The 57149-nt window shown below is 73.6% G+C and carries 48 protein-coding genes, 2 tRNA genes and 1 pseudogene (2 of these 51 only partly in view); 31 read left to right on the top strand and 20 right to left on the bottom strand.

Annotated features, from left to right (window positions below):
• From rnc to O145_RS00995, 3 genes are all read left to right on the top strand, one after another.
• On the top strand, positions 1-263 hold the final stretch of the coding sequence (gene rnc / locus O145_RS01005) for a ribonuclease III (RefSeq protein ID WP_052374451.1). It extends 583 nt beyond the left edge of the window; only the last 263 of its 846 coding nucleotides appear in the window; its start codon lies off the left edge, out of view; the stop codon is at positions 261-263.
• Between the two features lie 6 nt (positions 264-269).
• Positions 270-1298: a bifunctional DNA-formamidopyrimidine glycosylase/DNA-(apurinic or apyrimidinic site) lyase gene (gene mutM, locus O145_RS01000; protein WP_043558375.1), complete on the top strand. Its 1029-nt coding sequence runs from the start codon at positions 270-272 to the stop codon at positions 1296-1298.
• A gap of 96 nt (positions 1299-1394) precedes the next feature.
• Positions 1395-2048, top strand: a complete 654-nt coding sequence (locus O145_RS00995) for a response regulator (protein ID WP_043558371.1) — start codon at positions 1395-1397, stop codon at positions 2046-2048.
• 40 nt (positions 2049-2088) lie between these two features.
• Here the strand turns inward: O145_RS00995 and O145_RS00990 are convergent, their stop codons facing one another.
• The 5 genes from O145_RS00990 to O145_RS00970 form a co-directional block, all read right to left on the bottom strand.
• Positions 2089-4044 (bottom strand): GAF domain-containing sensor histidine kinase, encoded by a 1956-nt coding sequence (locus O145_RS00990; RefSeq protein WP_043558368.1) that lies wholly within the window; start codon positions 4042-4044, stop codon positions 2089-2091.
• Position 4045: 1 nt separating this feature from the next.
• Positions 4046-5827, bottom strand: a complete 1782-nt coding sequence (cydC, locus tag O145_RS00985; RefSeq protein ID WP_043558365.1) for a thiol reductant ABC exporter subunit CydC — start codon at positions 5825-5827, stop codon at positions 4046-4048.
• Positions 5824-7581, bottom strand: a complete 1758-nt coding sequence (gene cydD / locus O145_RS00980) for a thiol reductant ABC exporter subunit CydD (RefSeq protein ID WP_229118268.1) — start codon at positions 7579-7581, stop codon at positions 5824-5826. Before cydD ends, cydC begins: the two co-directional genes overlap by 4 nt.
• Positions 7582-7805: 224 nt before the next feature.
• Complete coding sequence (gene cydB / locus O145_RS00975) at positions 7806-8942, bottom strand: cytochrome d ubiquinol oxidase subunit II (protein WP_043558360.1); 1137 nt, start codon at positions 8940-8942, stop codon at positions 7806-7808.
• A 22-nt stretch (positions 8943-8964) separates the two neighbouring features.
• On the bottom strand, positions 8965-10461 hold the full coding sequence (locus O145_RS00970; RefSeq protein WP_043558357.1) for a cytochrome ubiquinol oxidase subunit I: 1497 nt from the start codon (positions 10459-10461) through the stop codon (positions 8965-8967).
• Positions 10462-10908: 447 nt separating this feature from the next.
• Here O145_RS00970 and O145_RS00965 point away from each other — a divergent pair, with 447 nt between their 5' ends.
• The 5 genes from O145_RS00965 to proB all read left to right on the top strand — a co-directional run bounded on the left by O145_RS00965 (position 10909) and on the right by proB (position 17226).
• Positions 10909-13548: an Rne/Rng family ribonuclease gene (locus tag O145_RS00965; protein WP_229118267.1), complete on the top strand. Its 2640-nt coding sequence runs from the start codon at positions 10909-10911 to the stop codon at positions 13546-13548.
• A 196-nt stretch (positions 13549-13744) separates the two neighbouring features.
• Positions 13745-14065, top strand: a complete 321-nt coding sequence (gene rplU / locus O145_RS00960; protein ID WP_043558352.1) for a 50S ribosomal protein L21 — start codon at positions 13745-13747, stop codon at positions 14063-14065.
• A gap of 65 nt (positions 14066-14130) precedes the next feature.
• A complete protein-coding gene (gene rpmA / locus O145_RS00955) occupies positions 14131-14388 on the top strand; it encodes a 50S ribosomal protein L27 (RefSeq protein ID WP_043558350.1) in 258 nt (85 codons plus the stop codon).
• 106 nt (positions 14389-14494) lie between these two features.
• Positions 14495-16084: a GTPase ObgE gene (gene obgE / locus O145_RS00950; protein ID WP_043558347.1), complete on the top strand. Its 1590-nt coding sequence runs from the start codon at positions 14495-14497 to the stop codon at positions 16082-16084.
• A complete protein-coding gene (gene proB, locus O145_RS00945) occupies positions 16081-17226 on the top strand; it encodes a glutamate 5-kinase (protein ID WP_043558344.1) in 1146 nt (381 codons plus the stop codon). The genes obgE and proB overlap by 4 nt, the downstream gene beginning before the upstream one ends.
• A 36-nt stretch (positions 17227-17262) precedes the next feature.
• On the opposite strand, the gene O145_RS00940 is transcribed toward proB, so the two are convergent.
• Complete coding sequence (locus O145_RS00940; RefSeq protein WP_043558342.1) at positions 17263-17649, bottom strand: hypothetical protein; 387 nt, start codon at positions 17647-17649, stop codon at positions 17263-17265.
• A pseudogene (locus O145_RS00935) lies at positions 17646-18807 on the bottom strand (AAA family ATPase). The gene O145_RS00940 and the pseudogene O145_RS00935 overlap by 4 nt, the downstream one beginning before the upstream one ends.
• A 346-nt stretch (positions 18808-19153) precedes the next feature.
• Between O145_RS00935 and O145_RS00930 the strand changes: the two are divergent.
• Both O145_RS00930 and O145_RS16315 read left to right on the top strand, forming a co-directional pair.
• Positions 19154-20470, top strand: a complete 1317-nt coding sequence (locus O145_RS00930) for a glutamate-5-semialdehyde dehydrogenase (RefSeq protein WP_043558340.1) — start codon at positions 19154-19156, stop codon at positions 20468-20470.
• 7 nt (positions 20471-20477) lie between these two features.
• On the top strand, positions 20478-20852 hold the full coding sequence (locus O145_RS16315; RefSeq protein ID WP_156966558.1) for a hypothetical protein: 375 nt from the start codon (positions 20478-20480) through the stop codon (positions 20850-20852).
• Between the two features lie 31 nt (positions 20853-20883).
• On the opposite strand, the gene O145_RS00920 is transcribed toward O145_RS16315, so the two are convergent.
• From O145_RS00920 to O145_RS00875, 10 genes are all read right to left on the bottom strand, one after another.
• Entirely contained in the window at positions 20884-21549 is a 666-nt protein-coding gene (locus O145_RS00920; protein WP_043558337.1) for a response regulator transcription factor, read from the bottom strand.
• The gene (locus tag O145_RS00915) at positions 21546-23018 is read right to left on the bottom strand and encodes a sensor histidine kinase (protein ID WP_052374447.1); all 1473 of its coding nucleotides are present in this window, start codon (positions 23016-23018) and stop codon (positions 21546-21548) included. Before O145_RS00915 ends, O145_RS00920 begins: the two co-directional genes overlap by 4 nt.
• Entirely contained in the window at positions 23015-24406 is a 1392-nt protein-coding gene (locus tag O145_RS00910) for a UDP-glucose dehydrogenase family protein (RefSeq protein WP_084682274.1), read from the bottom strand. Before O145_RS00910 ends, O145_RS00915 begins: the two co-directional genes overlap by 4 nt.
• An 11-nt stretch (positions 24407-24417) precedes the next feature.
• Positions 24418-25464, bottom strand: a complete 1047-nt coding sequence (locus tag O145_RS00905; RefSeq protein WP_052374446.1) for a phosphotransferase — start codon at positions 25462-25464, stop codon at positions 24418-24420.
• Positions 25449-26591 carry a phosphotransferase family protein gene (locus O145_RS00900; RefSeq protein ID WP_043558335.1) on the bottom strand — a complete coding sequence of 381 codons (1143 nt, stop codon included), beginning with the start codon at positions 26589-26591 and terminating at the stop codon, positions 25449-25451. The genes O145_RS00905 and O145_RS00900 overlap by 16 nt, the downstream gene beginning before the upstream one ends.
• Positions 26588-28390, bottom strand: coding sequence for an ABC transporter ATP-binding protein (locus O145_RS00895; protein WP_043558332.1), 1803 nt, complete (start codon positions 28388-28390; stop codon positions 26588-26590). Before O145_RS00895 ends, O145_RS00900 begins: the two co-directional genes overlap by 4 nt.
• A complete protein-coding gene (locus O145_RS00890) occupies positions 28387-29520 on the bottom strand; it encodes a glycosyltransferase family 4 protein (protein WP_043558330.1) in 1134 nt (377 codons plus the stop codon). Before O145_RS00890 ends, O145_RS00895 begins: the two co-directional genes overlap by 4 nt.
• Positions 29520-30737 (bottom strand): glycosyltransferase, encoded by a 1218-nt coding sequence (locus tag O145_RS00885; RefSeq protein ID WP_043558328.1) that lies wholly within the window; start codon positions 30735-30737, stop codon positions 29520-29522. The genes O145_RS00890 and O145_RS00885 overlap by 1 nt, the downstream gene beginning before the upstream one ends.
• Entirely contained in the window at positions 30734-31936 is a 1203-nt protein-coding gene (locus O145_RS00880) for a glycosyltransferase family protein (protein ID WP_043558326.1), read from the bottom strand. The genes O145_RS00885 and O145_RS00880 overlap by 4 nt, the downstream gene beginning before the upstream one ends.
• Positions 31937-32060: 124 nt before the next feature.
• The gene (locus O145_RS00875; RefSeq protein WP_043558324.1) at positions 32061-32837 is read right to left on the bottom strand and encodes a DeoR/GlpR family DNA-binding transcription regulator; all 777 of its coding nucleotides are present in this window, start codon (positions 32835-32837) and stop codon (positions 32061-32063) included.
• 326 nt (positions 32838-33163) lie between these two features.
• Between O145_RS00875 and nadD the strand changes: the two genes are divergently transcribed.
• The 7 genes from nadD to O145_RS00840 all read left to right on the top strand — a co-directional run bounded on the left by nadD (position 33164) and on the right by O145_RS00840 (position 39228).
• Complete coding sequence (gene nadD / locus O145_RS00870; protein ID WP_043558531.1) at positions 33164-33844, top strand: nicotinate-nucleotide adenylyltransferase; 681 nt, start codon at positions 33164-33166, stop codon at positions 33842-33844.
• A complete protein-coding gene (locus O145_RS00865) occupies positions 33837-35567 on the top strand; it encodes a hypothetical protein (RefSeq protein WP_043558321.1) in 1731 nt (576 codons plus the stop codon). Before nadD ends, O145_RS00865 begins: the two co-directional genes overlap by 8 nt.
• A gap of 41 nt (positions 35568-35608) precedes the next feature.
• Positions 35609-35995, top strand: coding sequence for a ribosome silencing factor (gene rsfS / locus O145_RS00860; RefSeq protein ID WP_043558317.1), 387 nt, complete (start codon positions 35609-35611; stop codon positions 35993-35995).
• A gap of 10 nt (positions 35996-36005) precedes the next feature.
• A complete protein-coding gene (locus O145_RS00855) occupies positions 36006-36656 on the top strand; it encodes a histidine phosphatase family protein (RefSeq protein WP_043558315.1) in 651 nt (216 codons plus the stop codon).
• A 118-nt stretch (positions 36657-36774) separates the two neighbouring features.
• Positions 36775-36850, top strand: a tRNA-Ala gene (locus O145_RS00850).
• A 44-nt stretch (positions 36851-36894) separates the two neighbouring features.
• Positions 36895-36969: transfer RNA gene (locus O145_RS00845), tRNA-Lys, on the top strand.
• Positions 36970-37242: 273 nt separating this feature from the next.
• Positions 37243-39228 carry an OPT family oligopeptide transporter gene (locus O145_RS00840; protein ID WP_043558314.1) on the top strand — a complete coding sequence of 662 codons (1986 nt, stop codon included), beginning with the start codon at positions 37243-37245 and terminating at the stop codon, positions 39226-39228.
• Between the two features lie 34 nt (positions 39229-39262).
• Here the strand turns inward: O145_RS00840 and O145_RS00835 are convergent, their stop codons facing one another.
• Positions 39263-39736, bottom strand: coding sequence for a MarR family winged helix-turn-helix transcriptional regulator (locus tag O145_RS00835; protein WP_084682273.1), 474 nt, complete (start codon positions 39734-39736; stop codon positions 39263-39265).
• Between the two features lie 104 nt (positions 39737-39840).
• Here O145_RS00835 and O145_RS00830 point away from each other — a divergent pair, with 104 nt between their 5' ends.
• From O145_RS00830 to ppgK, 3 genes are all read left to right on the top strand, one after another.
• The gene (locus tag O145_RS00830) at positions 39841-40794 is read left to right on the top strand and encodes an NADP-dependent oxidoreductase (protein ID WP_043558312.1); all 954 of its coding nucleotides are present in this window, start codon (positions 39841-39843) and stop codon (positions 40792-40794) included.
• 75 nt (positions 40795-40869) lie between these two features.
• Positions 40870-42222, top strand: a complete 1353-nt coding sequence (locus tag O145_RS00825; protein WP_043558310.1) for a hypothetical protein — start codon at positions 40870-40872, stop codon at positions 42220-42222.
• A 91-nt stretch (positions 42223-42313) separates the two neighbouring features.
• A complete protein-coding gene (gene ppgK, locus O145_RS00820; protein WP_043558307.1) occupies positions 42314-43072 on the top strand; it encodes a polyphosphate--glucose phosphotransferase in 759 nt (252 codons plus the stop codon).
• Positions 43073-43105: 33 nt separating this feature from the next.
• Here ppgK and deoD read toward each other — a convergent pair whose 3' ends face one another.
• Positions 43106-43822, bottom strand: a complete 717-nt coding sequence (gene deoD / locus O145_RS00815; protein WP_043558304.1) for a purine-nucleoside phosphorylase — start codon at positions 43820-43822, stop codon at positions 43106-43108.
• A 228-nt stretch (positions 43823-44050) separates the two neighbouring features.
• Between deoD and O145_RS00810 the strand changes: the two genes are divergently transcribed.
• The 11 genes from O145_RS00810 to O145_RS00760 all read left to right on the top strand — a co-directional run bounded on the left by O145_RS00810 (position 44051) and on the right by O145_RS00760 (position 56907).
• Positions 44051-45613, top strand: a complete 1563-nt coding sequence (locus O145_RS00810; protein WP_043558303.1) for a sodium-dependent transporter — start codon at positions 44051-44053, stop codon at positions 45611-45613.
• Position 45614: 1 nt separating this feature from the next.
• On the top strand, positions 45615-45800 hold the full coding sequence (locus O145_RS00805; protein ID WP_043558301.1) for a methionine/alanine import family NSS transporter small subunit: 186 nt from the start codon (positions 45615-45617) through the stop codon (positions 45798-45800).
• Between the two features lie 96 nt (positions 45801-45896).
• Complete coding sequence (locus tag O145_RS00800; RefSeq protein ID WP_043558298.1) at positions 45897-46751, top strand: HAD hydrolase family protein; 855 nt, start codon at positions 45897-45899, stop codon at positions 46749-46751.
• Positions 46752-46754: 3 nt separating this feature from the next.
• Positions 46755-48557: a bifunctional UDP-sugar hydrolase/5'-nucleotidase gene (locus O145_RS00795; protein ID WP_229118264.1), complete on the top strand. Its 1803-nt coding sequence runs from the start codon at positions 46755-46757 to the stop codon at positions 48555-48557.
• Positions 48558-48649: 92 nt separating this feature from the next.
• Positions 48650-49375 carry a vitamin K epoxide reductase family protein gene (locus tag O145_RS00790; RefSeq protein WP_043558296.1) on the top strand — a complete coding sequence of 242 codons (726 nt, stop codon included), beginning with the start codon at positions 48650-48652 and terminating at the stop codon, positions 49373-49375.
• A complete protein-coding gene (locus O145_RS00785) occupies positions 49372-50175 on the top strand; it encodes a metal-dependent transcriptional regulator (protein ID WP_084682272.1) in 804 nt (267 codons plus the stop codon). Before O145_RS00790 ends, O145_RS00785 begins: the two co-directional genes overlap by 4 nt.
• 46 nt (positions 50176-50221) lie before the next feature.
• Positions 50222-50734, top strand: a complete 513-nt coding sequence (locus O145_RS00780; protein ID WP_084682271.1) for an HIT family protein — start codon at positions 50222-50224, stop codon at positions 50732-50734.
• A 209-nt stretch (positions 50735-50943) separates the two neighbouring features.
• Positions 50944-53910 (top strand): leucine--tRNA ligase, encoded by a 2967-nt coding sequence (locus O145_RS00775; protein WP_043558293.1) that lies wholly within the window; start codon positions 50944-50946, stop codon positions 53908-53910.
• A gap of 185 nt (positions 53911-54095) precedes the next feature.
• Entirely contained in the window at positions 54096-54689 is a 594-nt protein-coding gene (locus tag O145_RS00770; protein ID WP_052374444.1) for a GNAT family N-acetyltransferase, read from the top strand.
• Positions 54690-54790: 101 nt separating this feature from the next.
• Positions 54791-55405, top strand: a complete 615-nt coding sequence (locus tag O145_RS00765) for a hypothetical protein (RefSeq protein ID WP_043558291.1) — start codon at positions 54791-54793, stop codon at positions 55403-55405.
• A 98-nt stretch (positions 55406-55503) separates the two neighbouring features.
• On the top strand, positions 55504-56907 hold the full coding sequence (locus O145_RS00760) for a sodium:proton antiporter (RefSeq protein ID WP_043558290.1): 1404 nt from the start codon (positions 55504-55506) through the stop codon (positions 56905-56907).
• A 116-nt stretch (positions 56908-57023) separates the two neighbouring features.
• On the opposite strand, the gene O145_RS00755 is transcribed toward O145_RS00760, so the two are convergent.
• Positions 57024-57149, bottom strand: the end of a protein-coding gene (locus O145_RS00755; protein WP_043558288.1) for an alpha/beta hydrolase family protein. The gene runs 1422 nt beyond the window's last position; 126 of the gene's 1548 nt are visible here — the last part of the coding sequence; its start codon lies beyond the right edge, outside the window; its stop codon occupies positions 57024-57026.

The raw sequence follows: 57149 nt of genomic DNA, 5'->3' as shown, positions 1-57149 counted from the left end.
ACGAGGTCGAGGGCGTGGGGCCCGACCACGAGCGCGTCTTCACCGCGCAGGCCATTATCGACGGCGAGGTGCTGGGCGAGGGCACCGGCACCTCCAAGAAGCTCGCCGAGCACGAGGCCGCGGAGGCCGCCTACGCCTCGATCCTGGCCAGCCGCGGCGACGGCGGGCTGGACCTGCCCGGCGTCAACGACGCCCTGCGCGCCGACATGGCGGAGATGGCTCTCCCGGCGACGACGCGGGCCGAGACGGCCGGCGGGGACTGAGCGGGCGTGCCCGAGCTTCCGGAGGTCGAGTCCGTGCGCGCCGGGCTCGCCCGCCACCTGACCGGCCGCACGATCGGCGACGTCGAGGTCCTCGACGCGCGCTCCGTGCGCCGGCAGGACGGTGGCCCTGAGGCCTTCGCGAGCCTGCTCACCGGGAGGACGGTGACCGCGGCCGTGCGCCGGGGCAAGTTCCTGTGGCTGGCGCTGGACGACGGCCGCGCGCTGTCCGCCCACCTCGGCATGAGCGGCCAGGTCCTCGTGCGCGGCACCGCCGCGGGGCGGCCTCCCGGCACCGGTCCCGCCCGCCGCCCGGGCGCAGCGGACACCCGCGGCGGCCGGCGCGCCGACCTGACGGCGCTGCGCGCCCCGAGCCTCGTGCGCGGGCTGTCCGCCCGGCCGCGCCACCTGCGCGTGCGCCTGCGCCTGGCGCCCGCCGACGGTGACGCCCCCGGCGGCGCCGCCGTCGACCTGGTCGACCAGCGCATGTTCGGCGGCCTGCGCGTGACCGATCTGGTGCCGACGCCCGACGGGGCGCCGGGCGGGGCGGGCAGCCCGGACGCCCTCCTGCCCGCCGACGCCGCCCACATCGCCCGCGACCTGCTCGACCCCGCGCTCGACCGGAGCGGTGTCGTGGCCCGGGTGCGCTCCTCGGGTCGCGCCGTCAAGACCATTCTGCTGGACCAGCGGGTCGTGTCGGGCATCGGCAACATCTACGCCGACGAGGGCCTGTGGGCCGCCCGCCTCCACGGCCTGCGGCCCGGCAGCCGGTTGGGCCCGCGCGTGGCCGCGCGCCTGCTGGAGCGGACCGCGGCCGTCATGGAGCGGGCGCTGGCCGCCGGGGGCACGAGCTTCGACGCCCTGTACGTCGACGCCGACGGCGCCGCCGGCTTCTTCGCCCGCGAGCTCGCGGCCTACGGGCGCGCCGGGCTGCCCTGCAGGCGGTGCGGGGCGGCCATGCGCGTGGAGAGCGTCGGCGGGCGCAGCCACACGTCCTGCCCGAGGTGCCAGACGCGCCCGCGGCGCCGACGCCGCTGAGGCCGCCGCGGCCCGGCGGCCCATGGGCCCGGCGGATTTTCCCAGGACGAGGCCGTGTTTGTGACGTAGGTCCCCGGCGCTGATAGGCTCGTTCCCATGCCGAGAGCCGTTGCCGCCGAGACCGTCCGCGTCATGATCGTGGACGATCACGAGATCGTCCGTCGTGGGATCGCCGAGATCATAGACCGTGCCGACGGCCTGGACGTCGTGGCCGAGGCGGGGTCCTGCGCCGAGGCCCTGCGCCGGGCCGAGCTCATGCGCCCCGACGTCGTGCTGGTCGACCTGCAGCTTCCCGACGGCACCGGCATCGAGCTCATGCGCGAGCTGCGCGACTCCGTCCCCGACGCCCTGCCCATCGTCCTGACCTCCTTCGACGACGACGAGGCCCTGGCCGAGGCCCTCGACGCGGGAGCCCGCGCCTACCTGCTCAAGACCGTCCACGGCGCCGAGATCAGCGACGTCGTGCGGGCCGTCGCCTCGGGGCGCGTGCTGCTCGACGAGCGCACGGTCACGCGCCGCCGCGCCGACCACGACGACCCGACGGCGGACCTGACCAACGCCGAGCGCAAGGTCCTCGACCTCATCGGCGACGGCCTGTCCAACCGGGAGATCGGCGAGAGGCTCGGCGTGGCGGAGAAGACCGTGAAGAACCACATCACCTCCCTGCTGGCCAAGATGGGCCTGCAGCGCCGCACCCAGGTGGCCGCCTGGGTCGCCGGCCAGCGAGCCTCGGGCTGGCGCCGCGGCTGACCGCGCTCCGGCGCCGCGGGCCCGCCGCCGGGTGACCGGCTCAGCCGGCCCCCGGCTCCAGCGGCACCCGCCAGGTGAAGCAGGTGCCGCGGCGCTCGCCGTCGGAGCGGGCCCGCGGCCCGATGGCGAAGACGCCGCCGTGGCGGCGGGCGCGCTCGGCCATGTTCGCCGTGCCCGAGCGGCGCGTCACCGAGGGGTCCACCCCCACGCCGTCGTCGCGGCACACCACCTCGACCACCGGCACGCCGCTGAAGGGCTCGGCGTCCCCGGAGGCCGGCCCGCCCCCGGCCAGCAGGCTGGAGCCGCCGGGCAGGACGCCCTCGATCTTGACGTCCACCGTCACCGAGGACGCCCTGGCGTGCCGGGCCACGTTCGACAGGCCCTCGCGCACCACCGCCACCATGTCGTCGGCGACGTCCTCCTCGACGGCCGCGTCCACGGCGTCGATGAGCTCGTCCGCCTCCTCGCGGCCCGCCTGCGCCAGCCCGCGCCCGTCGACGGTGAGGATCAAGGAGGGGGCGAAGCCCAGCGAGGTGCGCGCCAGGGACGCCTCGCGCCGCAGCCGCTCGACGACGCCCGCCTCCTCGTCGCGGTCGCGCAGCGAGCGCACGATGGAGCGGATCTGACGCACCGAGTCGTCGACCGCCTCCAGCGAGGACTCCAGCGCCCCGCACACCGCCTCCAGGTCGGCGCAGCCGCCGGGGCCGTCGGCGTCCTTGGCGCGCAGGCGGTCGCGGGCCGCGGAGATCTGCATCCCGGTGGCGAAGAGCTGCTGGATGGCCAGGTCGTGCAGATCGCGTCCAATGCGCGCCCGCTCGTTGAGCAGGGCCGCCATCTCCTCGGCGTGCTGGGCGTCGGCCAGCTCGAAGGCCACGGTCGCCTGGCCCGCCACCAGCTCGGCGATCTCCAGGTCCCGCTCGGTGAAGGGGGCCGCACCCTGGGCGCGCAGCAGCAGCATGACCCCCACCCCGCGGCCGCGGTGGATCATGGGGGCGTACAGGGCCGGCCCGAAGGACGCCAGCTCGGGCACGAGCAGGTCGTGCGCACCCCACGCCTCGGCCAGCGAGCCCACCGTCAGCCCGGTCCGGTGGGCCAGCGTCGTCAGCGCCCTGCCGCCCGGCGGGAAGGCCGCCCCGATCAGGTCGGTGGAGTGAGCGCCGGCGGCGATCTCGCACACCCACGTCCGACCGACGCCGGGAAGGACCAGGGCGGCCGTGTCCGCGTGCGCGACCTCGCGGACACGGCGGGCGATCAGGGTCAGGGCGTCGTCCTCCTCGGCGCCCGACAGCAGCAGCGTCGTCAGCTCCTGGGACACGGCCATCCAGCGCTCGCGGTCCCGGGCCTCGCGGTACAGGCGGGCGTTCTCCACCGCGACGGCGGCGGCCTCGGCCAGCGTGAGGACGATGGCGGCGTCCCCGTCGTCGAATCCGCCGTCCTTGTCGCACAGGTACAGGCGTCCGTAGACCCGCCCGTGCACCCGCAGGGGCGCCGACAGGACCGAGCCCGTCGTCTCCCCCTCGATCTCGCCGGTGAAGGCGGAGGCGTGCGCCAGGTCGTTGTCGATGACGACGCCGTTGTCGGCGGGTCCGGCTCCGTGGGCGCCCGCCAGCATCGAGTCGAGCTCGCCGGGCGAGGCCGTCGCCCGCGCTGTGGCCAGGGCCGGGGCGTCCGCGGCGCCGAGCACGCCGATGGTGCCCCAGGCCGCGCCCGTGATCGAGCAGGCGGAGTCCACCAGGCGCCGCAGCGCGTCGGGCATGTTGAGGGATCCGGTCAGCCGCAGGGCCGCGCGGAAGAGCTCGACGGCGCCGTCGTCCAGCGCGACCCCGCGGGCCGGGCGTCCGCGTGTGGAGGCCAGCCGATCGGTGTGGATCGCGTGGGCCAGGGAACCGATGCCGGCGGGGTCCTCCGGGCTCGGACCGCTGGGCAGCGCCAGGACCAGGTCGTCGTCCGGCATGCCGGGGAAGACGGCCGGTCCGGGCGTAGTCGGTTCGCTCATCTCAGTCGCGCTCCTGCTCAAGGGACCAGCGGTAGGACTCGTCGCGCGCGGTCAGCCGGGCGTGCGTGCCGCGGCGCGCTACGGTGGCCGGGCGGCCCGGCCCGGGGGCGCCCAGGACCAGGACCTCGTCGGCGCCCTCCAGGGCGCTCAGGCGGTGGGTGATCAGCAGGACGCCGCGCACTCCCTCGCCGGCGCCCAGCAGGTCGGCCACGAGCCGGTCGGCCGCGGCCGCGTCCAGGTGCTCGCCGGGCTCGTCGAGCAGCATGAGCGGCGCCGGGGCGGCCAGCGCGCGGGCCAGCAGCAGGCGGCGGCGCTCGCCCCCGGACAGGGTTGTGGCGTTGGGGCTGATCATGGTGTCCAGCCCCTCGGGCAGGCCCGCCAGCCAGTCTCCCAGGCCCGCCTCTCGCAGCAGGGCGCGGGCCCTCTCCGCGGTCAGGGAGCCGTCGGCCACCCGCAGGTTCTCCAGGACGGTGGTGCCGAAGACATGGGCGTCCTCCGCGGTCAGGCTGATCCGGCTCGCCGCGTCCGCCCGCCTCGCCGGCCACAGCGCGGCCCCGTCCAGGCTGAGCTCGCCGTCCCTGGGCTCCAGCAGTCCGGCCAGGGTCAGCAGGAGGGTCGTCTTGCCGATTCCCGACGGCCCGACGACGGCCAGGTGGTCGCCGGGCGCCAGGTCGAGGTCGATGCCCTCGGCCACGACCGGGCCGCCCGGCCAGCCGACGGCCAGGCCCCGGGCCTGCAGGCGGGGGCCGCCGTCGCCGACGGCCGGCAGCGGCGCAGGGGAGGGCGCCTCGATGCGCGGCGCCTCGGCCCGGTCGATGAGGGCGACGACGCGCCTGGCCGCCCCGGCGGAGACGACCAGCTGGACGCTGGCGGGCCCCAGCGCAGAGGTGAGCTCGAAGGCGGCCAGCGGCACCAGGACGACGACCGGGAGCCACACCGGGGCGAGACCGCCGCCGGCCACCGCCGGGACGCCGATCAGGAGGGCGCCCACGACCGCCAGGCCCAGGGCGGCCGTGTCGACGGCGGCCGCCAGGGCCGCAGGGCGGGCGCCGCGGTCGCGGGTCGAGGCCAGGCGCGCCTCCAGGGCGGCGAGCTCGTCCATGAGGCGGGGCAGGCGTCCGGACACGCTCAGCTCGTCGCCGCCCTCCAGCGCGGTCAGGACGGTCGCCGACAGGTCGGTGGCCTGCTCCTGGCGGGCCAGCTCGGCGGTACGGGCCGCCCGGATCGTCACCAGGGGGCCGACGACCCCCGCCAGCAGCAGGCACGCCGCCAGGACGAGCCCGGCTGCGGGGTGGATGAGGACCAGCCCGATGGACGTGACGGCGCCGACGCTCGCCGCCACCGCTATGGGCAGGTAGCCGCGCACGACCAGGTCGCCCACGGCGTCGACGTCGGCGCCCACGCGGGCGAGCACGTCGCCGCGGCGCAGCCCCGCCACGGTGTCGGTCCGCGAGGCCGCCAGGATCTCGTACAGGTGCGTGCGCAGGGCGCTCATGCCGCGCAGCGCCGTGCCGTGGGACAGGAGCCGCTCGCAGTAGCGCAGCACCGAGCGGGAGATGCCGAACAGGCGCACCGCCACGGGCGCCACGCCCAGGGCCACGACGTCGGGCACCTGGGAGGCGCGGGCGATCATCCACGCCGCGACGGCGGACAGCCCGATCGCGCTGCCCAGGCCCAGCGCGCCGGCGGCCACGGAGGCCGCGAAGCGGGCCGGGTCGAGGTCGAGCAGCCCGACGGCGCGCCGCAGCGCCCTGCGCTCCGGCGGGGACAGGAGGACGCTCATCGGGCCGCCCTCTTTCCGGCGCCGGAGGGCTGCGCGGCGGCCGCCCCCGGGGGGGCCTGCGGGTCGTCGGCGGACGCTGGCTGCGAGAAGACCTCGATCACGTCGTCGGCCCTGGCCAGCAGCGCCGCCCGGTGCGCGATCACCACGACGGTGCGCCCCTGGGAGCGCAGCATCTCGACGCCGTCCAGGACGTGCGCCTCACTGGCCGCGTCCAGGTGCGCGGTCGGCTCGTCCAGGACGACGAGCGGGGCGTCCGACATGAGCGCCCGGGTCAGGCTCAGGCGCTGGCGCTGCCCCACCGACAGCCCGACGCCGCCCTGCCCGACCCGCGTGCGCCAGCCGCGGGGGAGGGCGGCGACGACCTCGTCCAGGCCCGTGGCGCGGGCGGCGGCCCCCAGGCGGGGAAGGCGCTCCTCGGGCCGGGCGCCGTCGAGCCCGGCCGCCCGGTCGGGGCCTATCACGTTGGCCAGCACCGTGCCCGGCACGATGACCGGCCGCTGGGGGACCCAGGCGATCTGCGCCCACCATGTGGCCGGATCGATCCGGGACAGGTCGGCGGCGTCGCCGGCGGGGCCGACCACGCGCACGGCGCCGCGGTCGGCGGGCAGCAGGGACAGCAGCACCTGGCAGGTCGTGGTCTTTCCGGCGCCCGAGGGGCCGGCGAGCGCCACCAGGCGCCCGGGCCGGATTCTCGCGGTCAGTCCGGCCGGGGCCCAGGAGCCGCGCGCCGCGACGCCGAGGTCCTCGATCTCGATGACGGCGGAGGACAGGTCGGGCGCCGGGAGCGCGCCTCGCTCGGGCGGGGGCGCACCGAGGACCTCGAAGACGGCGCTGGCGGCGGCGAGCCCGTTGGCCGAGGCGTGGAAGTGGAACCCGACCTGCCGCAGCGGCTGGTAGACCTCGGGGGCGATCATGATGACCAGGAGGGCGGTCGCCAGGTCCATGTGGCCGAACAGCAGCCGGAAGCCCACCTGCACGGCCACGATCGCGACCGACAGCGTCGTGATGAACTCCAGGACCGCCCCGGACAGGAAGGCGACCCTGAGGGTGTGCATGGTGGCCGTGTTGTAGGCCCGGCCCAGCGCCCGCACGCGCCTGGCCGGGCCGGCCTCGCGTCCCAGGGCCTTCAGGGTGGGGAGCCCGGCGAGCAGGTCGAGCACCTGGCCCCCCAGGCGCTCCATGGCCTCCAGACGCTCCTCGGAGTGGTGCTGGGTGAGCCGTCCGATGAGGATCATGAAGGCGGGGATGAGCGGGATGGTGCACGCCACGGCGATGGCCGAGGGCGGGTCCTCCACGAGCATGACCAGGCCGGTCAGGGGCGTGACCGTCGCGGCGAGGAGGAGCTGGGGGAGATAGCGCGTGAAGTACGGCTCGAGGTCGTTCAGGCCCCGGGTGAGCAGGGTGGCGGTCTCGGGGCCGTGCTCGGCCGCCCAGCGCGGGCCCAGCGCCGCGACGTGCTCCAGGACCCGGCGGCGCAGCTCGATGATCGTGCGCGTGGCGGCGCGGTGGGCGAGGGCCTCCTGGGCGTAGGTGATGACCGTGCGCGCCGCCATGACGAGAGCCAGCGCCCCGACCAGGGGCGCCACCGTGCCCGGGGCGGCGCGGGAGGCCACGACGGGGGACACGGACCTGGAGATGAGGACGGCCTGCACGACGACGAGCAGCGCGGTCGTCCCGCCGGCCAGGGCGGTGACGACGATATAGCGCCGGGCGGCGTGCGCGTAGCGCATGAGCCGGGGGTCCAGAGGCTTCACCGCTCCAGGATAGTCGTCCTGGGACTGTGGTCCTGACTCTGTGCGGTCCCTGTTGGCCTGTTGCCCTGTTGGCCTGCCGGCCCGTCGACTCGTTGGCCTGCCACGGCACCGGGCGGGCAGGCCGTCGGGGTCGCGAGGACGGTCCCCCGCGACCCCGACGTGCCGGCGCGTCCGGGCTGGGCCGATGGCCGGCTGTGTCAGTGGCGTCAGTGGCGTCAGCGGCGTCAGTAGCCGATGGCGGCCTCCGGCTGGGCGGAGTCGCGCACCCTGGTCGGGTGCAGGCCTCCCTCGTGGGGGTCGATCGCCTCGGCGCGAATGCGCCTGGAGAAGACCTTGTACCCCCAGATCGTGTAGAAGAGCACGACCGGGACGAAGACGACAGCGGCCACGGTCATAATGAGGAGCGTCGTGTCCGCGCTCGCGGCCTGGGCGATCGTCAGGGAGTAGGCCGCGTCGACCGAGGAGCGCATGACGTCGGGGGCCATGGCCGCGAAGATGAAGACGACGGCGAAGGCGATGCCGGCGAAGTGCAGGGCGAAGGCCCTGCCCTCGCTGCCCCGGCGGGTCAGGGCCAGGGAGCCTATGAGCGCCAGCGCGGCCAGGACGAGCGGGATCCAGGACAGCGCGTTGGGGGAGTGGGCGAGCTGGGCCCACAGCGCCCACACGGCGGTGACGGCGGTGGAGGCGGGGGCGGACCGCCTGGCGAGGGCCAGGGCCCGCTCGGAGAGCTCCCCGGCGGTCTTGAGGGAGACGAAGAGCGCCCCGTGGGTGAGGAACAGCAGGCAGGTGACCGCCCCGCCCAGCAGCGTGAAGGGGGTCAGCAGGCTGAGGAACCCGCCGGTGATCTGGTGGGAGGCGCCGTGGACCAGGGCGTCGGGGGAGACCTGGCCCGCGGGCACGGGAGCGCCCGAGGCGGTGTCGATCACCTCGATCCTCATGCCCTGGACGAGGTTGGCGAAGGCGGCGCCCCACAGGATCGAGGGGATCCAGGCGCTGACCGTGTGCGCCCAGTCCCAGCGGTCCCGCCAGACCTGGTCGTTGATCTTCTCGCGCCACTCGATGGCGCAGATGCGCACGATGAGGCACAGGAGAATGAGGAGCAGGACGAGGTAGGCGCCCGAGAACAGGGTGCCGTACCACTCCGGGAAGGCGGCGAAGGTGGCGCCGCCGGCGGTCAGCAGCCAGACCTCGTTGCCGTCCCAGTGGGGACCGATGGTGCCGAGCATGGCTCGGCGCTCCCTCTCGTCGCGCCCGAGGATCCTCAGCAGCATGCCGACGCCGAAGTCGAATCCCTCCAGGGTCAGGTAGCCGATCCACAGGACGGCGATGAGGACGAACCAGAGAATGGACAGAGGTGTCATGGGTGTGCTTCCTTCTTCCGGCTCAGTACTCGAAGGACAGGACGGGGACCGGGGCCCTGCGGGAGGCGGCCCTGCCGACCAGCTCGACGGACTCCTCGGTCTGGGTGCGCACGCCCTCGCGCACGTAGCGGCGCACCAGCACGAACCAGATGATGCCGAGGGCGGCGTACAGGAGCGTGAACAGGACCATGGAGGCGAGCACCGTCGGGGAGGAGACGACGGTGGACACGCCGTCGCTGGTGAGCATGTAGACCTGGGCGACGGGGTCGGCCAGGTTGGGGGCGACCACCCACGGCTGGCGGCCGATCTCGGTGAAGATCCAGCCGAAGGTGGAGGCGAGGAAGGGCAGCGGCAGGGTCCACAGGGCGATCCTGCCCAGCCGCGGGCTGGTGATGAGGCGGTCCTTGCGGATGAGCCACAGCCCGACGGCGCCGATGAGGAGGGACAGCACGCCGAGCCCGATCATGAGGCGGAAGGACCAGAAGGTCGTGGCGACGTCGGGGGTGTAGTCCACGCCGGCGCCGTAGCGCTGCTCGTACATGGCCTGCGCGTCGTCCAGGCCCATGACCCTGGCGTTCGGGTCATTGGTCGCCATGAAGGAGTAGACGTTGGGCACGGAGGCGATGCGGGTGACGCCGCTGTCGCAGTCGCCGAAGGCGGCCACGGTGAAGCCGGCGCCGGACTCGGTGGAGCACAGGGCCTCGGCGGCGGCCATCTTGGCGGGCTGCTCCTCGGCGACGAGCTGTCCCTGGACGTGCCCGCTGCCGGCGGTGAGCAGGCCCGCGACGACGACGGCGACGGCGCCGAAGCGGGTCAGGCGGCGCCACAGCTCACGGGCCTCGTAGTCCTGTCCGGCACGGGCGGCCTTGACCATCCACCACACGGACACGCCGAAGACGATCGTCCCGGCGACGAGGAAGGACGTGGCGATGACATGGAGGATCGTGGTCCACAGGATGGGGTTGCCCAGGACCTGGAAGAAGCCGCCGACGCCGTCGAGCTCGGCGCGGCCGGTCTCGGGGTTGACGACCGCGCCGACCGGGTGCTGCATCCAGGAGTTGGCGGCCAGGATGAAGAAGGCGGACACGTTCGTGCCCAGGGCGACCATCCACATGCACAGGTTGTGCAGCCTGGGGGACAGGCGGTCCCAGCCGAAGATCCACAGGCCGAGGAAGGTCGACTCCATGAAGAAGGCGAGAAGCGCCTCGAACGCCAGCGGCGCGCCGAAGATGTTGCCGACGTAGCGGGAGTACTCCGACCAGTTCATGCCGAACTGGAACTCCTGGACGATGCCGGTGGCCACGCCCAGGGCGAAGTTGATCAGCAGGATCTTGCCGAAGAACTTCGTGGCGACGCGCCACTGCTCGTTGCCGGTGCGCAGGTAGTTGGTCTCCATGAGCGCCACGAGCGGGGACAGGCCGATCGTGAGCGGGACCAGGATGAAGTGGTAGACGGTCGTGATGCCGAACTGCCATCGAGCCAGGTCGAGGGAGTCCAGCGCCATCGGTGCGTGAACCATCAGCGCCACCTTTCGGGACGGTTGATGAGAGTGATAAGTGAATATTCCGCAGTCGTTGCGGAGTTATAGGCGCAGTGTAGGGCAAGCGGTGACGACTTGTCACGAAAGCGTCGGGTGCGCGGGCGTCCCCGGCACCGCGGATGCCAGAACCCCGGCGTGAGATAGGCCCCGGGCGGCCCGCCCGCTGCTGCGGCGCCCGGTGTGGAATACTGTCGTCGGCTCCGGGTGCCACGTACCGGCACCCGGTTTCCGAACCTCGGTTGAGACCGCCCCGGAGAAGTGCGCCGCACAATGCGCCGCCGCACTCCCGGATCGTGCGAATCCCTCCGCAGGCCGGCGCCGCCAGGCGAGAACACAGGCTTTTCGGCTCCCTCGTTGGGAGCGTGACTTGCGTCCCGGCACCGTGGGTACGGCGGGGGCCGGAATGCCCGGAGAGTGCACACCACCGTGTCCACATCGAACCCATCATCTGATCCCCACCGCGATACCCAGGCGTCCGGAGCGCCCGCCGACGAGACGACCGGCGGAGCCCCGGCCCGTCGTCGCCGCAGGGCGACCGCCGCCGCCACCACTCCCACGCGGGTCCCCGCCGCGGAGCAGCCGGTCCTGGCCGCGCCCGACGGCTCCCGTGGCGACGGCGGTGACGAAGACCCCTCGCGGGCCGTCCGGCCCGAGGACGGCGATGCCGAGGCGACGGAGCCCGCCCAGGAGGACGTCGTCGAGGACGCCCGGACCGACGAGGCCGCTGATGTCGATGCCGACGGCGCGCGGGCGGACGACGCTGAGGGCGCCGCAGATGCCGGGGCCGATGAGGCGCCGCGGGACGGTGCCGTGCAGGCCGGCGGGCCCGGTACGCAGGCGCCCTACCTCCCCGCCGCGTCCCTGCTCTTCCAGGCCCCCGACCCGGCGCGCGCCCGCCGTCGTCGCAGGGCGACCGCCGCCGCCACCGCGCCCGCGCAGGCGCCCGCCGCCGAGCAGCCGGCGGCCGCCCGCGGGCAGGGGCCCGACTCGGGCGCGCAGGCCGACGACGGCACCGCGGCCCCCTCGAGGAGCACCGGGAGGCGCCGCCGCAGGGCCACCGCCGCCCAGGCGGCGCCCGAGCACGTCGAGACGCCCGCCGGCGACTCGGAGGAGGCTCCCGAGCCCGACTCCCGGGAGGGCGCCGACGACGGCTTCCGCTCCGATGAGCGCGACGGCGCGGGGCGGCGCAAGCGCCGGCGCGGAGGCCGCGGTCGCCGGTCGCGCTCCCGCACCGAGGCGCAGCAGGACGACCGGAGCGCCCCGGAGGCGGACTCGGCCGGCTCCCAGGCCTGCGGCGCAGAGGGCTCCGCGGAGGCCGCCGAGGCCGCGGAGGCCGCGGAGGCCGCCGAGGAGGGGGCGCCCCCGGCCCGCCGTCGCCGCCGCCGGTCGCGCTCCCGCACCCGTTCCGACGCCGGTCGGGACCCGCGCGACGAGGTCACCGCCCTGAAGGGCTCCACCCGCCTGGAGGCCAAGCGCCAGCGGCGCCGCGAGGGCCGGGCGGCCGGGCGCCGCCGCCCCATCGTCACCGAGGCGGAGTTCCTGGCCCGCCGCGAGAGCGTGGACCGCCAGATGATCGTGCGCGAGCAGGACGGCCTCAACCAGATCGCCCTGCTCGAGGACGGTCTGCTCGTCGAGCACTACGTCGCCCGCCACACGCAGACCTCCATGGTCGGCAACGTCTACGTGGGCCGGGTCCAGAACGTGCTGCCCTCCATGGAGGCGGCCTTCGTGGACCTGGGCAAGGGCCGCAACGCCGTCCTGTACGCCGGCGAGGTCAACTGGGACGCCGCCGGCATGGAGGGCAGGCCGCGCCGCATCGAGGACGCCCTCTCCAGCGGCGACACGGTCCTGGTGCAGGTCACCAAGGACCCCATCGGGCACAAGGGCGCGCGCCTGACCAGCCAGATCACCCTGGCGGGCCGCTACCTCGTGCTCGTGCCCGGCGGCACCATGACCGGCATCTCCCGCAAGCTCCCCGACACCGAGCGCGCGCGCCTGAAGAAGATCCTCAAGCGCATCGTCCCCGACGACGCCGGCGTCATCGTGCGCACTGCCGCCGAGGGCGCCAGCGAGGAGCAGCTGGAGGCCGACGTCGAGCGGCTCCTCAAGCAGTGGAAGACCATCGACAAGAAGGCCTCCTCCGTCTTCAGGGGCTCTGCCAAGGCCCCCGTCCTGCTCAAGGGAGAGCCGGAGCTGGCCGTGCGCGTCGTGCGCGACGTCTTCAACGAGGACTTCCGGCGCCTGGTGGTGCAGGGGCCCGGCGCCTGGAAGACGATCAGCCGGTACGTGGGCGATCTGAGCCCCGACCTGGCCGACCGCCTCGAGCACTGGGTGGGCCCCGAGGACGTCTTCACCGCCCACCGGATCGACGAGCAGCTCGCCAAGGGCTTCGACCGCAAGGTCTGGCTGCCCAGCGGCGGCACGCTCATTATCGACCGCACCGAGGCCATGACGGTCATCGACGTCAACACCGGCCGCTTCACCGGCGGCGCCGGCGGAACCCTGGAGGAGACGGTCACGCGCAACAACCTCGAGGCGGCCGAGGAGATCGTCCGCCAGCTGCGGCTGCGCGACATCGGCGGCATGGTCGTCATCGACTTCGTGGACATGGTCCTGGAGTCCAACCGCGACCTCGTCCTGCGCCGCCTGGTCGAGTGCCTCGGGCGCGACCGCACCCGCCACCAGGTCACCGAGGTGACCTCCCTGGGCCTGGTGCAGATGACCCGCAAGCGCGTGGGGCAGGGGCTGGTCGAGGCCTTCTCCACCCCGTGCGAGTGCTGCGGCGGGCGCGGCTTCATCGTCCACGACAACCCCGTCGAGAACCAGGCGGCGGACACGTCGGCCTCCGGGCGCAAGGGCTCGGGGTCGGGCCGCCGCGGCCGCAGGAGCCGCGAGGGGTCCGCTTCTGCGCGCTCCGGCGATTCCGCGGAGGCGCAGGCCGAGGCGCCCGAGCACGATAACGCGGCGCGCGCCGCCGTGCGCGGGGCGCTGGCCCAGATCGCCGCCGCCGCGGAGCAGGCCCATGAGCAGGCCGGCGAGCACGCCGGCGCCGAGGAGGCCGGCTGAGGGCCCGCCGTGGCCTCCGACGGCTCTGCGCGGGACTCCGTGCCCAAGAACACAGACATGTGCGGTCGTCGCGAGTTGGTCGGGCAGGGCCGATCGCATAAAGTTGTTCGCCGGTGCGTCATGCGCCCTGCCAAGGAGATCGTCTTCCGGTGATGGAGCACAGGCTCCCCGGGTGCGGTCCGAAGTTCCGACAGAGATGAGCATTCAAGTGGTCTACGCGATCGTCAAGGCCGGCGGCCGTCAGGAGAAGGTCTCCGTCGGCGACGTCGTGGTTGTCGACAGGCTTGCCGGCGAGATCGGCGACGAGATCTCCCTCGCCCCCGTCATGCTGGTGGACGGCGACAAGGTGACCACTGCCGCCGCCGACCTCGCCGCGTCCTCCGTCACCGCCGAGATCGTCGGCGAGAAGAAGGGGCCGAAGATCAATATCCTCAAGTTCAAGAACAAGACGGGGTTCCGCAAGCGTCAGGGGCACCGCGCCAAGCTCACGGAGATCAGGATCACCGCGATCAAGTGACCACTGCCGTGGCGCGCCGCCCCTCCGGGGCCGGCGCGCCGGCCTTAAGAGAAAGAAGCCCCACCATGGCACACAAGAAGGGTCTTGGTTCCTCCCGCAACGGCCGCGACTCGAACGCCCAGCGCCTGGGCGTCAAGCGCTTCGGCGGTCAGCTCGTCAAGGCCGGCGAGATCCTCGTCCGTCAGCGCGGCACCCACTTCCACCCCGGCAAGAACGTGGGCCGCGGCAATGACGACACCCTGTTCGCCAAGGCCGCCGGCCACGTCCAGTTCGGCACCCACCGCGACCGCAGGGTCGTCAACGTCGTGCTTCCCGAGGCCTGAGCCTCCCACCACTCGGTTCCGCGAGGGCGAACGGCTGCTGCCGTCCGCCCTCGCGGCATGTGCCCCGCCCGCCCCCAGCTCGCCCCGCGCCTTTGAGGAGAACCGCATGCCCAGCTTCATCGACCGAGTGATTCTCCACGCCTCGGGCGGCGACGGCGGGCACGGCTGCACATCGATCCACCGCGAGAAGTACAAGCCCCTGGCCGGGCCCGACGGCGGCGACGGCGGGCACGGCGGCGACGTCGTGCTCGTCGTGGACCCGCGGGTCACGACCCTGCTGACCTACCACCGCTCCCCCCACCGGTCCGCGGGCAACGGCACCCCCGGCATGGGCGGCCGGCGGCGCGGGACGGACGGCGGGGACCTGGTGCTGGCCGTCCCCGATGGGACCGTGGTCAAGGACTCCGACGGCCGCCTCATCGCCGACCTCGTCGGGGAGGGCGCCAGCGTCGTCGTGGCCGCGGGCGGCGTCGGGGGGCGCGGCAACTTCTCCCTGGCCTCCTCCAGGCGCAAGGCGCCGGGTTTTCACCTGCTGGGCGAGCCCGGCCAGGCCCGGGACGTCGTTCTGGAGCTCAAGACCATCGCCGACGTCGCCCTCGTCGGCTATCCGAGCGCCGGCAAGTCCTCCCTCATCGCCGCGCTGAGCGCCGCCCGGCCCAAGATCGCCGACTACCCCTTCACGACGCTGGCGCCGAACCTGGGCGTCGTCGAGGCCGGCGAGTCCCGCTACACGATCGCCGACGTCCCCGGCCTCGTCCCGGGAGCCGGCCAGGGCAAGGGCCTCGGCCTGGAGTTCCTGCGCCACATCGAGCGCTGCGCGGTCATCGTCCACGTCCTGGACTGCGCGACGCTCGAGCCCGGCCGCGACCCGCTGTCCGACCTGGACACCATCGAGGGCGAGCTCGCCGTCTACGCGGCCCGCCTGGCCCAGGAGGAGGACGACCGGGCCCTCACCGGTCGCGCGCCGCTCATGGAGCGCCCGCGCGTCGCGGTCCTGAACAAGATCGACGTTCCCGAGGCCGCCGAGCTCGCCGACTTCGTGCGCTCCGACGTCGAGGCCCGCGGCCTGCCGGTCTTCGAGGTCTCCGCCGTTGCGCGCAGGGGCCTGCGCCCCCTGTCCTTCGCGCTGGCCGAGCTCGTGACCCGGGCGCGGTCCGCCGCCCCGGCCTCCGGGGGCGCCGCCGGCGCCGAGGCGCACCGGCCCGTCATCCGCCCGGCGGCCGTCGGACGCCGGGGCCGGGAGCCCCTGGCGACGGTGCGTCTCATCCGTCACCCTCACGAGGGCGATGTCTACCAGGTCCGAGGGGACAGGCCCGAGCGCTGGGTGAGGCAGACCGACTTCGCCAACGACGAGGCCGTCGGCTACCTGGCCGACCGCCTGGCCGCCGGCGGCGTCGAGGACGAGCTGGTGGCCGCCGGCGCGCACGCCGGGGACACCGTCCTCATCGGGCCGGCGGACGGCGGAGTGCTGTTCACCTGGGAGCCGACCATGACGACCGGGGCCGAGCTGCTCGGGGCCAGGGGCACCGATGCGCGTCTGGAGGACCGCCACCGGCGCACCAATGTCGAGCGCCGCACCCAGTACCACGCGCGCATGGATGCCAAGGAGGCCGCCCGCCGGGAGCTGCGCGACGAGGCCGCCGAGGGCATCTGGACCGACGCCGCCGACTACTCCGGCGGCGAGGACGACGCATGAGCCCGGCGGGCTCCCGGCCCACGCGCCTGGCTGACGGGGCGCGCCTCGTGATCAAGGTCGGCTCGTCCTCCCTGACCCGCTCCGACGGCGGCCTCGACCTGAATCGCATCGACATCGTCGCCGGCCTCGTCGCCGCTCTGCGCGGGCGCGGCCACGACGTGGTCCTGGTGTCCTCCGGGGCGGTGGCGGCCGGGCTGGTTCCTCTGGGCATGGCCCGGCGCCCCAGCGAGCTGCGGCTGCTGCAGGCCGCGGCCTCCGTGGGCCAGGGGCGCCTGGTCTCCCGGTGGCAGACCGCGATGAGCGCCTACGGCGTGGTGACCGCCCAGGTGCTGCTCACCGCTCAGGACGTCGCCGTGCGCAGCCACTACCGGACCGTGCGCGCCACCTTCGACGCCCTGCTGTCGATGGGGGCGGTGCCCATCGTCAACGAGAACGACGCGGTGGCGACCGCCGAGTTCCACCTCGGGGACAACGACCGCCTGGCCGCGCTCGCGGCCCACCTGGTCACCGCCGACGCGCTCGTGCTGCTCACCGACGTCGATGGCATGTGGACGGCCAGGCCGGGCACGCCCGGGGCCGGGCCAGTGCGCTACGTCGAGGCTCCCGACGAGCTCGGCGCGGTCGACGTCGCCGGGCGCGGCGGCTCGCTCGGCACGGGCGGGATGCGCACCAAGGTCCAGGCGGCGACGATCGCCTGCGCCTCGGGAACCGCCACGATCATCGCCTCGGCCGACGACGCCCCGCGTCTGCTGGGGGGCCGGGAGGTGCCCGCCGACCTGGGCACCTGGTTCGCGCCCACCGGCCCCCACCGCCCCAGCAGGCGGCTGTGGATGGCGCACGCCTCCATCCCCGAGGGGCGGGTCGTCATCGACGCCGGCGCGCAGCGGGCGATCACCGTCGGCAAGAAGTCCCTCCTCCTGCCGGGGGTGACCGGCGTCAGCGGGGACTTCGAGTCCGGCGCGGTCGTGGAGATCGTGGGCCCCGTGGGAGCCGTGGCCCGGGGCATCTGCCGCTACTGCGCCTCCGAGCTCGAGGAGGTCCTGCAGGCGCGCCGGGAGGGGCGCGCCGACGCCCTCGACCACGTCGCCCCCGTCGTCCACCGCGACGACCTCGCCGAGCTCCCGCGCACCGCGGGCGCATAGGCTCCGGCGGGCGCCTCCGGACGCCCGGCGCGCCGGTCAGCCTCCCGCCGAGACGGTGAGGAGCCGGCGGCGAACTGACTCCAGTCGTGCCACGGTGCGGCGGAGGCTGGGGCTGCGTTCCTGCGCCTTGACCACGTTCCAGCGCTCACGGGCGAACTCATTGAGACAGGACACGTAGAGCGGGCCGGGCGTGCCGTCAGCGCGGACCATGCTGTCGCGCACGTGATGCGAACGAGACGACGCGCATAGACGGAGCAGCTCCCGCTTGGCGTGGGGCAGCTCGTCTGGCGACCCGGGAACCTTCTTGACGAGGCAGGGGCGCGAAAGCGTGAGGTGGACGTGCCTGAGCAGAGCCTGGACCATCCCCGTGTCCGACTCTCCTTCAACGGCAACGGCGACGTAGACACGGAGGTCTTCGGTCATCGGCGGTTCCGTACTGCCCGGACCAGCCCGGTGAGGTCCTCGGGAGCGATCAGGCCGTTGACGACGTCAGATGCGGTCAGTCCCAGAGCGAGATCGTCCATCGCCTCTTGCGAAGAGGACAGGAGAGCCGCGCGTGAGCCGTCGTCCGTGACGCGAAGGACGAGGACCTCACTCGGACTGATGCCCTCGTCGTCGAGGATCTCAGGGGCATGGGTGGACAGGATGACCTGAAGGTCCGAGGAGCGCCGTGCCTGGGCGAGCATCGAGGGCAGGATCCTCACGATTGCGCTGTTGAGCGAGAGCTCGGGCTCCTCCAGCAGCAGGATCCCGGGGCTTGTCGGTGTCTTGATAATGGCCCATAGAAGTCCGATGAGCCTTAGCGTGCCGTCGGAGAAGTCCGCCTCGTTCTGTCTCGATGGCGCTGAGCGCCAGTTCTTGTAGCCCGCGATCAGGTGAGGTCTGCCGGCGGGGTCACTCTCGATGGTCAGGGAGACGAAACCGGGGACAGCCGCGCGCAGAGCCTCCTGCATGCGTCTGAGCCACGCGTCGCGGGTTCGAGGCGCGGTCGCATTCATCTGGACGATGAAGTCGCTTCCGAAGGGATCGTCGTTGGCGACGAGGGCGCGTGAGGGGTCACGGATGATCTGCGGGACGAGGTGGAAGTACTGGACCCGGTCGAAGTAGTCGGCGATGGGGCGGAACCGCTGGTTGGAGGCGATCTGCTCGAGGTGCGTCTGGGTCAGGAGGACCTCGTCCTCGCGATCACGGTCATCGGGGCGTCTGAGCAGCTCCTCTCCGTTCTTCATGACCAGCTCCTCATCGACGACGGGACGGTTTCGCCCTTTCCCCTCACCCTTGACGGAGAGCCTGTACCGCCATGAGTCCTGGCCGTCCTGCAGCCTCACGTCAACGACAAGGCGGCCTTTCGCATTGGTCCGGGAGAACAGGCTGCGGACCTTCCCCAGCCCGCCTCGGCGCTCGATCGCGGAGGCGAGCCCGCCCCCCCCGGCCGACGATGTCCGCCAGAAAACGGAAGACATCGAGAAGGTTGGACTTGCCGGCCGCGTTGGGGCCCACGACGAAGAGGCGCTCCCCGACGTCGAACTCCACATTCTTGAAGTTCCGCCAGTTGCTTGCTGCCAGGTGCGTGATCCTCATGGACGGTGCTCGCCCTTCCTGCTCGATGCTCAGAAGAATCCTACGGCGGATGACAGTGGGTGCAGCGGCGCAGGACCCGCGGGCGCCACTGCGCGCCGCCCAGCTCCACGGGCAGGGGCGAGGGCACTCGACCGCGGGTGGTGGTGGTGTCGACCCACGGCGAGCGATGCGGATGCTCAAGCCATGGGCGGAACGGCCAAGCGCCCTCGCCCGATGAATCCTACCGCGTCTTTCCGCGGCATGGTAGCCGGAACGCAGTCCTTGTCCGAAGCGAGAGCGAAGATCCCGCTCAGGGCGTGCGGCGCACGCCCTCCCACGGCGCGGGCCCGGCACGTATGGTGCTGCCATGAGCGCTACTCCCAGCAGCCCCCGCCGGCAGGACGCGACCGACCTGGTCGCGCGCGCGGCCCGAGCCGCCCGCTGCGCGCAGCGGACCGTGGCCGGGGCCCGCCGCGAGGTCAAGGACGCCGGGCTGCACGCCATGGCCGATCGTCTCGGGGAGGCCGCCACGGGCGTCCTGGCGGCCAACACGGCCGACCTGGAGCGCGCCCGCACAGCGGGCATGCGGGCGGGCCTGATCGACCGTCTGACCCTGACCCCTGAGCGCATCGCCGCCATCGCCGGCTCCCTGCGCGAGATCGCCGCCCTGCCCGACCCGGTCGGCGAGGTCGTCGACGGCCGCACCCTGCCCAACGGCCTGCGGGTGCGCCGCGTGCGGGTCCCCGTGGGCGTGGTCGGCATGATCTACGAGGCGCGGCCCAACGTCACCGTGGACGTCGCCGCCCTGACGCTGAAGTCCGGCAACGCCGTCGTGCTGCGCGGCGGCAGCGCCGCCGAGCGGACCAACGCCGCCATTGTGGGCGTCCTGCGCGACGCCCTGGCCTCCGCCGGCCTGCCCGCGGACCTGGTCGCGACCGTCGACGCCGCCGGCAGGCCGGGGGCCGAGGCGCTCATGCGGGCCCGCGGCCTCATCGACGTGCTCGTCCCGCGCGGCGGGGCCGGGCTCATCAGGGCCGTCGTGGAGCAGTCCGCGGTGCCCGTCATCGAGACCGGCAGCGGCAACTGCCACATCTACGCCGACGCCCGTGCCGACCTCGGGGCCGCCGTGCCGATTATCGTCAACGCCAAGACCCAGCGCGTGGGCGTGTGCAACGCCGCCGAGACGCTCCTGGTGCACCGCGACGTCGCCGACCGCCTCCTGCCGGCCGCGGCGGCGGCGCTGTGGGAGGGGGGCGTCACCCTCCACGTGGACGCGGCCGCCGAGGCCGTGCTGCGCGCCCCGGCCGCGCGGGCCGGCCGCGGGGATCTGCTGGTGCCCGCCACCGAGGAGGACTGGGCCACCGAGTACGGCAGCCCCGACCTGGCCGTGCGCGTCGTGGCGGACCTGGAGGAGGCCGTCGACCACATCGCGCGCTGGTCCACCGGGCACACCGAGGCGATCCTCACCCAGGACGTCACCGCTGTGAACCGCTTCACCGGGGCCGTCGACTCCGCCGTCGTCATGGTCAACGCCTCGACCCGCTTCACCGACGGCGGCCAGCTGGGCCTGGGCGCCGAGCTCGGCATCTCCACCCAGAAGCTCCACGCCCGCGGCCCGATGGGACTGGCGGCCCTGACGACGACGCAGTGGATCGTCGAGGGGGACGGGCATGTGCGCCCGTGAGCGGCTGGTGAGACGCGATCGCGGCCGGGTGATCGCGGCGGCCGTGACGGTGACCGCCGCCGTCGCCCTCGCCGGCCTGGCCGCGCTCGTGCTGCGCGGACCCTCCGAGCCGGCCGGCGAGCCGGGGATCACCATGGCGCCGGCGCCCCCGGACGCGCGGGCCTCCTCGTCCTCGGTCCCGGAGACGATGGCGTCCCCCAGGGCGGCGGCCTCCGGCGCGGCGGACACCCTGGGGACGGCGGACTCCCCGGGGGCGGCGCCGGCCTCCCCCGTCGTCGTCCCGCCCCCGCCTCCCCAGGACCTGTCCCCGGACGAGCCCGACAACGACGCCGACGACCTCGGGAAGGAGCCCGAGGACCGCGGCGACGGCGACGGCGACTGACCCGCCGGCGCGCGGGGCGGCCGACGGGCGCCTACACGAGCCGGTAGCCGACGCCCCTGACCGTCTCCAGCCGGTCCCTGCCGAGCTTGCCCCGCAGGTAGGAGACGTACACGTCGACGACATTGGACCCCGGGTCGAAGTCCAGCCCCCACACCCGGGCCAGCAGCTGCTCGCGGCTGAGGACCTGGCCCGGGTGGCGCATGAAGGTCTCCGCCAGCGAGAACTCCCGCGCCGACAGGTCCACCCAGCGCCCGTCAACACTCACGCGCCGGGTGCGCAGGTCCAGGGCCAGCCCGCCGTGCTCGAGCAGGGTGCGGTCTGCGGCGCTCTCCGCCGTCGGCGGGTGCAGGCGCAGACGGATCCTGGCGACGAGCTCCTCGAAGGAGAAGGGCTTGGGCATATAGTCGTCGGCCCCGTTCTCCAGGCCCGCCACGCGGTCCGACACCGAGGAGCGGGCCGTGAGCATAATGATGGGCGTCCTCACGCCCTGTCCGCGCAGGCGCTCCAGGACCTCGAAGCCGTCGATGTCGGGCAGACCCACGTCCAGCAGGATGAGGTCGACGCCTCCCTGGAGGGCCGTCTCCACGGCCTCGCCGCCTCGCGCCACGACCCGGGGCGTGAAGCCCGCCGCCCTGAGCCCCTTGGTGAGGAAGGAGGCGATGCGGGCCTCATCCTCGACGATCAGCACAGTGCTCATGGGAGTCCTCCTGACTCGTGGTGCGCGTCCTGGTGAGCGTTCCCGGCGCCGGGCTCCCGTATCGGCAGGCGCAGCGTGAACACGGATCCCCGCCCGGGCCGGGAGGCGATGTCGAGCCTCCCGCCGTGGGCGGCGGCGATGTTCTCCACGACGCTCAGCCCCAGGCCCGTCCCCTGCGCCATGGCCGCGGCCTCCGGGAGGCGGGTCAGGCGCCGCCGCACCCTGGCCAGGTCCTCCGGGGCGATGCCGATGCCCTGGTCCTCCACCCGCAGGAGCAGGCTGCCGCCCTCCGTCTGCGAGCCCAGGCGGATCTCGGAGCCCTCAGGGGAGTACTTGACCGCGTTGCCCGCCAGCTCTAGCCACGCCTCGGTGACCCGGGTCGGATCGAGCAGCGCCGTCGCCGCGGCGCTGGACGCCAGGGTCCACTTCCGCGGCCCCAGCGCGCGGGCCTTGTCGAGGACCTGTGTCGTCAGCGCGGCCACGTCGGTGGGCGCGGGGGAGACGAAGTCGCTGCTCGAGCTGCGGGCGACCTCCAGGAGCCCGGCGACCAGCGTCCCCATGCGGTCGAGCTCGTCGATGGTCAGGTCCCTGGTCTGGGCGACGTCGTCGGGGTCGGCGGCGTCGATGAGCTCCAGGTGGCCGCGCACGACCGTGATCGGGGTGCGCAGCTGGTGGCCGACGTCGTCCAGGAGCTCGCGCTGCGCCTCGACGGAGCGCTGGACCCGGTCCAGCATCCGGTTGACGGCGCCGGCCAGGGCGGACAGGTCGTCGCGCCCGCGCACCGGGACGCGGGTGGTCAGGTCGCGCTCGTCAATCGCCTCGGTGGCCCGGCGCAGCTCCTCGATGGGGCGCAGCAGCCGGGCGACGCCGAACCACGACAGCGCCGTGACCAGGGCGACCGTGACGGCGGCGGCGCTCGCGTACAGGCCCATGGTGCGCCGCAGCTCGGCCTCCGCGGCGCCCAGGTCCACCAGGCGCGCCAGGGCGGCCCTGTGGGTCCCGTCGTCGAGCGGCACGACCAGCACCCGGTGGCGTCCCGAGACGGTCTCGACGGTCTCGATGACCGACTCCTCCGAGGCCGACAGCGCGAGCAGCCGCTCCAGGAGCGCAGGATCCGCCTGAGGGGACGGCTCACCACCCTGGGCGGAGACCCACCGCAGGCTGCCGTCGACGATGCCGAGCTCCTCCTCGGAGGGGGGCAGGGAGGAGCGCTCCAGGTGCGCCAGGACGACCTGCGAGGGGCCGGCGAGAGCGTGCCCCGTGGCCGGGTCGACGCCCTTGTCCGCCAGGCGGCGCAGCTCGGTGCGGGTCAGCGCCAGGCGCGTGTCGATCTCGCCGTGGAGGCTGCGCAGGCCCAGGACCCACACCGCCGCCCCGGAGGTGAGCAGCGCGACGGAGGAGACCAGGACGACCGTCCAGATCAGCCGGGTGCGGATCGTGGCTCGGGAGACCGCGGCGACGAGCTTCATCCGACTATTGTGCCCGCGCAGCGCCGGGGCGTCGGCACCCTCCGCTGCTGGGGCGGGCGCGGGCGGCCGATCCCCCGGTAGTCCCACCCGGCCCCCGTCCACCGGGAGGGGACCAGGGCGTTGCGCGCGTCGATGATGACGCGGCGCGCCACCCGCCGGGCCGCCGCCGCGGGATCCAGGCCGGTCAGCTCCTCCCACTCCGTGCCCAGGATGACCAGGTCGGCGCCCTCCAGCGCCACCAGCGCGTCCGGCTGCGCTCGCAGGGCGGGGCGGAGGCCGGACAGGCCGGGCAGGCCCTCGGGGTCGTGGACGGTGACGTCGGCGCCGGCGTCCGCCAGGCGCAGCGCCACATCAAGGGCGGGGGAGTCCCGCAGGTCGTCGCTGGCGGGCTTGAAGGTGATGCCCAGGACCGTCACCGCCCGTCCGGCGGGATCGCCTCCCAGGGCGTCCAGGGCCATCCGCGTCACCAGGTCGCGCTGTCCCCGGTTGATGGCGTCGACCTGCTCCAGGAACGAGGCCAGCTCCGTCACGCCCAGCTCGGCGGCGCGCGCCCCCAGGCCCCGCAGGTCCTTGGGCAGGCAGCCGCCGCCGAAGCCGATTCCCGCCCGCAGGAACTGCCCGCCGATCCGCTCGTCGCGCCCGATCGCGTCCGCCAGCACGGCGACGTCGGCCCCCGCGGCGGCGCACACCGAGGACATCGCGTTGATGAAGCTGATCTTCGTGGCGAGGAAGGAGTTCGCCGCCGTCTTGACCAGCTCGGCGGTCTGGTAGTCCATCTCCAGGCGGGGCACGCCGGCGACGAGGAGCTCGATGTACACCTCGTCCAGCAGGGATCGGGCCCTCGCGGCCTGCGCGGCCCGGGCCGGCAGCCCGTAGACGAGGCGATCGGGCCGCAGGGTGTCGGCCACTGCCGTGCCCTCGCGCAGGAACTCGGGGTTCCACACGACCAGGGCGCGCCCGGCCAGGCGGTCGGCGACCCGGGCCGCGGTTCCCACGGGCACGGTCGACTTGCCGACCACCAGCGGCAGCCCGGCCAGGTGCCGGCGCCGCGGCAGTGCCGCGGCCAGGGCATCGACCGCCTCCCACAGGCAGCTGAGGTCTGTGCCGCGGCCGGACGGGGACTGGGGCGTGCCGACGGCCAGGAAGTGGACCGCGGCGCCGGCGAGCTCTGCGTGGGCGGGATCATCGGTGTACCGCAGCCGCCCCTCCCGCGCGCCCCGGCGCAGCAGCTCCTCCAGGCCGGGCTCGTAGAAGGGCGACTCGCCGCGGGCGAGCGGCGCCAGCCGCGCAGGGTCGGTCTCGACGCCGAGGACGTGGTGGCCGAGCTCGGCCATGGCCGCGGCGTGGACGGCCCCAAGATATCCGCAGCCGATCACTGTCAGTCTCATCGTGGCCTCCATCAGGTGGTATGGGTGGTAGTGGTGTGCAGGGCGTGGTGCGTCCAGGCGGCCAGCCACGCTCCTGCGCCGGGGCGGAAGACGTGGACGAGGGCCAGGCGCAGGAGCGACGCGTCCCGGTAGGCGCGCAGCCGCCGGGAGCTGGTGGGCAGCCGCGCCGCCACGCCGTCGAGAAGACCGAGGACGCGGTCGTGGGCGGCGGCGCCCAGGCGGCCCTGGACGCGCATGAGGTCGACGTGCGCGGCGAGGTTGCCCAGGTCCAGGGCCGCCTCCGCGGTGGCGGCCGTGTCCAGGTCGAGGAGGGACAGGTCGCGCCCGTCCCACAGGAGCTGGCCGTCGTGCAGGTCGCGGTGCGAGACGACGGGGGGGCCGCCGGCCTGCCCCAGGGCGGCGCACGCGCGCTCGACCTCCCGCTCGATCCGGCCGCGGCCGGCGATGGCGTCGAGGACGTCGAGGGCCCCCGCCGCGCGCGTCCGGTCGAGCCAGGTCCGCAGCACGGCCGCCTCGTGCGCGGCGGTGTGCTCGGGCAGGGAGGCCGTGGCGCGGACGGCGGCCGGCCACGCCCGGGCCAGTCGCTCCCAGCCCGCCATCCCCTCCTCGCCCAGATCGTGCAGGGGGCGTCCGGGCAGGAGCTCGAGGTCGATGCGGGACGCCCCGCGCTCGACGACCTCGGCGGTGCGCAGGCCGGCCCGCCGGAAGGGGCTCAGCGCCTCGGGGGGCGCCAGGCGGCGGGCGCGCCCGAGGCGCACGAGCTTGCGTACCCGGGAGGCGCCGACGACGACCGCGCGGCGTCCGAGCCTGTGGACGACCAGGTCGCCGTCGGCCTCGGGGGACAGGGCGGGCAGGGCGGGGTCCGTGGCGTAGGGCGCGAGGCTCCACCGGCCGGCGGGGCCGATGCGCCCGGCCCGCAGCAGGCCCTTCCCGTCCACGGCCTCGAAGGCGATGCTGCCGTCCTCCCGCGGCCAGGCCCGGCGCAGGCCGGGAACCCGGGGGAGGACCGACGCCGGGCTCCGCCGCGGCGGGGTCAGTGCCGTCAGTGCGCTGCGCATGTCTCCTCCAGCTCGTCCAGCCTCTGGCCGATGCGGGTGCGCCACAGCGGATCGGCGTGTCGCAGGGGCTCGACCAGGCGGGCCATCCGGGCGTGGGCGATGCCCGCCCGCAGGCGGGCGCCGTCCGGCAGGTCCCCGCCGGCGTCGGCGTAGCCCTTCAGGAGTGCGGCCCCGGCCTCGGGGCCGACGACGGCGAGGCAGGAGCCCAGGTCGAGCTCGGCGGGCGCGAGTCGGGACCTGTCGAAGTCGGTGAGCCACACGGCGTCGTCATCGAGCCGGACGAGGACCTGGTCGGGGGTGAAGTCACCGTGCGCGAGGACCCGCCGGTCCCGGGTCAGGCCGGGGAGCCTGCGGCCGAGGGCCTCCACCCGTGCGGCCAGCGGCGGCGCCAGCGCCCGCAGGACCGAGGCGTGAGCGGCCCCCGGGCGCCCGGCGGGCCTGCCGCCGGGCAGCCGCCGGGCCGCCTCGTCGGGCAGACGGCCGGTCAGGGCGTGCAGGGCCGCCAGCCCCGCTCCGGCCGCGGCGGTCGCCTCGAGACGGGACGCCTGCTCCAGGTCGCAGTCGCCCACGAGCCTCAGGGCGCTGACGTGCACGGGCGGGCCCGCCTCGGCCCCCGGGAGACTCACGCGCTCGGGAACCGGGACGCGGCCCTCGAGGAAGTCCCGCAGGAGGATCTCGTCGTCCTGGGGCGTCGAGGTGATGCGCACCACTCCGACGGCGGTCCGCATGACCAGGCGCCGCAGCGGGTTGTAGCGCAGCACCTGCGCGTCGTCGGGCTCCAGGAGCCCGCGGCGCACGGCCGCGCCCACGTGCTCGGCCAGCGCCGGGTCGGCTGCGAGGCGGCCGACCTGCAGGGTCATCCCGTCGCCGAGCTCGCGCTGCTCGGTGCACCGGCCGCGGCGGCGGGCGCGCCTGGCGGCGTTGTCGGCCTTGACGCGGCTGACGGGCCACAGCAGCCGCGCCCAGCCCACGGGCCGGGAGGCGCCCGCATCCTCCAGGCCGACCGTCAGCGACACGTCCGGCTTGATGCGCAGGCGCGCCGCGCGGACCGGATGGCCGATGAGGGCGGACAGCCGGCCCTCGTCGAGCACGGACTCGACGGCCGTGAGCGTGGTGGGGGCGTTCATCTGACCTCCTGGTAGGCGGGCCCGCGCCGGGCCGTGCCCGCGCTCGCCCAGGCGCGGAAGGCGTCGGAGCGCTCGAGCAGGCGCCCGGGGGAGCCGTCAAGCCCGATCCGGCCGTCCTCGATCCACACGACCCGGTCCGCCCGCAGGGCGACGTCGGCGTCGTGGGTGACGACCAGCGTGGTCCTCCCGCGGGCGAGGCGGTCGACGGCGTCGAGCACGAGGGCGCAGGCGGCGGGATCCAGCCCCGTGGTGGCCTCGTCGAGGACGACGATCGGGGTGTCGCGCAGCAGCGCCCGGGCGATGGCGATGCGCTGGCGCTGCCCCCCGGACAGGGTGTCGCCCCGCTCCCCGACGGCCGTGTCGTAGCCCCGGGGCAGGGCGAGGATGAAGTCGTGCGCGCCCGCCCGGCGCGCGGCGGCCTCGGTCTCGGCGTCGCTCGCGCCGGGGCGCCCCATGCGGATGTTGTCGCGCACCGTACCGGTCAGCAGGACCGCGTCCTGGTGGAGCACGGCGACATTGGCGCGCAGCTCGCCCAGGTCGAGCTCGGGCAGGGGGCGACCGTCGAGACGGACCGCGCCCGCCACCGGGTCGAGGGCGCGCACCACCAGGGAGACCAGCGTCGACTTGCCCGATCCCGAGGGGCCCACGAGGGCGACGTGCTCGCCCGGGGCGATCCTGAGGCTCACCCCGTGCAGCACCTCGGTGCCGTCGTACTGGGCGACGACGTCTCGGAAGTCGAGCCCGCCCCGGGCGCGCCCCAGCGGCACGGGGGCCGCGGGCGAGACGATGTCGGGGCGCACCGCCATGAGGTCGGCGACGCGCTCGCCCGAGGCGGTGGCCCGGGAGATGCGCCCGGTGTACTTGGCCATGTCCCGCAGGGGCTTCATGGTCGTGCGCAGGTAGGTGGTGAACAGGACGAGGTCCCCGGGGGTCATCGCCCCCTGGAGCACCCGCAGCCCGCCGCCGACCATGACCAGGGCCGTGGCCAGGCCGACCAGCACGTCGGTGGAGCGCTCCAGGCGCGCCGCCAGCCGCAGGGCGCGCACCCCGGTGCGCAGCGAGGTGCGGTTGGCGCCCACGAATCGCTCCAGGATCAGCTCCTCCAGGCCGTAGGCCTGCACGACCTTGATGGTGGCCAGCGCCTCCTGGGCGGTGTTGGCGAGCTGCCCCTCGCTCTTGCGGGTGCGGCGCGACGCCGACGTGATCCGCCGTGAGCTCCCCGAGGAGGTGAGGAGGAAGGCGACCACGGCCGCCACGACGACGACCGCCAGGAGCGGGTCCAGGACGACCATGACGCCGAGCATGACCAGCAGCGTCAGGACGTTGGCGGCCAGCGGCAGGCCCGCGGTGACGGCGACGTCCTGCATCCGGGCGATGTCGGAGACCAGGCGCTGGACGGTGTCGGCGCTGCGGTTGCGGGCGTGGAACTGCTGGGACAGGCCCGCCACGTGCCGGAAGACCCGCGCCCGCAGCGCGACCGCCGTGCGGGACCCGGCCAGCGCGAAGGACACGGTCGCCAGGTAGTTGCACAGCGCGCGCATGGCCACGATCCCGATGAGCACGATCCCGCAGGCCACCAGGCCCAGGACGCTCGCGGGCGCGTAGCCGGTGCGGGTCCCCAGCGAGGACAGGACGGAGTCGAGGACGATCTTCAGCGGCCAGGGCTCGAGCACCCGGAAGACGACCTCGGCCAGCAGGGCGAGGGTCCCGCCCGCCACCAGCAGCGCGTGGGGGCGCAGGTCGGGACCGACCAGCCGCAGGGTGCGTGCCAGCGCCGAGCGGCGGACGTGCGCGGTCATGGCTCGACCCCCTCGTCCTGGCGCACCCGGTCCAGCACCGTGGCGACGACCCGCTCCCAGCCGTGGCGCTCCTCGGCGCGTCGGCGGCCCAGGGCGCCCAGGCGGGCGCGCTCGTCCGCGTCGGCCGCCAGGGCGTCGATCGCCCCGGCCAGCCGAGCCGGGTCTCCGGGCGGCACCAGCACGCCGACGCCCTGAAGCATCCGTGGCAGCTGCCCGACGGCGGAGGCGACCACCGGCAGGCCCGCTGCGAGGTACTCCAGGACCTTCAGGGGGGAGAAGTACTGCTCGTCCGCCCCGCCCAGGTCCGGGTAGGGGGCCACGCCGAGGGCGGCTCCGGCCAGGTGCGCGGGCACATCCTCGGGGGGCACGGCCCCGCGGAAGTCGACGTCGAGCCCGAGCTCGTCGGCCAGGGCGCGCAGCGCGGGCATCTGCGGGCCGTCTCCGATGACGCGCACCCTCCACGGCGCGCGGGCCGTCGCCGCGGCCCGCAGCAGGCCGTCCACGCCGTGCCAGGGCTTGAGAGTCCCGACGAAGGCGACGACGACGCCGCGGGGGTCCTCGGGGAAGGGGCCGATGCGCTCCAGGGACACTCCGTTGGGGACGGTCAGGGCGCGGGCGCCGGGGGCCAGGCGCTCCACCCACCGGCGCACCGGGTCGGAGACGCACGCGGTCAGGCGCGCGCAGCCGGCCTGGGCGCGCAGGGCGCGCAGCGCGGCCCGCTCGTTGACCAGCACCCGGTGCTCGCGCTGCTCGTCGATGAGGGGGGCGTTGACCTCCAGCACGCCGCGGGCCGGGCTGGAGCGCGTGACGGCGGCCAGCGTCGTGGAGAACAGGGAGTAGCGCTCGTAGACGAGGTCGGTCCCGCCGGCCAGGACGTCGTGGGCGATGCGCCGGGAGATCCCGGCCTGCTCCCGCTCCCGGCGGGCGGGGTCGCTCGCGCGCACCGGCGCCTCGACCACCTCCAGGTCCGCCAGGTCGGCGGGGACGAGGCTCCCGCGGCGGGCCGCGTGGACGACCACCTCGTGGCCGGCGCGGCGCAGGGCGCGCACCACCTCCTGGACGTGCACGCTGGCGCCCTTGGAGCCGAAGACGGGCACGCCGGGATCGGCGCAGATGTAGGACACGCGCATCAGCGGGCCTCCCCGCGCTCGGACTGCCAGGCGGACAGCACCGCCGCCTGCTCGCGGGAGTCGAACTCCTCCTCGATGAGGGCGCGGGCCCTGGCCGCCAGGCCTGCGGCGTCGACCAGGCCGGAGGCGAGGTCCCGCAGGGCGCGGGCGAGCGCCTCGGGCTCGCCCGCCGGCAGCAGGATCCCGGTCTCGCCGTCGCGCACCACCTCCGGCATGCCGGTGACGTCGGTGGCGACCACGGGCGTCCCGCAGGCCATGGCCTCCAGGACGACCGTGGGCAGGCCGTCGATGTTGCCGTCCTCGGCGGGCACGCAGGGGACGGCCAGGACGTGGGAGCCGCGCAGCAGGGCGCGCACCTCGCTCTGGGTCAGGGCCCCGGGAAGCCGCACGCGCTCCGTCAGCCCCAGCGCGCGGGCGCGCGCCGTCAGGGCGTCGCGCAGCTCCCCCTCCCCGGCGATCACCGCCGTGACCGGGACGCCGGCGCCGGCCAGGGCCGCGAGCGCCTGAAGGAGCACGTCGAATCCCTTCTTGGGCACGAGCCGGCCCACCGCGGCCACCCGCAGGGCGGTCCCCGGCCCGACGGGAGCGGGAGGCCGGTAGGGGAAGCGGTCGAGCTCCAGGGCGTTGTAGCGCAGGCTGATGCGCGCCCCGCTTCCTTCCAGCGTCGCGCGCAGGTGGCGCTCGTTGAACCGGCTGATGGCGATGACGCGGTCGGCGTCGGAGCACACGCGCCGCAGCCACACCGGGTCGACGTCTCGGTGGTAGATGTCCTTGGCGTGGGTGGTGACCGTGTAGGGGATGCCGGTCAGGCGCGAGGCGATCCAGGCGGTGCGCCCCGCCAGGGAGGCGAAGTGCGCGTGCAGGTGGGTGACGGCGTCGGCGCGGGCTGCCGCCGCCAGGGCGACGCCCTGGGCGACCTCGTCCCCCGGCAGGCCCGCCAGCTCGGGCATGATCCGCGCCAGGCGCGCGCGGGCAGCGGCGTCGGGAAGCGAGGCGGTCAGCAGCTCCCACAGTCCGGACGCCCTCAGGGGGCGGGGCACCCAGGTCACCGGTGCGCGGACCCGGGCGATCTCGGGGTGGAAGCGCGAGTCGCCAGTGGGGCGCAGGGCGTAGATGCTCAGGTCGTCGCCCAGCGTCTCGCGGGCCAGGATCTCGGTGACGATGAAGGTCTCCGAGAAACGCGGGTAGACCTTGAGGACGTATCCGGTGCGGTTCATGAGGGCTGCTCCTCGGGGGCTCGGCGGGCGGTGGTGCGGTCGGGGCGGAGGAGCGCGGCGGCCCGGGCGGCCGCAGCTCGCAGGCCGTCGCGCCGCAGGCGGGTGCGCGGGACCCGGCGGCCGACCGCCTGGGCGGCCCAGCGGGTCAGGGCGCCGGTGTTGAGGTCGGCCGAGCGCATGACGTCCACGGCCCCGGCGCGCATCAGGGCGCGGGCCCGGATGAGCTGCTCGCGCCTCGGCTCCTCGCGGGGCACGATGAGGGCCGGAGTGGAGGAGGCCAGGACCTCGCAGGCCGTGTTGTAGCCGCCCATGGCCACCACGGCGGCGGCCCGGTCGATGCGGCGGCTCAGTCCCGGCAGGCACCGGTGGATCTCGGTGCCCGGCCTGGCCGCGGCGCGCACGGCCTCCAGGTCGGTCTCGGCGAGCTGGGGGCCGGTGACGAGCACGTGCCGGTGGCCGGGCGGGGGGGCCAGGGCGGCGGCGGCCCGCAGCAGCCGGGGGCCGTCGGAGCCGCCGCCGGCGGTGGTCAGGATGAACGGCGGGCCGTCCGCGCGGTGCTCGGGGTCCAGCAGGGCGCGTCCTTTGGCGAGGTAGCCGGTGAAGACGGCGCGGTCGTGCAGGGCGGGCGGGACCTCCCCGGTGGCGACGGCGTCGTGGACGCGCCGGTCGCCGTAGACCCACACCTCGTCGATGAGTGCGCGCAGGGCGCCTGGCTCCTCCAGGGCCCGCCACTCCGCGGCGGCCGCGTCGGGGGCGTCGAGGACCTCGCGCAGACCCAGGACGATGCGGGTCGCGGGGCGGTCCTCGCGCAGGCGGCGCAGCGGGGCGCGCAGCTCGCGGCGCACCCCGTACAGGTGGCGGTCGATGATGACCAGGTCGGGGACGAAGTCCGCCAGGGCGGTGGCCACGAGCGCGGAGCGCAGATCGGCCAGCGACTGGGGGGTGTCGCGCAGGCGCCTGGGGCGGTAGCCGTCGGGATCCTTGGTGAAGCCCGGCAGGATGAGCCAGTCGAAGCCCGGGGGCAGGCGGAAGGCGGCGGGGGGCGCCAGGCCCGCGACCAGCAGGCCGGTGACGCTCGCACCGGTCAGGTGGGGCAGGTCGTGGGCGAGCCGGTGGGCGAGCGCGAGGTTGCGCCGCAGGTGGCCGAGGCCCAGCGCGTCGTGGCTGTAGAGCACGATGCGGGTGGTGTCCTGCCTCATGCGCCTCTCCTCTCCCGGCCCCATTCGTGGCCTGTGGGATCAGGATCGGCGGGCGCCAGGAGATGGTGATGAGACGATCATGAGAGAGTTCTCAGGAACGCCTGCGGCCGCGGCGCGGCTCGGCTCAGGCGAGCCGGACGTCGATGCCCGACTCGCGCACGGCGGCGACGTCCTCCGGCGCGGCGTCGGTGTCGGTGATGAGCAGGTCGATGTCGGGCGTCCTGCAGATCAGGGCGAAGGCCGGTCCGGCGAGCTTCGTGTGGTCGGCGACGACGACGGTGCGCCGCGCCGTCCTGACAAGGGCCGCACTGACGGCGGCCTCGTCCTCGTGCGAGGCGTAGGCGCCGTCGCGGTCGAGTCCCTCGACGCCCAGGAAGAGGGTCCTCACCGCGATCTGGGGCAGGATGAGACTGGCCAGGGGTCCGGTCAGCTCGAAGGAGCGGGCCCTGGCCGCGCCGCCGATGACGATGACGCGCACCGCCTGGCGCACGATCAGCTCGCCGGCGATATTGACGGCGTTGGTCACGACCGTCACGGGGCTGTCCGGGTCGGTGAGGCCGGGCAGGAGCACGATCTCCCGGGCGACCTCGGTCGTCGTCGTGCCGCCGCCCAGGCCGATGACGTCGCCGGGGCGCACCATCCGGGCGGCAGCCCGCGCGATGCGGATCTTCTGGGCGCCCATGCGGGTGGTGCGGTAGCGCAGCGGGAGCTGGGCGGATGTCGGGTTGGCGGAGGCGCCGCCCCGGGTGCGGGTGACGAGCTGCTGCTCGGCGAGCAGGTCGAGGTCGCGGCGCGCCGTGGCGGCCGAGACGCCGAGCCGTTCGACAATGTCGTCGATGCGGACTCCGCCCTCCTCGACGACGATGGCCAGGATGGCGGACAGACGCTCGTGGCGGCTCATCGGGTCTCCTTCGCGCGGCTCCCTGAGACCGCGCAGGAGGGACGTCGACGAGGCGGTCGCGGTAGTGCGCGGTATTGTGGCGGTAGGCAGCATAGGGCACGCCCGCGTACCGGTCGCGCCGACGGGACTGACCGGCGGACGGCGGCCCGGGGACGGGACCTGCCGGAACGAGGGGGAGCCGGGCGACACCGATCACGCTTGTGCGCATGGCTGGCGTGGCACGCGTCGCGCCGCGCCTTGTCCGTGGCAGTATGGGCGCGTCCGCGCACGCGGCTCGCAGTGACCGGAGGGGCAGCAGTGCCGAAGAGCAACAGGGGGTGGTGCCGATGAGCGACGTCTCGCGCCAGCTGCGCATCGGCATTATGGGCGGCACCTTCGACCCGATTCACCACGGGCATCTCGTTGCGGCCTCCGAGGTCCAGCACGCCTTCGGGCTCCACGAGGTCGTCTTCGTGCCGACCTGGAATCAGCCCTTCAAGAAGGACCGGCACGTCACCCCGGCGGAGCACCGCTACCTCATGACGGTCATCGCTACCGCCTCGAATCCGCATTTCACTGTCTCCCGGGTGGATATTGACCGGGGCGGCACGACCTACACGATCGACACGCTCCACGACGTTATTGCCGAGTATCCCGGTGCCGAGTTCTACTTCATCACCGGAGCCGACGCCCTGGCGCAGATCCTGACGTGGAAGGACAACCAGAAGATCTTCGACCTGGCCCACCTGGTTGGTGTCACGCGTCCCGGGCATGTCTTAACGGATACGGGCCTGCCTGGGGATACTGTGTCGTTGGTGGAAGTGCCCGCGATGACGATCTCGTCCACGGACTGCCGCAGTCGGGTGGCCCAAGGTATTCCCGTCTGGTATCTCGTACCCGACGGCGTCGTCCAGTACATCCGCAAGTACGGTCTTTACCGCACGGTTGAGCGTTCGGCATCGACGACGTCGATGACCGCTCGCGTCGCACGGGAGCAGTCCCTGAGGAAGGAGAACGACGGTGAGTGATCCCACCGACGTCAACCAGAGCCAGCCTGACGCCGCAGATGATCGCACCGGCACTCGTCGCAGCCGCCGGGCGATGCGGCAGGCCGAGCGCGCTGCCGAGCGCGAGGCCATCCTGACCGGGCAGCAGCCGCTTCTGACCCGACGCGAGCTCAAGCGCCTGCGTCAGGAGGCTGCGGCTCTGCGCGCGGCTGTCGCCTCGGGGGAGATCACCCCCGAGCAGGCCAGGGCGCTGCAGGACCCGCTGGCCGAGCAGCCCATGATCGGGTCCCCCAGCCTGGAGGCCGCGGGGAGCCACGCGGCCCCCTCCGGTCCGTCCGGCACCGGAGCCGGCGAGCCCGCGGTGCCCGGGTCCGCCTTCCGCGGCGAGGGCCTGCTCGACGCTTCGGGACGGCTCGCCCCGAGCGGTCCGGTCGCCCCGGCGTCGTACGACGAGGCGGAGGCGGCCCGCGTCCTGCAGTCCCCCGGCCGGCCTCTGACGTCCGGGGCCTCCGGGGCGGGGGGCCCGGACGGCGCGACGGCCTTGCCCGGCGCCCGGATGGTCGGCGGCGAGCCCGGGGCCTCGCCCGTGAGCCCGGCGACGTCGTCGGCTCCGCACTCCGAGGAGGGCGGAGCGGATACCTGGCGGGCGCGCCCCTACGCGCCCGAGCCTGCGATGCGGACGTCAGCGCCGTCGGCCCCCAGCCCTGTTGGCGAGGCCGCATTCGGGCAGGGGACGGCCCCCGGCGGCCCGGGCGGCGAGGCTGCGCCCTTCACCTCCGGCACCGGGCCCGGGACGGAGAGGACCTTCACCGAGCCGGCGCCGCAGGTCGCCAACGCCTCACTGTCCGATGACGACATCGAGGACATCTCCGCCCAGCCGACCGGTGTGATGAATGCTGTGGAGACCTCGGCGCTCTCACCCCTCCCTTCGGCTTCACGGACGGATGAGCCGGCCGGTCTGCCCGAACGACGCTCTCTTTTCAACCGCGACGCCTCAGCGGACAGCAGGACGGGCGACTCCGCTCCGGCCCCTTCGGGCGCCGACGGGTACGGGTCGGGTGGGCCAGCTCCGGCCCCTTCGGGCGCCGACGGGTACGGGTCGGGTGGGCCGGCTCCGGCCCCCTCGGGCACAGACGGGTACGGCGTGCCCGGGAGCGCCGATGCCGGAGGCCTGCCCGAGTGGGCCACGCAGCCGGCCGCCGGCGGGCCGCCCCGTCGCCCCACCGTGAGGATCCCCAACGCCGCCCAGGGTGTGCGCACGGTCGACACCAGCACCGGCGAGCTCAGCGAGGTGCGCCCCATTGACGACGAGTTCGACGGCATCGACAATCCCCAGTGGCGCATTCTGCGGCCCGAGGGCGCTCAACCGGATGTCCCCGGCGCGCCCGAGGCCGCCGTCGAGGAGCCCGCACCCGCGCCCGCGCCTGGGCCCGCCTTCACCCCGTACGAGTCCATGCCCGAGCCTGCGGCCCCCGAGCCTCAGCTCTCCGGGCCCGCCGCGGCGGCGCCTGCCGACTCCGAGGCGAGCTGGAGCGCGCCCGGCCCGGCGACGTCCCCGATGCGCCCGGTCGCCGAGCCGCCGAAGACGTCGAAGATGGGCAAGATCCTGCTCATCGCCCTGCTCGTCGCCGTCGTCGCGCTCGTGGTGCTCGCCGTGGTGTGGTTCTTCCTCAACCGCGAGGGCGCTAGCTCGGCAGGTGCTTTCGACTCCATTTCCGCCTGGACACCGCTGCTGGATTGCTAGGCTGACGGGCTGAAGCCCGTCGCCCGCCTTCAAGGAGTTCCGTGCCCGCCACCGACCATGCCGTCGCCCTGACCCGTGTCGCCGCTCGCGCCGCCGCGCAGAAGAAGGCGGACAACATTATTGCGATCGACGTCTCCGGGCGGCTCGCCCTGACCGACGTCTTCCTCATCCTCTCGGGCGACAACGACCGTCAGGTGCGCGCCCTCGTCGACGCGATCGATGAGGCCGTGCTCAAGGCCGGAGTCAGGCGCAGGCAGCGCGAGGGGCTGGAGGAGTCCCACTGGGTGCTCATCGACTACTCCGACATTATCGTCCACGTCCTACAGGCCGAGGACCGCGAGTACTACTCGCTGGAGCGCCTGTGGAAGGACTGCCCGCTCATCGATCTGCCTGAGGATGTTCTGGCCCCGGCCGGCGCCGTGAGCTGAGGGGCCCTCCATGGCGCATCTCGTCTTGTGGCGGCACGGCCAGACCGATCACAACGTCGCGGGCAGGGTCCAGGGGCGCGTCGACATCCCCCTCAACGAGGTCGGACGAGCCCAGGCCGTGTCGGCGGCCCCGAGGCTGGCGGCCCTGAGGCCGAGCGTGATCGTCTCCTCGCCCCTGCAGCGCGCACGGCAGACCGCCGAGGCGCTGTCCGCGGCGACCGGTGTGGACGTGCGTGTCGATCAGGGTCTTGTGGAGCGGTCCTTCGGCATGTGGGAGGGACTGGAGCGCGCCCGGATCGAGGCGGGCTGGCCGGAGCAGTTCGCCGTGTGGCGGGCCGGCGGGGACCCGGCGGGCGTCGGGGTCGAGACCCGCGGTGATGCTGCCGCCCGGGTGGGGGCGGCGCTGGGGCGGATCGCCGCGGCGGCCGGTGAGGCGACCGTCGTTGTCGTCGCGCACGGTGCGGCCATCACCCTGGGCACGACCCGCCTCCTGGGCCTCGATCCCTCCGCGTGGTTCGGGCTGCGCGGCCTGGACAACTGCCACTACGCGGTGCTCAGCAGCACCGGGCGGTCGCCGGGATGGAGGCTCGAGCACTGGAACAGCGGTGAGGAGCGGACGGGCTCGGGGACCGGCGGGGCGATCGGCGGGTTCCTGTCCTGATGCCCGGCCGCGGCGGGAGGGACGGGCCGGGGGTGAGGTACCGCACGCGGGAAGGATTTGCCCGCGGGGTGCGGACTCCATAGGATTATCTCCGTCGCCCGGCGGGCGGCGCCCGAAAGGGGCTATGGCGCAGTTGGTAGCGCGCTTCCATGGCATGGAAGAGGTCGGGGGTTCGAATCCCCCTAGCTCCACCATGCACCGTTCGGTGTCAATCAATTGAAGCGCGACGATATGTCACGGGGCTATGGCGCAGTTGGTAGCGCGCTTCCACTTTGTGGAAGAGACGGGGGTTCGATTCCTTCTAGCTCCACCAGGAGGCGGAGGTCCTCGCCCGCACGGGCGAGGACCCCGTCGTATTGCTGCCGGGCGGCAAGCGCGGTTTCGCCGAGATCGGTTCAGTTCCGCACCGAGATCGGTCCGAGGCGCCCGCGGGCCTCCGGAATCAGTCGCTCTGCCCGCCCACTGGCCCAAGTCCGCCACTCAGCAACCGTTCCGGTCCGGCAGACTCGCATGCGCTGTGACGTCGAGGCGTATTGTGCGTGATGGACACGATCTGCTGTCCGGTGTCCCATGTCTGAGGAGGACCATGTCCGGTAATACCGCTCCCGCCACATCAGGTGTGCGCGAGCTTACAGTACGGGGCGTCGTCATCGGCGGCCTCATTACCCTGGTGTTCACAGCCGCCAACGTCTACCTGGGTCTGAAGGTCGGCCTCACCTTCGCCACCTCGATCCCGGCCGCGGTCATCTCCATGGCCATCCTGCGCTCCTTCCGGGACCACTCCGTGGTGGAGAACAATATCGTCCAGACAATCGCATCCGCAGCCGGCACGCTGTCGGCCATTATCTTCGTGCTGCCCGGTCTGGTCATGATCGGGTGGTGGACCGGCTTCCCGTACTGGGAGACCGCGCTGGTGACCGCCCTGGGCGGCGTGCTGGGCGTCATGTACTCCATCCCGCTGCGCCGCGCCCTCGTCACCGGATCGGACCTGCCCTTCCCCGAGGGCGTGGCCGCGGCGGAGGTGCTGCGCGTGGGGGACAGCGCCGAGGGCGCGGAGGAGAACAGGCGCGGCCTGCTGGTCATCGTTGTGGGCGGGCTGGCGTCGGCCGGCTTCGCCGCGCTGGCGGCGATGAAGGTCGTGGCCGGCAGCATTGAGCGGGCCTTCCGCGTCGGCTCCGGCGGCAGCATGGTCAGCGCCAGCCTCTCCCTGGCCCTCATCGGTGTGGGCCACCTCGTCGGCATCACCGTCGGCATCGCCATGATCGTCGGGCTGTTGATCTCCTTCGGCGTCATGCTGCCGCTGCGCACCGCCGGCCAGATCCCTGCCGGCGGCGACCTTGGCGAGATCGTGTCGGGGATCTTCACCTCCGACGTGCGCTTCGTCGGAGCGGGGGCCATGGCGGTCGCCGCCGTGTGGACACTCGCCAAGATCGCCCTGCCCATCGCCCGAGGCGTCAAGGAGGCCCTGGCGGCCACCCGCGCCCGCGACGAGGGGACGGACGTGCCCGTCCAGGAGCGCGACCTGTCCATGCGCGTGGTGGCCGGGGTGACCCTGGCCTCGATGCTGCCTATCGGGCTCCTCCTGTGGCTGTTCGTGCGGGACACGCCCATCGGTCACCACACGGTCGGCATGGTCGTGGTCAGCATCCTCTTCGTGCTGCTGATCGGCCTGGCCGTCGCGGGCGTGTGCGGCTACATGGCGGGCCTGATCGGCGCGTCCAACAGCCCCATCTCCGGGGTCGGCATCCTCATTGTGATCGCCGCCGCCCTGCTCATCAAGGTGGTGCACGGCGCCCAGGCCCCCGGTCAGGGCGACGCGCTGATCGCCTACACCCTGTTCACCGCCGCGGTCGTCTTCGGCGTGGCCACCATCTCCAACGACAACCTGCAGGACCTCAAGACCGGCCAGCTCGTGGGGGCGACCCCGTGGAAGCAGCAGGTCGCCCTGGTCGTCGGCGTCGCCTTCGGCTCGCTCATCATCCCGCCGGTCCTCCAGCTGCTCAACACCAGCTTCGGCTTCGCCGGCGCGCCCGAGGCGACCGACAACGCCCTGGCCGCGCCCCAGGCGGCCCTGCTGTCCTCCCTGGCCAAGGGCGTGTTCGGCGGCGACCTGAGCTGGGGGCTCCTGGGCCTGGGCGCCGCGATCGGGGTGGTCGTGGTCGTCGTTGACGAGGTGCTCGGCCTGGCCACGAAGAACCGGATGCACCTGCCGCCGCTGGCCGTGGGCATGGGCATGTACCTGCCGATGGGCCTGACGCTCATCATCCCCGTCGGCGCCGTGGCGGGCCTGCTCTACGACCGCTGGGCGGCGGGGACCGCGGACCCGGAGAGCACCAAGCGGCTGAGCACCCTGGCCGCGACCGGGCTGATCGTCGGCGAGAGCCTGTTCGGCGTGGTCCTGGCGGGCATCGTGGCCGCGAGCGGGCAGGAGGACCCCCTCGCCGTCGTCGGCCCCGGGTTCGAGACCGCCTCCGAGGCGCTCGGCGCCCTGGTGTTCGCCGGGGTGGGGCTCGGACTCTACCTGTGGGTCAAGAGGCTGTCGGTCAGGGCGATGACCCGCACAGGGGCCTGATCCCGACCGGCCCGGCCGGGCTCGTCAACCGGCGTCAGGGACGCCGGGCGGGGGCGTCCGCCACGAGGTCGTCGGCCAGACGGCCGGCGATCTCGCTGGCGTCGTTGAGGAAGTTGATGAGCATCGCGACCTGCTCCTCGGACCAGCCCGACACGACCTCCGACAGCTCCTCGTCCGCCCGGGCGAAGACGGAGGCCAGGCGATCCGCTCCCGCGGCGTGGATGTGCACCGAGCGCCGGTCGGCCGCATCGGGCCGGCGCTCCACCCACCCGCCCCTCTCCAGCCGCCTGAGCACGCCCGTCATGGTGGCCAGGTGGGTGCGGGTGCGCCGGGCGAGCTCGGTGGGGGTCAGCGGCCCCTCCCGGTGGAGGACGTCGAGCACGGCGAGGTCCGCGCCCTTGATGCCGAGCACGACCCCGGCGGCGCGGTTGGTCATGGCCAGGGCGCTGCCCAGCCGACGCAGGGCGAGGATCGTCCGCAGCTGCGGTGAGTCGGACGCCGTTATCATGACACTCCGTTTCTATAAGCTGTATATTCTATGAGAATCATAGTGGGCGGTCGGCGGGATGGAAGGCCCGCCGACCCGCGGCGACGGAACGAGGATGTTGCAGTATGGTGCGAGCGATTGAGTACAGGAGCTTCGGCGGCCCCGAGGTCCTGGAGATGGCCGAGGTCCCCGAGCCCGTTCCCGGCCCCGGGCAGGTGCGCGTGGCGGTCAGGGCGGCGGGCCTCAACCCCGTGGACTGGAAGATCGTCTCCGGCATGATGGACGGCGACGGTCCGCGGCGGCCCCGGGGTGTGGGGCGCGACTACGCGGGCGTCGTCGACGCCGTCGGCGAGGGCGTCGCCTCCGTGGCAGTCGGGGACGAGGTCCTGGGGACCGTGCACGCCGCTCCGGGAAGCGGGTCGGGGGCCGGGACGCTGGCCGAGCGGCTCGTCGTCGACGCCGGCGACGTCGTGCTCAAGCCCGCGGCCCTGAGCTTCGCCCAGGCGGCCGCGCTCGGGGTCGCCGTCGAGGCGGCGGCGGGGGCGCTGCGCGCGCTGGGGGTCCACGACGGCGACGTGCTCGTGGTCAGCGCCGCCTCGGGCGGCGTCGGCTCGATGGCGGTCCAGCTCGCCGGGCGCGCCGGCGCCGCCGTCATCGGTATCGCCGGCGAGGACAGCCTGGACCGCATCCGCTCCCTGGGCGCCGTCGCGGTCGCCTACGGCGAGGACCTGGAGGACCGCGTCCGCGCGGCGGCGCCGTCGCCGGTGACCAGGCTGCTGGACTGCCACGGCCCGCAGTACGTCGATCTCGCGCTGGCGCTCGGCCTGGCCCCCGAGGCCATCGCCACCATCGTGCCCGCGCCGCCGTCCATCGCCAAGGGGGTGCGGGTCACCGGCTCGCGCGACGCCCGCCCCGAGGACCTGAGGCGGGCGGCCGCCCTCGTGGCCGACGGAACCATGACGGTGACGATCGCCCGCGTCTACCCCTTCGACGTCGACTCGGTGCGGCAGGCCTACACCGAGCTGCGCGGCGGCCACGTGCGCGGCAAGCTCGTTGTTGACCTACCTGAGACCCCCTGAGCCGGCCCGGGGTGTTCTGAAGCCGTTGCGAGCCGGCCTCCGCGCGCCCCGGCGCGTATGTGATGTGATGGGCGCATGAGCGAGTCCGATCAGCCGTCCCTCGCATCTGGTTCCACGCCTGAGCGCATGCTCGCCGAGGTGGTCGCCGGGCACTTCATCGGTGCCCGGGTGGTGGAGGCCGACGGCGCCCAGGTCGTGGAGCTCGGGGAGGGGTTGCCCGTCATCGAGTGCTCCATCGACGAGTGCCAGGACGCTCCGCCCTACGGGGTGTTCATCTTCTTGACCATCAGAGGCGGCGCGCTCGGCGAGTCGGGAGCCCTGGTCACCGCCAGCGGATACGGCTCGAGCACGCAGTCCGCGCTCGTACTGGCCGGGTGCAACTGGGCCTGCGCCTTCGGACCCGTCCTGCTCACCGGGATCGGCCGCCCCGACCTCATCAGCACTCAGGATCCGGATGTCGAGCAGCTCGAGACTGCCCTGGACGGACGGCGGTACCGCGTCGCGGTTGGCCACCTCGACCGCTGGACCGGCTCGGCGGAGGAGGCGGCGGTCTACCGGCAGCGCCTGGGCGGTCCCCGGGCCCTGACAACACGGGTGCTGGACAGCGGAACCGTCCCCGCCCTGCGGTCCGGCCAAGTCGTTGCGCTCGGCTGCTTCCTCGAGGCGGGCCCGACGCCGCTGGCCGAGGTCAAGCTCGGGGCGGCCGACTGGCCGCCCGCCCGTGCCGTGCTCGACACCATCCCGCCGGAGTCCGGCGGCACGCGGATGCTGCGCGAGTGGGCGCTGCTGACTCCGATCGAGCCGGCCCCCACCCTCACCCGCGGCGGCCTGCAGCGCACCCTCGACCTGCTGCGCGCCTGCGCCGACAACCCGACCAGCGAGGCCGGCTGGTGCGGCGCCCGCCATCACGGCATGCGGCTGGGAGAGACGGACCCCGGCGCCGCGAGCCTCGGGCTGCCGGAGGGCATGGCCTGGTTCCTGAGCACGGTCGCCGCCGGCGGGGCGGGGCCCGGCTACGGCCTCGAGCCCCGGCCCCTCGCCGAGGAGTGGTGGTACCTGGCCGACGCCGGCTGCGGGGCCCAGTGGGTCCTCAATCTCGCCGACGGCACCGTGTGGCTGGATTCGCGCGCCTGCGACGACGGCTTCCAGCTCGCGGCCCCCGGCTTCCTGGCCTGGTACGAGGCCTGGCTGGACAATGCGATCTGCGGGGCCGGCCCCTTCGCCCGCTGGGAGTACAGGGTCGACGCCGCCTACAAGATGCTCGCCGACGCCGCGCAGAGGGAGGGCGTCGACGAGCTGCCCGAGACCGTCACGCGGGTGAAGATCCACTCCCACCCCCAGGGCGAGCCCATCGGCCCCTGCCACGCCTGCGAGGAGACCTGCGCCCGCCTCGGGGTGCCCTCCACAGTGTTCACGACCGCACCGTAAGAGCCCGGAAGCCGCCTCCAACCGGCCCCGGCTCACCGACTCCTCCTATATCCTCGGACCGCACTGATCAGAAGACCTTCAGGAGGCTGTCATGAGTCAGACGAACCGGATGGCATGCGGGATCGACATCGGCGGATCGGGTATCAAGGGCGCCCTCGTCGACCTGGAGACCGGCGAGTTCGCGGGCGAGCGCGTCCGCATCGACACCCCCCGGCCCTCCACGCCCAAGGCGGTCGCGAAGGTCTGCCGCACGATCATCGACAGGCTCGGTGTCGAGGAGGACGTGCCCGTGGGCATCACCTTCCCGGCTCCGATCGTGCACGGGACCATCCCCTTCATCGCCAACCTCGACAAGTCCTGGAAGGGCGTCGACGTCAATGAGCTCATGACGCACGTCCTGGGCAGGCGCTCATACGCGCTCAACGACGCCGACGCCGCCGGCCTGGCCGAGGTCGCCTACGGCGCGGCCAAGGGGGTGCGCGGTACCGTCATCGTCACCACGCTGGGCACCGGCATCGGCTCGGCCGTCATCGTGGACGGCACGCTCGTGCCCAACACCGAGCTCGGGCACCTGGAGATCGACGGCCACGACGCCGAGACCCGCGCCTCCTCCCACCAGAAGGAGGTCCACGACCTGAGCTGGAAGAAGTGGGCCAAGCGGCTGCAGCGCTACTACTCCCACGTCGAGATGCTCTTCAGCCCGGACCTGTTCGTCGTCGGCGGGGGAGTATCGAAGAAGCACGAGAAGTTCCTGCCGCTGCTCGACCTGCGCGCCCCGATCGTGCCCGCCGCCCTGCTCAACACCGCGGGTATCGTCGGCGCCGCCTGGCAGGCCTCCCGGGCCGAGTAGCGGCCCCGCGCCCGCTGACGCGGGCCGGCGCCCTCAGCTCAGCGCGGCTGCGACGGCCAGGCGCAGGGAGTCCTGGAAGCGCGTCTCCCGCTCGGCGGCGCTCATGTCGCCGCGGTGGTCGAGCAGGTGGTCCGAGACGGTGAGCACCGTCAGGGCCCGCCTGCTGTACTCGGCCGCCACCGCGTACAGGACCGCGGACTCCATCTCCACGCACAGCGTCCCGTAGGCGGCCAGGCGCTCGGTCTGGCCCTCGGGAGTGAAGTAGAAGTGGTCGCGGGAGGCGATCGTGCCGACGTGGGTCCGCTCGGCGATGCCGGCTGCGACGGCCTCCCGGTAGGCCGCCATGGCCAGGTGGAAGTCCGCGACGGCCGAGAAGCTGATGCCCGGGACGCGCAGCTGGTTCATGGCGGAGTCGGTGTGCGCACCGGTGGCGATGACGACGTCGCCCACCCCGACCCGCTCGCTGATGCCGCCCGCAGTGCCCACGCGGATGATGCGCTCGACGCCGAAGCGGGCGAACAGCTCGGTGGCGTAGATGGCCAGGGAGGGCTGGCCCATGCCCGAGCCCATGACACTCAACGGCTCGCCGTCCACGGTGCCGGTGAAGCCGAGCATCCCGCGCACGTCGGTGACCAGGCGCGGCTCGGTCAGAAGAGACTCGGCGATGCGCTGGGCGCGCCTGGGGTCGCCGGGCATGAGGACGGCGGGGGCGAAGTCGCCGGGCTCGGCGGCGATGTGGGCGGTGGCCATGGGGTCCTCCGGGGCGGTCAGACGGGCGGAAGGCGCGCCGCTGCGGGCGCCCTGCGCATCAGTGTGGCACAGCCCGATGTCCCGGATTGTGGAACGACGGGGAACCAGCCAGTGAGCGGGGTTACGGTTCGCTGGTTCAGCGTCTCTGCGTCAGCCTCGCAGGTCGGCGGCGCCGTTCCCGCGGCGCCGCCCCCAAGACGACCACCCATTACGCACAGGGGCTTCACCATGTCCTCCACATCCACGCCCTCGACGCCCGCGCGCGAGCAGTGGAGCGGCCAGTTCGGCTTCCTGATGGCCGCCATCGGCTCGGCCATCGGCCTGGGAAACATCTGGCGCTTCCCCGGCGTCGCCTACTCCAACGGCGGCGGCGCCTTCATGATTCCCTACATCGTCGCCCTCCTGGCCGTGGGCGTGCCCGTCCTCCTCCTCGACTACGCCCTGGGGCACCGCTACCGGGGATCCTCGCCGGCCGTCTTCCGGCGCATATCCAGGCGGTTCGAGTGGCTGGGCTGGTGGCACGTCGTCGTCTGCTTCATCATCATGACCTACTACGTCGTCGTCGTCGCCTGGGCCCTGCGCTACACGGTCTTCGCCCTGACGACCGCCTGGGGCGATGACGCCTCCGGCTTCTTCAGCAGCTACATCGGCCTGGGCAAGATCTCCGACGCCGGTACCCCCGCCTACTCCGCCGAGCCGGTCGTCGGCGTCATCATCCCGCTGCTGCTCGTGTGGGCCTACGGGATCTACGTCGTGGCGCGCGGCGTGTCCAAGGGCGTCGAGCGCGCCAACCGGATCTTCCTGCCCGTCCTGGTCGTCATGTTCCTCATACTCGTCGTGCGCGCCATGCTCCTGCCCGGCGCCACGGACGGCCTCAACACCCTGTTCACCCCCGACTGGGGCAAGCTGGGCGACTACCGGGTCTGGATGGCCGCCTTCGGGCAGATCTTCTTCTCCCTGTCCATCGGCTTCGGCATCATGCTGACCTACGCCTCCTACCTCAAGCGCCGTTCCAACCTCGTGGGCACGGGGCTGACGGCGGCCTTCGCCAACTCCTCCTTCGAGCTGCTCGCCGGCATCGGCGTGTTCGCGACCCTCGGCTTCATGGCGCACGTCCAGAACGTCTCGGTCGGCGAGCTCGAGGGCATCACGGGACCGGCCCTCGCCTTCGTGACCTTCCCGACCGTCATCTCCCAGATGCCGGGCGGACCGCTCTTCGGGTTCCTCTTCTTCGCCTCCTTCACGCTGGCGGGCCTGACCTCCTTCATCTCCATCATCCAGGTCGTCGCGCCCGCGGTCGCCGAGAAGTTCGGCTGGTCCAATGTGACGGCGACCCTCGCCTGCGGCCTGCCCAGCGCGGCCCTGTCCTTCGTGCTGTTCGGCACGTCCTCGGGCCTGTACGACCTCGACGTCGTGGACGCCTACATCAACAACATCGGCGTCGTGGCCTCCGCGATCACCATGTGCGTCGGGCTGGGGCTGGTCCTGCGCCGTTTCAAGATCCTTCGGCGTCACCTCAACGTCGTCTCCGAGACCCGCGCGGTGGGGGAGTGGTGGCGGGTGACGGCCGCGGTCGTCGTGCCCGCGCTCCTGGGGTACATGTTCATCCAGACCGTGTGGTCCTACGCGCACGACGGCTACACCTACTCCCGCGGCTTCGAGGCCGTGTTCGGCTGGGGCATGCTCTTCGCGGGGGCGGTGGTCACCGCCGTGCTGACCGCGATCCCCTGGAGGACGCCCGTGGACGACTTCACCCCCATCGCCCTGGACGCCTACGAGGAGGTGAAGTGAGATGACCGGTCCCGCGATCACCCTCATGCTCGTCGCCATCGTTGTCATCTGGGGCGGTCTCGCCGTCTCAGTCACCGCCCTGGTCGTGCGCGGGCGCCGCGAGGACAGGGACGCTCGCGCCCAGGCACGCGCAGCCGCCCGCGAGCACCTGCGCCACCCCGGGGCCCCGCCGCAGGCCCAGGACTGAGCCGACCGGCGTCGTCCAGACACGCATCCGGCCCGCTCCGGCGGGCACGGGCGCGACGGCTTCCCCGCCGCCGCGCCCGTGCGAGACAATGCCGCCATGACAGACACCCGCGACGCCGTCACCCCCGACGCCCTGTCCACCGCACCGGACGACATCGTCCCCCGGCTGGTCGCCTTCGACCTCGACGAGACCCTGGCCCCATCCAAGTCGCCCCTGCCCGCCGCCATGGCCGCCGCGCTGCGCGCCCTGCTCGACGTCGTACCCGTGTGCGTCATCTCCGGCGGGCGATTCACCCAGTTCCACGACCAGGTCCTGGCCCACCTGGACGCCACCGGCGACCAGCTCTCCCGCCTCCACCTCATGCCCACCTGCGGCACCCGCTACTACGTCCATGTTCCGCAGGCCGCTGCGGCCGACGGCATCAGCAGCGACGGCTGGAGGCTCGTCTACGCCCACGACTTCACGCCCGCGCAGGTCGACAGGGGCTTCGCGATCGTCGAGGCCGAGGCCCGCAGGCTGGGTCTGTGGGAGGAGCGGACCTGGGGCGAGATCCTCGAGAACCGCGGCTCTCAGATCACCTTCTCGGCGCTCGGTCAGGAGGCGCCGCTGGACGCCAAGAAGGCCTGGGACCCCACGGGGGAGAAGAAGGGGCGGCTGCGGGACGCCGTCGCTGCGCGCCTGCCCGAGCTCGAGGTCCGCTCGGGCGGGTCCACGAGCGTGGACATCACCCCCAAGGGCGTCGACAAGGCCTACGGCATGGTCCACCTGGCCGAGCAGACCGGCATCCCCCTGGGCGACATGCTCTTCGTGGGCGATCGCCTCGACGCCGAGGGCAACGACCACCCCGTCAAGGCCCTGGGCGTGCCCTGCCGGGCCGTGACCGGCTGGGAGGACACCGTCGACTACGTCATCGCGCTGGCGGCCCGGATCGCCGGCTCCTCTCGGGCCTGAGCCATGACGGAGGCCCGGTGGACGCGGAGTCGGGACCGCGGCCGGCCGACGGCGCCCGGCGGGCCCGGCGCGCCCCGGGCGCTGCTGCGCGGCTGCCGTGCGGCCTGCTCGCGGTGGTGGACGGCCCGCACGGTCCGCTTCCGCAAGGTCACGCGCACCCTTGTGCTGCTCGCCGTCACCTGCCTGGTCTCGCTGTGCGTCGGCGTGGTCACGGCCGAGGCCTCCAGCCCCGTCGGCCCCCACCAGGCGCAGTGGTCGACGACCCTCGACTCCACCGTCAGCCTCGACCTGGGGCCCCTGGGGCAGGTCGCCCTCGACTCGCCTGCCGGGATCCTGGGGGTGCGGGTGGTGCTGGGGGAGGTCGCGGGACAGGCAGAGCCCGTCGTCGGCTCACAGGACGCCCTCGGCGAGGCCCTGAGCTCCGACGGCGCCGCCTACATGTCCCTGATCACCCATCCCGAGCTCACCATCGAGCGCGGCCTGCGGGCCCTGGTCGACGACGCCCTGAGACGGGCGGGGCTGCTGGAGTCGGTCATGCTGTGCCTGGTGGCCGCCGGCCGTCTGGCCACCGGGGGGCGCCTGCGCGACGCCGTGCACCGGGGCCTCGCCCACGCCACCGCCTCCAGCCTGCTGGCGGCCACCGGCGCGGTCACCGTCGTGGCGCTGCTCCTGCCCGGCCTGCGCCCGCAGGCGGTGACCGGCAACCGTCTGCCGGTCCTGGCGGGCACCCCGTTGGAGCAGGCGCGCGTCTCCGGGCGCATCGGCGACATCGTCCAGGCCTACGGCGGCCGGGTCACGGCCTTCCTGGCCGACAACACCTCCTTCTACGCCGCCGCCCACGCCAACCTCTGGGCCGCGTGGGCCGCCTCCGAGCGGGTCGATGGGGTCGCGGACGTGACGGCCGCCGGCGGCGCCGTCGATGCCGACGAGGTCGCCCGGGCGGCCTCCGCCGCCGCGTCCCCGGGGGCGGCCGGGACGCCGTCGTCCCGGGCCCCGTCGACGGGCGCGGCGCCCGGCTCCTCCGCGCAGCCGACCGCGACGGTCGGGCCCGCCCGCGGCCGGGGCGCCGTCACGGCGGTCCTGACGACCGACCTGCACTGCAACCTCGACGTCACCGCCTTCGCCGGGCTGCTCGACGCCCTGGCGGGCGCCACCGTCCACATGGACGACGGCGACCTGACCATGACCGGCTCGGAGCCCGAGCAGTTCTGCGTCGACGCCCTGGACAACGCGGTGCCGGGCGGCGTCGCCCGGGTGGCCACGATCGGGAACCACGACTCGTCCTACACGGCCGAGCGCCTGCGGGCGCTCGGCTGGACGGTGACCGACGGCAGCGTCCGGGACGTCGGCGGGCTGCGGGTCCTCGGCGACGTCGACCCGGACCGCACCCCGGCCGGGGGCACCTTCCAGCGCGGCGAGGAGAGCGCCACCGACATCGGGCGGCGCCTGGCGACCGTCTCCTGCGAGGCCGCGGGCAGGGGCGAGGGGGCCGACGTCGTCCTCATCCACCAGCCGGCGACCTTCGGCCCGCTCATCGACGACGGCTGCGTCCCGCTGCTCATCGGCGGGCACGTTCACCAGGAGCGGGGGATGAGCGTGACCCGGGGCGCGAATCTCGACGTCGCCCAGCTCGTCTCCGGGGCCGGCAAGGGCGGCACGTCCGTGGGGCGGGTGACCGAGGACGCCTACCTGCACGTGCTGTCCTTCGACTCCGACGGCGGCCTGGTCGCCTGGCGCGCGGTGGTGCTTCACCCCGACGCCTCGGTGACCGTGGGGGCCTGGCAGCCCGCGCCCGCGACGGGATGAGCCGCCGCCGGGACGATGGTGCACAATAGGCGGTCATCGTTCCACTGCACCTACGCACCCACAGAGACGAACCCGATCACGAGGAGGCACCGATGACGCACGTGCCCACCGAGGCAGAGATCGACGCCATGAGCGAGGAGGAGCTCGAGGTCTACCTTGCCGCGGAGCCCGGCGGTCCCGGCGCCGCCGACGCCGCGGATCCCGGCCAGGACGGCGCGCCGGCGTGGCTCACCGCCACCGGGGCCGCGCGCTCCTACGCCTGGCTGCTCGTTGTCGGCTCCCTCGTCGGCATCGCGGCGTCCTGGGAGCTCATGTCCAGCGAGCTGGCGCTCATCAGGGAGCCGCTGGCGAGCCTGTCGTGCGATGTCAGCCCGCTGGTGTCCTGCGGCGCCTCCCTGGACGTGTGGCAGGGCAACCTGCTGGGGGTTCCCAACTCCTTCATCGGGGCGATGGCCTTCGCGGTGCTCCTGTTCGCCGGAGTCCTGCTCGCCTCCGGCGGGCGGCTGCCCCGCTGGGTGTGGTGGGGCATGACCGCGGGGACCGTCGGCGGCGTCGGGTTCGTCGTGTGGTTCCTGATCATCTCGATCACCGTCTTCGGCAGGCTGTGCCCCTTCTGCATGCTCATCTGGGCCGTGACGATCCCGATCGCCGCCGGCACCTGGGGCGAGGCCGCCCGCCGCGGGCACCTGGGCCTGTCGCCCGCAGCGGCCGAGCGCCTGCACAGGGCCCGCTGGCCGGTCGCGGCCGCCATGTACCTGGCCGTCATCGCCACCGTCGTGGTCGCCTTCTGGGACGGCTGGATGGCGATGCTGTCATGAGCCCCGTCAACCAGGCCGATGCCCCGGCCGAGGCCTCCGCCGTGACCCAGGACTACCTCAAGGCGGTGTGGGCCGCCATGGAGTGGGGCGGCAAGGGCGCCTCGATCACCGGTCTGGCGCGGCGGATGAAGGTCGCCCCCTCCACGGCGTCGGAGAACGTGGGGCGCCTGGTCGAGGCGGGCCTGCTCGAGCACGAGCCCTACAAGGCCGTCACGCTGTCGGCCGACGGGCAGCGCCTGGCCACCGGCATGGTGCGCCGCCACCGCCTTCTGGAGACCTACCTGGTCGAGCGCCTGGGACTGAGCTGGGACGAGGTCCACGCCGAGGCCGAGGTTCTCGAGCACGCCGTGTCCGACAGGCTCCTGGAGGCGCTCGACGACGCACTGGGGCATCCTGCGCGGGACCCGCACGGCGACCCGATCCCCGCCCCGGACGGGTGCGTCGTCCAGCCGGAGCTGTGCAGCATCGACACCGTGCCCGTGGGGCGGACCGTCGTCGTGGGCCGTATCAAGGACTGCTCCAAGACCCTGCGCGATCTCGCTCTGGCCGGCATCGGCCTGGACACGACGGTGACCGTGATCGATCGGGGCACCGTGTCGGCCTTCGCGGCGGGGGAGAAGCGCCGCAGGGCGACGGTGGTGCGCGCCGTGCGCGCGGACGAGGAGCCTCCCCGTGAGCGCGCCGAGGCGGTCGTGCCGGTGGGCCACCTGTGGGTGCTGGCCTCGGCGGCCGGCCCCGGCGGCGCGGAGAACCCGCGGCCGCTCACCGAGATCGGTGGGCATCCGCGCCGAGATCAGTGACGGGAGCGCCGCCGGGGCTGCGAGACCAATCATCTAGGCTGGCGCCATGACCGCCCCCAAGACCCCCAAGACCCCCAAGAACACTGAGGCCACCGAGGCCACTGAGAACACTGAGACCTCGGTCTTCACCAAGATCATCAACGGCGACATCCCCGGGCGCTTCGTGTGGGCCGACGACGTGTGCGTCGCCTTCGCCACCATCGAGCCGCAGACCCCCGGCCACGTCCTGGTCGTGCCGCGCATTGCGCACGAGTCCTACATCGACGCCAGCGAGCCCACCATCGCCCACCTGTCGGTGGTGGCCAAGCGCATCGCCGCCGCCCAGGTGCGGGTCTTCGACGCCGTGCGCCCGGGCATCGTCGTCCTCGGGCTGGACGTGCCCCACCTGCACATCCACGTGCTCCCCCTGCACCGGGCCGCAGACATCGCCCCGTCCTCGGCGCGTCCCGCCGACGGCGCCGAGCTCGACGAGACGATGGGCCGCCTGCGCCAGGGGCTGGGCGAGGACGGGTGGGGGGCGTTCGTGCCGGCGCGGATGGACTCGCCCTCCCTCGCCTGATCTCGCCCGGCCCGTGCCGCCCGCCACCGGTGCGCGGCCCGCCGGGATCACAGTGACCGGCGCCTCGCGCCCGCCACCCGGACGGCGCGGAGAAGCGGCGAGAACCAGCGATAGGCTGAGCGGCAGCCGGGCCGCCTCCGCCCTCTCCATGGCGGGGGCGGCGCACCCGCAGGCACCCAAGCACCACCACGGAAGAGAGCGCTCCTTCGATGACGGAGAACCAGACCCCCCAGGGCGAGTCCGCGACGCCGTTCCGCTACACGGCGGCCCTGGCCGAGACCATCGAGACCTCCTGGCAGGACCGCTGGGAGGCCGAGGGCGCCTTCCACTCCGACAACCCCGTGGGAGCGCTGGCGGGGCCGGACGCCGAGGAGGAGAAGTTCTTCCTGCTCGACATGTTCCCCTACCCCAGCGGCAAGGGCCTGCACGTGGGCCACCCCCTGGGCTACATCGCCACCGACGTCGTGGCCCGCTTCACCCGCATGACCGGGCGCAACGTCCTGTACACCATGGGCTACGACGCCTTCGGCCTGCCCGCCGAGCAGTACGCCGTCGCCACCGGCCAGCACCCGCGCGTCTCCACCGAGGCCAATATCGCCACCATGCGCCGCCAGCTGCGGCGCCTGGGCCTGTCCCACGACCCGCGCCGCTCCATCCAGACCATCGACCCGGGCTACGTGCGGTGGACCCAGTGGATCTTCCTGAAGATCTTCGGCTCCTGGTTCGACCCCGCCGCCCCGCGCCGCGACGGGCGAGGCACGGGGGCGGCCCGGCCCATTGACGAGCTGCGCGACAAGCTCGCCTCCGGCGAGGTCGCCGTCCCCGGCGGCCGCGACTGGGCCTCCCTGGGCGAGGCCGAACGGGCCGACGTCGTCGACTCCTTCCGCCTGGCCTACGTGTCCGACGCGCCGGTCAACTGGTGCCCGGGCCTGGGCACGGTGCTGGCCAACGAGGAGGTCACCGCCGAGGGCCGCTCCGAGAGGGGCAACTACCCGGTCTTCAAGCGCAACCTGCGCCAGTGGATGATGCGCATCACCGCCTACGCCGACCGCCTGGCCGAGGACCTGGACACGGTCGACTGGCCCGAGAAGGTCAAGCTCATGCAGCGCAACTGGATCGGCCGCTCCGAGGGCGCGGAGGTCACCTTCGCCGTCGAGGGCGCCCGGGAGGCCGGCTGCGCCGTGGCGGACCTGAGCGTGTACACCACGCGCCCCGACACGCTCTTCGGCGCGACCTTCATGGTGGTGGCCCCCGAGCACCCGCTGCTGGGCGGGCGGCTCGGCGCCCCGGTCGACGACGACGCGGCCGCCCTGACCGTCCCCGCCGCCTGGCCCGAGGGCGCCCGCGAGGCGTGGACGGGCGGCCGCGCCACGCCCGCCGGGGCCGTGGCCGCCTACCGCGCCCGGGCCGCGGCGGCCACCGAGGCCGAGCGCACCGCCGAGGACCGCGCCAAGACCGGCGTGTTCACGGGCCTGTTCGGCATCAATCCGGTCAACGGGCGGCGGGTGCCGATCTTCGTGGCCGACTACGTCCTCATGGGCTACGGCACCGGCGCCATTATGGCGGTGCCCGCTCACGACGAGCGCGACTGGGCCTTCGCCCGGAAGTACGACCTCGACATCGTCCAGACGATCGGCCCCGCGGACGACCCCCGCGGCGTGGACCTGTCCAGGGGCGCCTACACGGGTGACGGCGTCGCCGTGGACTGCGCCAACGACGAGATCAGCCTGGACGGGAAGTCCAAGGGCGAGGCCACGGCCGCCATGACCGCCTGGCTGGAGTCCAAGGGCGCCGGACGCGCCGCGGTCACCTACCGCCTGCGCGACTGGCTCTTCAGCCGCCAGCGCTACTGGGGCGAGCCCTTCCCCGTCGTGTGGGACGAGGCCGGCGGCGTCCACGCGCTGCCGGAGTCCATGCTGCCGGTCGAGCTGCCGGAGGTCACGGACTACTCGCCGCGCTCCTACGACCCCGACGACGCCGCCTCCAGCCCCGAGCCGCCCCTGGGCGGGGCCGCCGACTGGGTGGAGGTCGAGCTCGACCTGGGGGAGGGCCTCAAGACGTACCGCCGCGAGACCAACACGATGCCCAACTGGGCGGGCTCGTGCTGGTACGAGCTGCGCTACATCGACCCCGCCGACCGGGACGCCCTGGTCGATCCGGTCAACGAGGCCTACTGGATGGGGCCGCGCCCCGAGAACGGCAACACCTCCGGCGGCACCGACCTGTACGTGGGCGGCGTGGAGCACGCGGTCCTGCACCTGCTGTACTCCCGGTTCTGGCACAAGGTCCTGTTCGACCTGGGCGTGGTGTCCTCCTCCGAGCCCTACCACCGCCTGTTCAACCAGGGCTACATCCAGGCCTACGCCTACAAGGACGAGCGCGGCCAGTACGTGCCCGCCGAGGAGGTCGAGGAGGGGCCGGACGACGCCGGCGGCGAGCCGACCTTCACCTGGCGGGGGCGCGGCGTCCGGCGCGAGTACGGCAAGATGGGCAAGTCCCTGAAGAACATCGTCACCCCCGACGACATGTACTCCGCCTATGGCGCGGACACCTTCCGCGTCTACGAGATGAGCATGGGGCCGCTCGACCAGGACCGCCCCTGGGACACCCGCGCCGTGGCCGGGGCCCAGCGCTTCCTGCAGCGCCTGTGGCGCAACGTGGTCGATGAGGCCACCGGTGAGGTCACGGTGGTGGACGACCCGGCCGACCGTGCCACGGCCCGCCTGGTGGCCCGCACGGTCGTGGGCGTGCGCGGCGACTACGAGGCCATGCGCCTCAACACCGCCATCGCCAAGCTCATCGTGCTGAACAACCACCTGACGGGACTGGCGCGGGTGCCGCGCGAGGCCGTCGAGGCCCTCACCCTCATGACGGCGCCGGTCGCCCCGCACATCGCCGAGGAGATCTGGGCGCGCCTGGGCCACGAGCGCTCGCTCGCCCATGAGGCCTTCCCCGCGGTCGAGGACGAGTCCCTGCTGGCCGCCGAGGCCGTCACCTGCGTGGTCCAGGTCAAGGGCAAGGTCCGCGACCGGCTGGAGGTCGCCCCGGACATCTCCGGGGCGGAGCTGGAGAGGCTCGCCCTGGCGGCCCCCGGCGTCGTGCGCGCCCTGAACGGGCGCGGCGTGCGCAAGGTGATCGTCAAGGCGCCGAAGCTGGTCAGCGTCGTCACGGAGTGAACGGCGCCCGCCGCGGCATACAATCGAAGTGATGTAATTCACACTTGTCTGTCGGTCGGTGTGGCGCTGACCTTGGGAGACGGAGACGAGCTCCCGGGCTCAATCGCCCGGGAGCAGGACGACGCCCCGGCTGTCCTGGCTCGGTGATCCCGGAGCAGGGCCGCGCGCCCCGGTAGCGTGAGCCCATGGACGTTCGGCGCGCCGGGCCGGCGCAGGTCCCGGCCATTCGGACCGTGCTGGCACGCGCCTTGGCCGGAGACCCGCTCTTCGCCTGGTTCTTCCCCCGCGGACGCGAGCCCGAGGAGCGGCGCCTGAGCCGGATCGCGCTCTACCTCGCGCCCCAGATCGACTGGATGGTCGCAGCCTCGACCGCTCATGTCGCGCTCACGGGCGGCGACGTCGTCGGCGCCGCCCTGTGGCTGGATCCCGACCTGACCCGTCCGGACACGCTGCCCGCCATGGACGACCTTGCCGAGATCCTCATGGACGGGCCGACGGCTCGGGCCTCCCGCAGCGGAATGCGCGCCGCACGGGACGGCGCTCCCCGGGTCGAGGGGGACTATCTGGCCATGCTCGCGGTCGTGCCCGACATGCAGGGCCGTGGGGTGGGATCCCGCCTCCTGGCGCCCGCGCTCGGCAGAGGCCCGGGGACCCGCTGGCTGGAGACGACGAATCCGCGCAATATCCCCTTCTACGAGCGCGCCGGCTTCCGCGTGATCCACGATGCGCAGATCAACGACTCCGGGGTGCGCCTGATCAGGATGGCCGGCGAGTTCTGAACGGCTGCACCGGTTGTGAGGGCCTGCCGGTATCGGGTGGACCGCAGCGCTATCGGCGTTTGACATTGAGATGAGTCCCCCTATGACTCAGTATGAGCCCCATGGCCACCGACATTCCAGGCAACCCGCAGTTCGACGACGGTTCGCAGCAGCCCGGTGGCGGCTACGGCCAGCAGCCGGGCTACGGTCAGCAGCCGGGTGCCGGTGGCGGGATGCCGCCGTACCCCGGCGCCGCCTACGGAGTCCCCGGCGATGCCGCTTACGGCACCGCGCCGGGCGGTCCGGCGCGCCTGCCACTGTCGATCGGCGGCGCCCTGTCCTGGGCGTGGGACGCCGTCAAGACGGACCCGGTCGTGCTGCTGGCGGGTTTCGGCATCTGGACGGTCCTGCGGGGAGCCGGCGCGCACTTCGAGTACACGGTGAATGGCGAGGAGCACGGCTATGGCTTCACCTGGGGCACGCCCGTCGGCATTATCGCCAATCTGCTAGCCCCGATTGTCGTGGCTCATGTCTGCCTGGTCGTCGCCTCGGGCAGGCGCGCCGCCTTCTCGGACTTCGTGACCTTCCCGAATTTCGGTCAGGCTCTCCTGACCTCCTTCCTGAGCGTGTTGGCCACCATCATCGGGTGGGTCGTGACTGTCCCCCTGGTGTTCTTGATGAGCGGCTACGCCTGTCTGCGCATCCAGGGCCGAGATGCGGCGCGCTGGGCCCGTTGAGCCCTGAGCGCACCGGTGCCGGCCGGACGACCCGGGCGGCGCAGCGCCGGCCGACGTAAGGTGAGTGGGCACAGCGCCCCCGACATGAGGAGTTCACCGTGCATCTGCAGTGGTGGTCCGTTCTGCCCTTCGCCATGATGCTCGCCAGCATCGCGGTGCTTCCGCTCGTGCCCGCCACGACGCACTGGTGGGAGAGGCGCTCCAGCCAGCTCACCATCGCCCTGGTGCTCGGCCTGCCCGTGGCCGCATGGATGTGGATCGCCGGGGGCTGGGAGATCGTGTTCGCCGCCGCCGTCGAGTACGGGCAGTTCATCGCCCTGCTCCTGGCCCTGTTCATCGTCTCCGGCGGAATCTTCCTCAAGGGCGACATCGAGGCCACCCCGCGCAACAACACGATGTTCCTGGCCATCGGCGCTGTCCTGGCCAGCTTCGTGGGGACCACCGGGGCGGCCATGCTGCTGATCCGCCCGCTGCTCAACACCAACGCCGAGCGCCGCTACCGGGTCCACACGGTGCTGTTCACGATCTTCGTCGTCGCCAACTGCGGCGGCCTGCTCACGCCCCTGGGCGACCCTCCCCTCTTCCTCGGGTTCCTGCGAGGTGTGCCCTTCACCTGGACCTTCCACCTGCTGCCCGAGTGGCTGTTCGTCAACGCGATGCTGCTGGCCGGCTACTTCGCCCTGGACACCTACTACCACGCGCAGGAGCCCGCCGCCTCCGTCCGCCTGGACCGCACCGCGATCGAGCCGCTGGGCCTGCGCGGCGCCACCAACTTCATCTGGTTCCTCGTCATCATCCTGGCCGTGGCCTTCGTCCCCTCCGTCGACGCAGAGGCCATCGAGGCCGGGCACGCCACCGCCATGGACTGGGTGCCGCTGCGCGAGATCATTATGCTCGCGGCGGCCGGAGCCTCCTACGCCCTGGGCGACAAGCGGGCGCGCTTCGAGGACAATCAGTTCGAGTGGGGGCCGATCGCCGAGGTCGCCACCCTGTTCATCGGCATCTTCCTGACCATGATCCCGGCCCTGCACTACCTCGACGATGTTGCCGGCTCTCTGCCCCTGAACCGGATCACGTTCTTCGTCTTCACCGGGGGCCTGTCCTCCGTGCTGGACAACGCCCCGACCTACGTGACCTTCTTCGAGATGGCCGGGCGGGTGGCCCACCCCGGCGGCGCCACGATTGCCGGAGTGCCCGAGGCCTACCTCGTGTCGATCTCGCTGGGCGCGGTGCTGTGCGGGGCGATCACCTACATCGGCAACGGCCCGAACTTCATGGTCAAGTCGGTGGCCGACTCCCGGGGCGTCGAGATGCCCTCCTTCGGCGGGTACGTGGTGCGGGCCCTGACCCATCTCGTGCCGGTCCTGGCGGTGATGGTGTGCCTGTTCATCGCCGAGCCCGTGTGGGTCAAGGCGATCGGCGGGCTCGGGGCGGTGGCGCTGCTGGCCAACGACGTGCGTCTGGCCCTCGCCGGGCGGCGCCTGGCGCTCGTCGACAGCTGAGGCGCCTGCCGGGGCGAAGGGGGCGCCGGCGCCTCGGGGCGTGATCGCGGCGTTCGTCCCGGAGCTGGACATGCCGGGCCCGGGGGAAGCCGGTTCCCCTTACACCTCGTCCCGCCTCAGCCGGCCGCGGCCTCGCCCAGCCAGGCGATGAAGCTGGCCTCGCCCGAGCCGGTGACCTCCGCCATGGTGTGGCCCCGCCCCCACACCGTCGCGAAGTCGACGTCGTGCCCGGCGGCGGCAAG

It is taken from the genome of Actinomyces israelii DSM 43320 (genome assembly GCF_000711965.1).
GTDB classification, from domain to species: domain Bacteria; phylum Actinomycetota; class Actinomycetes; order Actinomycetales; family Actinomycetaceae; genus Actinomyces; species Actinomyces israelii.
The sequence above is the reverse complement of the archived record's forward strand: the minus strand, read 5'-3'. Positions and strand labels throughout refer to the sequence as shown.

Bases quoted from the DNA above. Each gene is read 5' to 3' on its own strand.
- O145_RS00995 (WP_043558371.1), top strand. From the start codon at position 1,395: ATGCCGAGAGCCGTTGCCGCCGAGACCGTCCGCGTCATGATCGTGGAC.
- O145_RS00990 (WP_043558368.1), bottom strand. From the start codon at position 4,044: ATGAGCGAACCGACTACGCCCGGACCGGCCGTCTTCCCCGGCATGCCG.
- cydC (WP_043558365.1), bottom strand. From the start codon at position 5,827: ATGAGCGTCCTCCTGTCCCCGCCGGAGCGCAGGGCGCTGCGGCGCGCC.
- cydB (WP_043558360.1), bottom strand. From the start codon at position 8,942: ATGACACCTCTGTCCATTCTCTGGTTCGTCCTCATCGCCGTCCTGTGG.
- O145_RS00970 (WP_043558357.1), bottom strand. From the start codon at position 10,461: ATGGTTCACGCACCGATGGCGCTGGACTCCCTCGACCTGGCTCGATGG.
- rplU (WP_043558352.1), top strand. From the start codon at position 13,745: ATGAGCATTCAAGTGGTCTACGCGATCGTCAAGGCCGGCGGCCGTCAG.
- rpmA (WP_043558350.1), top strand. From the start codon at position 14,131: ATGGCACACAAGAAGGGTCTTGGTTCCTCCCGCAACGGCCGCGACTCG.
- obgE (WP_043558347.1), top strand. From the start codon at position 14,495: ATGCCCAGCTTCATCGACCGAGTGATTCTCCACGCCTCGGGCGGCGAC.
- proB (WP_043558344.1), top strand. From the start codon at position 16,081: ATGAGCCCGGCGGGCTCCCGGCCCACGCGCCTGGCTGACGGGGCGCGC.
- O145_RS00940 (WP_043558342.1), bottom strand. From the start codon at position 17,649: ATGACCGAAGACCTCCGTGTCTACGTCGCCGTTGCCGTTGAAGGAGAG.
- O145_RS00930 (WP_043558340.1), top strand. From the start codon at position 19,154: ATGAGCGCTACTCCCAGCAGCCCCCGCCGGCAGGACGCGACCGACCTG.
- O145_RS00920 (WP_043558337.1), bottom strand. From the start codon at position 21,549: ATGAGCACTGTGCTGATCGTCGAGGATGAGGCCCGCATCGCCTCCTTC.
- O145_RS00915 (WP_052374447.1), bottom strand. From the start codon at position 23,018: ATGAAGCTCGTCGCCGCGGTCTCCCGAGCCACGATCCGCACCCGGCTG.
- O145_RS00910 (WP_084682274.1), bottom strand. From the start codon at position 24,406: ATGAGACTGACAGTGATCGGCTGCGGATATCTTGGGGCCGTCCACGCC.
- O145_RS00905 (WP_052374446.1), bottom strand. From the start codon at position 25,464: ATGCGCAGCGCACTGACGGCACTGACCCCGCCGCGGCGGAGCCCGGCG.
- O145_RS00900 (WP_043558335.1), bottom strand. From the start codon at position 26,591: ATGAACGCCCCCACCACGCTCACGGCCGTCGAGTCCGTGCTCGACGAG.
- O145_RS00895 (WP_043558332.1), bottom strand. From the start codon at position 28,390: ATGACCGCGCACGTCCGCCGCTCGGCGCTGGCACGCACCCTGCGGCTG.
- O145_RS00890 (WP_043558330.1), bottom strand. From the start codon at position 29,520: ATGCGCGTGTCCTACATCTGCGCCGATCCCGGCGTGCCCGTCTTCGGC.
- O145_RS00885 (WP_043558328.1), bottom strand. From the start codon at position 30,737: ATGAACCGCACCGGATACGTCCTCAAGGTCTACCCGCGTTTCTCGGAG.
- O145_RS00880 (WP_043558326.1), bottom strand. From the start codon at position 31,936: ATGAGGCAGGACACCACCCGCATCGTGCTCTACAGCCACGACGCGCTG.
- O145_RS00875 (WP_043558324.1), bottom strand. From the start codon at position 32,837: ATGAGCCGCCACGAGCGTCTGTCCGCCATCCTGGCCATCGTCGTCGAG.
- nadD (WP_043558531.1), top strand. From the start codon at position 33,164: ATGAGCGACGTCTCGCGCCAGCTGCGCATCGGCATTATGGGCGGCACC.
- O145_RS00855 (WP_043558315.1), top strand. From the start codon at position 36,006: ATGGCGCATCTCGTCTTGTGGCGGCACGGCCAGACCGATCACAACGTC.
- O145_RS00840 (WP_043558314.1), top strand. From the start codon at position 37,243: ATGTCCGGTAATACCGCTCCCGCCACATCAGGTGTGCGCGAGCTTACA.
- O145_RS00835 (WP_084682273.1), bottom strand. From the start codon at position 39,736: ATGATAACGGCGTCCGACTCACCGCAGCTGCGGACGATCCTCGCCCTG.
- O145_RS00830 (WP_043558312.1), top strand. From the start codon at position 39,841: ATGGTGCGAGCGATTGAGTACAGGAGCTTCGGCGGCCCCGAGGTCCTG.
- O145_RS00825 (WP_043558310.1), top strand. From the start codon at position 40,870: ATGAGCGAGTCCGATCAGCCGTCCCTCGCATCTGGTTCCACGCCTGAG.
- ppgK (WP_043558307.1), top strand. From the start codon at position 42,314: ATGAGTCAGACGAACCGGATGGCATGCGGGATCGACATCGGCGGATCG.
- deoD (WP_043558304.1), bottom strand. From the start codon at position 43,822: ATGGCCACCGCCCACATCGCCGCCGAGCCCGGCGACTTCGCCCCCGCC.
- O145_RS00810 (WP_043558303.1), top strand. From the start codon at position 44,051: ATGTCCTCCACATCCACGCCCTCGACGCCCGCGCGCGAGCAGTGGAGC.
- O145_RS00805 (WP_043558301.1), top strand. From the start codon at position 45,615: ATGACCGGTCCCGCGATCACCCTCATGCTCGTCGCCATCGTTGTCATC.
- O145_RS00800 (WP_043558298.1), top strand. From the start codon at position 45,897: ATGACAGACACCCGCGACGCCGTCACCCCCGACGCCCTGTCCACCGCA.
- O145_RS00795 (WP_229118264.1), top strand. From the start codon at position 46,755: ATGACGGAGGCCCGGTGGACGCGGAGTCGGGACCGCGGCCGGCCGACG.
- O145_RS00790 (WP_043558296.1), top strand. From the start codon at position 48,650: ATGACGCACGTGCCCACCGAGGCAGAGATCGACGCCATGAGCGAGGAG.
- O145_RS00785 (WP_084682272.1), top strand. From the start codon at position 49,372: ATGAGCCCCGTCAACCAGGCCGATGCCCCGGCCGAGGCCTCCGCCGTG.
- O145_RS00780 (WP_084682271.1), top strand. From the start codon at position 50,222: ATGACCGCCCCCAAGACCCCCAAGACCCCCAAGAACACTGAGGCCACC.
- O145_RS00775 (WP_043558293.1), top strand. From the start codon at position 50,944: ATGACGGAGAACCAGACCCCCCAGGGCGAGTCCGCGACGCCGTTCCGC.
- O145_RS00770 (WP_052374444.1), top strand. From the start codon at position 54,096: ATGGACGTTCGGCGCGCCGGGCCGGCGCAGGTCCCGGCCATTCGGACC.
- O145_RS00765 (WP_043558291.1), top strand. From the start codon at position 54,791: ATGGCCACCGACATTCCAGGCAACCCGCAGTTCGACGACGGTTCGCAG.